At 73.8% G+C, this 56,553-nt stretch carries 56 protein-coding genes and 2 pseudogenes (2 of these 58 only partly in view); 24 read left to right on the top strand and 34 right to left on the bottom strand.

Annotated features, from left to right (window positions below; all coding sequences use genetic code 11):
- Positions 1 to 311, top strand: the 3' portion of a protein-coding gene (locus tag AB1207_RS11465) for a CvpA family protein (RefSeq protein WP_367638411.1). Its footprint begins 259 nt before the window's first position; only the last 311 of its 570 coding nucleotides appear in the window; its start codon lies off the left edge, out of view; the stop codon is at positions 309 to 311.
- Positions 312 to 324: 13 nt separating this feature from the next.
- On the opposite strand, the gene AB1207_RS11460 is transcribed toward AB1207_RS11465, so the two are convergent.
- Positions 325 to 816 (bottom strand): MarR family winged helix-turn-helix transcriptional regulator, encoded by a 492-nt coding sequence (locus AB1207_RS11460; protein ID WP_367638409.1) that lies wholly within the window; start codon positions 814 to 816, stop codon positions 325 to 327.
- An 88-nt stretch (positions 817 to 904) separates the two neighbouring features.
- Here AB1207_RS11460 and AB1207_RS11455 point away from each other — a divergent pair, with 88 nt between their 5' ends.
- Positions 905 to 1,822 carry an NADP-dependent oxidoreductase gene (locus AB1207_RS11455; protein WP_367638408.1) on the top strand — a complete coding sequence of 306 codons (918 nt, stop codon included), beginning with the start codon at positions 905 to 907 and terminating at the stop codon, positions 1,820 to 1,822.
- Between the two features lie 53 nt (positions 1,823 to 1,875).
- Positions 1,876 to 3,045 carry a ribosome small subunit-dependent GTPase A gene (gene rsgA / locus AB1207_RS11450; protein WP_367638407.1) on the top strand — a complete coding sequence of 390 codons (1,170 nt, stop codon included), beginning with the start codon at positions 1,876 to 1,878 and terminating at the stop codon, positions 3,043 to 3,045.
- On the opposite strand, the gene AB1207_RS11445 is transcribed toward rsgA, so the two are convergent.
- On the bottom strand, positions 3,036 to 3,629 hold the full coding sequence (locus AB1207_RS11445; RefSeq protein WP_367638405.1) for a TIGR03086 family metal-binding protein: 594 nt from the start codon (positions 3,627 to 3,629) through the stop codon (positions 3,036 to 3,038). The genes rsgA and AB1207_RS11445 overlap by 10 nt on opposite strands.
- 61 nt (positions 3,630 to 3,690) lie before the next feature.
- Between AB1207_RS11445 and AB1207_RS11440 the strand changes: the two genes are divergently transcribed.
- On the top strand, positions 3,691 to 4,692 hold the full coding sequence (locus tag AB1207_RS11440; RefSeq protein WP_367638404.1) for a helix-turn-helix transcriptional regulator: 1,002 nt from the start codon (positions 3,691 to 3,693) through the stop codon (positions 4,690 to 4,692).
- 4 nt (positions 4,693 to 4,696) lie between these two features.
- Here the strand turns inward: AB1207_RS11440 and AB1207_RS11435 are convergent, their stop codons facing one another.
- A complete protein-coding gene (locus tag AB1207_RS11435; protein WP_367638402.1) occupies positions 4,697 to 5,806 on the bottom strand; it encodes an adenosine deaminase in 1,110 nt (369 codons plus the stop codon).
- A complete protein-coding gene (locus AB1207_RS11430) occupies positions 5,803 to 6,741 on the bottom strand; it encodes a DMT family transporter (protein ID WP_367638400.1) in 939 nt (312 codons plus the stop codon). Before AB1207_RS11430 ends, AB1207_RS11435 begins: the two co-directional genes overlap by 4 nt.
- A gap of 71 nt (positions 6,742 to 6,812) precedes the next feature.
- Here AB1207_RS11430 and AB1207_RS11425 point away from each other — a divergent pair, with 71 nt between their 5' ends.
- From AB1207_RS11425 to AB1207_RS11400, 6 genes are all read left to right on the top strand, one after another.
- Positions 6,813 to 7,727, top strand: a complete 915-nt coding sequence (locus AB1207_RS11425; RefSeq protein ID WP_367638399.1) for a LysR family transcriptional regulator — start codon at positions 6,813 to 6,815, stop codon at positions 7,725 to 7,727.
- A 33-nt stretch (positions 7,728 to 7,760) separates the two neighbouring features.
- Complete coding sequence (locus AB1207_RS11420; RefSeq protein ID WP_367638397.1) at positions 7,761 to 9,194, top strand: MFS transporter; 1,434 nt, start codon at positions 7,761 to 7,763, stop codon at positions 9,192 to 9,194.
- A gap of 43 nt (positions 9,195 to 9,237) precedes the next feature.
- Entirely contained in the window at positions 9,238 to 10,230 is a 993-nt protein-coding gene (locus tag AB1207_RS11415) for an intradiol ring-cleavage dioxygenase (RefSeq protein WP_367638396.1), read from the top strand.
- A gap of 28 nt (positions 10,231 to 10,258) precedes the next feature.
- Positions 10,259 to 10,600 carry a DMT family transporter gene (locus AB1207_RS11410; protein WP_367638395.1) on the top strand — a complete coding sequence of 114 codons (342 nt, stop codon included), beginning with the start codon at positions 10,259 to 10,261 and terminating at the stop codon, positions 10,598 to 10,600.
- Positions 10,597 to 10,917 carry a DMT family transporter gene (locus AB1207_RS11405; protein ID WP_367638394.1) on the top strand — a complete coding sequence of 107 codons (321 nt, stop codon included), beginning with the start codon at positions 10,597 to 10,599 and terminating at the stop codon, positions 10,915 to 10,917. Before AB1207_RS11410 ends, AB1207_RS11405 begins: the two co-directional genes overlap by 4 nt.
- 185 nt (positions 10,918 to 11,102) lie before the next feature.
- Positions 11,103 to 11,666, top strand: a complete 564-nt coding sequence (locus AB1207_RS11400; protein ID WP_367638393.1) for a hypothetical protein — start codon at positions 11,103 to 11,105, stop codon at positions 11,664 to 11,666.
- On the opposite strand, the gene AB1207_RS11395 is transcribed toward AB1207_RS11400, so the two are convergent.
- From AB1207_RS11395 to AB1207_RS11350, 10 genes are all read right to left on the bottom strand, one after another.
- Positions 11,645 to 13,933, bottom strand: a complete 2,289-nt coding sequence (locus AB1207_RS11395; protein WP_367638392.1) for a putative bifunctional diguanylate cyclase/phosphodiesterase — start codon at positions 13,931 to 13,933, stop codon at positions 11,645 to 11,647. The genes AB1207_RS11400 and AB1207_RS11395 overlap by 22 nt on opposite strands.
- A 109-nt stretch (positions 13,934 to 14,042) precedes the next feature.
- Entirely contained in the window at positions 14,043 to 14,549 is a 507-nt protein-coding gene (locus AB1207_RS11390) for a DinB family protein (protein WP_367638391.1), read from the bottom strand.
- 5 nt (positions 14,550 to 14,554) lie between these two features.
- Positions 14,555 to 15,838: a thymidine phosphorylase gene (locus AB1207_RS11385; protein ID WP_367638389.1), complete on the bottom strand. Its 1,284-nt coding sequence runs from the start codon at positions 15,836 to 15,838 to the stop codon at positions 14,555 to 14,557.
- Positions 15,835 to 16,275, bottom strand: a complete 441-nt coding sequence (locus tag AB1207_RS11380) for a cytidine deaminase (RefSeq protein ID WP_367638388.1) — start codon at positions 16,273 to 16,275, stop codon at positions 15,835 to 15,837. The genes AB1207_RS11385 and AB1207_RS11380 overlap by 4 nt, the downstream gene beginning before the upstream one ends.
- Positions 16,272 to 17,576, bottom strand: a complete 1,305-nt coding sequence (locus AB1207_RS11375; RefSeq protein WP_367638387.1) for an ABC transporter permease — start codon at positions 17,574 to 17,576, stop codon at positions 16,272 to 16,274. Before AB1207_RS11375 ends, AB1207_RS11380 begins: the two co-directional genes overlap by 4 nt.
- On the bottom strand, positions 17,573 to 18,787 hold the full coding sequence (locus AB1207_RS11370) for an ABC transporter permease (protein ID WP_367638385.1): 1,215 nt from the start codon (positions 18,785 to 18,787) through the stop codon (positions 17,573 to 17,575). The genes AB1207_RS11375 and AB1207_RS11370 overlap by 4 nt, the downstream gene beginning before the upstream one ends.
- On the bottom strand, positions 18,784 to 20,319 hold the full coding sequence (locus AB1207_RS11365; protein ID WP_367638384.1) for an ABC transporter ATP-binding protein: 1,536 nt from the start codon (positions 20,317 to 20,319) through the stop codon (positions 18,784 to 18,786). The genes AB1207_RS11370 and AB1207_RS11365 overlap by 4 nt, the downstream gene beginning before the upstream one ends.
- Positions 20,320 to 20,386: 67 nt before the next feature.
- Positions 20,387 to 21,487, bottom strand: coding sequence for a BMP family lipoprotein (locus tag AB1207_RS11360; RefSeq protein WP_367638382.1), 1,101 nt, complete (start codon positions 21,485 to 21,487; stop codon positions 20,387 to 20,389).
- Positions 21,488 to 21,695: 208 nt separating this feature from the next.
- Entirely contained in the window at positions 21,696 to 22,952 is a 1,257-nt protein-coding gene (locus tag AB1207_RS11355; RefSeq protein WP_367638380.1) for an amidohydrolase, read from the bottom strand.
- Between the two features lie 162 nt (positions 22,953 to 23,114).
- Positions 23,115 to 24,311, bottom strand: coding sequence for a mannose-1-phosphate guanylyltransferase (locus AB1207_RS11350; RefSeq protein WP_367638378.1), 1,197 nt, complete (start codon positions 24,309 to 24,311; stop codon positions 23,115 to 23,117).
- A 356-nt stretch (positions 24,312 to 24,667) separates the two neighbouring features.
- Here AB1207_RS11350 and sdhC point away from each other — a divergent pair, with 356 nt between their 5' ends.
- The 5 genes and pseudogenes from sdhC (at position 24,668) to AB1207_RS11330 (ending at position 28,259) form a co-directional block, all read left to right on the top strand.
- Positions 24,668 to 25,084, top strand: a complete 417-nt coding sequence (gene sdhC, locus AB1207_RS11345; protein ID WP_367638629.1) for a succinate dehydrogenase, cytochrome b556 subunit — start codon at positions 24,668 to 24,670, stop codon at positions 25,082 to 25,084.
- 13 nt (positions 25,085 to 25,097) lie between these two features.
- On the top strand, positions 25,098 to 25,568 hold the full coding sequence (locus AB1207_RS11340; protein WP_437178916.1) for a succinate dehydrogenase hydrophobic membrane anchor subunit: 471 nt from the start codon (positions 25,098 to 25,100) through the stop codon (positions 25,566 to 25,568).
- 13 nt (positions 25,569 to 25,581) lie between these two features.
- Positions 25,582 to 26,923 (top strand): annotated as a pseudogene (locus AB1207_RS11335) (FAD-binding protein); the annotation flags it as partial.
- 83 nt (positions 26,924 to 27,006) lie between these two features.
- A pseudogene (locus tag AB1207_RS24490) lies at positions 27,007 to 27,414 on the top strand (succinate dehydrogenase/fumarate reductase flavoprotein subunit); the annotation flags it as partial.
- The gene (locus AB1207_RS11330; protein ID WP_367638375.1) at positions 27,414 to 28,259 is read left to right on the top strand and encodes a succinate dehydrogenase iron-sulfur subunit; all 846 of its coding nucleotides are present in this window, start codon (positions 27,414 to 27,416) and stop codon (positions 28,257 to 28,259) included. The pseudogene AB1207_RS24490 and the gene AB1207_RS11330, both read left to right, overlap by 1 nt.
- A 71-nt stretch (positions 28,260 to 28,330) precedes the next feature.
- Here the strand turns inward: AB1207_RS11330 and AB1207_RS11325 are convergent, their stop codons facing one another.
- On the bottom strand, positions 28,331 to 28,897 hold the full coding sequence (locus tag AB1207_RS11325) for a Uma2 family endonuclease (RefSeq protein WP_367638373.1): 567 nt from the start codon (positions 28,895 to 28,897) through the stop codon (positions 28,331 to 28,333).
- 64 nt (positions 28,898 to 28,961) lie between these two features.
- Between AB1207_RS11325 and AB1207_RS11320 the strand changes: the two genes are divergently transcribed.
- Entirely contained in the window at positions 28,962 to 29,573 is a 612-nt protein-coding gene (locus AB1207_RS11320) for a class I SAM-dependent methyltransferase (RefSeq protein ID WP_367638371.1), read from the top strand.
- Between the two features lie 58 nt (positions 29,574 to 29,631).
- A complete protein-coding gene (locus AB1207_RS11315) occupies positions 29,632 to 31,287 on the top strand; it encodes an ABC1 kinase family protein (RefSeq protein ID WP_367638370.1) in 1,656 nt (551 codons plus the stop codon).
- A 101-nt stretch (positions 31,288 to 31,388) separates the two neighbouring features.
- Here the strand turns inward: AB1207_RS11315 and AB1207_RS11310 are convergent, their stop codons facing one another.
- Positions 31,389 to 32,384 carry a TauD/TfdA family dioxygenase gene (locus AB1207_RS11310; RefSeq protein WP_367638369.1) on the bottom strand — a complete coding sequence of 332 codons (996 nt, stop codon included), beginning with the start codon at positions 32,382 to 32,384 and terminating at the stop codon, positions 31,389 to 31,391.
- 96 nt (positions 32,385 to 32,480) lie between these two features.
- Positions 32,481 to 33,716: a formaldehyde dehydrogenase, glutathione-independent gene (fdhA, locus tag AB1207_RS11305; RefSeq protein ID WP_367638368.1), complete on the bottom strand. Its 1,236-nt coding sequence runs from the start codon at positions 33,714 to 33,716 to the stop codon at positions 32,481 to 32,483.
- A 122-nt stretch (positions 33,717 to 33,838) separates the two neighbouring features.
- Between fdhA and AB1207_RS11300 the strand changes: the two genes are divergently transcribed.
- Positions 33,839 to 34,471, top strand: a complete 633-nt coding sequence (locus AB1207_RS11300) for an MBL fold metallo-hydrolase (RefSeq protein ID WP_367638367.1) — start codon at positions 33,839 to 33,841, stop codon at positions 34,469 to 34,471.
- Here AB1207_RS11300 and AB1207_RS11295 read toward each other — a convergent pair.
- The 9 genes from AB1207_RS11295 to trpS all read right to left on the bottom strand — a co-directional run bounded on the left by AB1207_RS11295 (position 34,461) and on the right by trpS (position 43,394).
- On the bottom strand, positions 34,461 to 35,930 hold the full coding sequence (locus AB1207_RS11295) for a GH1 family beta-glucosidase (protein WP_367638366.1): 1,470 nt from the start codon (positions 35,928 to 35,930) through the stop codon (positions 34,461 to 34,463). The two genes, AB1207_RS11300 and AB1207_RS11295, sit on opposite strands and share 11 nt — an antisense overlap.
- A gap of 31 nt (positions 35,931 to 35,961) precedes the next feature.
- Positions 35,962 to 36,855, bottom strand: a complete 894-nt coding sequence (locus AB1207_RS11290) for a carbohydrate ABC transporter permease (RefSeq protein ID WP_367638365.1) — start codon at positions 36,853 to 36,855, stop codon at positions 35,962 to 35,964.
- Positions 36,852 to 37,826 (bottom strand): carbohydrate ABC transporter permease, encoded by a 975-nt coding sequence (locus tag AB1207_RS11285; protein WP_437178915.1) that lies wholly within the window; start codon positions 37,824 to 37,826, stop codon positions 36,852 to 36,854. The genes AB1207_RS11290 and AB1207_RS11285 overlap by 4 nt, the downstream gene beginning before the upstream one ends.
- Positions 37,827 to 37,892: 66 nt before the next feature.
- Positions 37,893 to 39,206, bottom strand: coding sequence for an ABC transporter substrate-binding protein (locus AB1207_RS11280; protein ID WP_367638363.1), 1,314 nt, complete (start codon positions 39,204 to 39,206; stop codon positions 37,893 to 37,895).
- A 170-nt stretch (positions 39,207 to 39,376) separates the two neighbouring features.
- Positions 39,377 to 40,393, bottom strand: coding sequence for a LacI family DNA-binding transcriptional regulator (locus tag AB1207_RS11275; RefSeq protein WP_367638361.1), 1,017 nt, complete (start codon positions 40,391 to 40,393; stop codon positions 39,377 to 39,379).
- A gap of 19 nt (positions 40,394 to 40,412) precedes the next feature.
- Positions 40,413 to 40,646, bottom strand: a complete 234-nt coding sequence (locus tag AB1207_RS11270) for an SCO4848 family membrane protein (RefSeq protein ID WP_367638360.1) — start codon at positions 40,644 to 40,646, stop codon at positions 40,413 to 40,415.
- A gap of 41 nt (positions 40,647 to 40,687) precedes the next feature.
- Positions 40,688 to 41,758 carry a YihY/virulence factor BrkB family protein gene (locus tag AB1207_RS11265; protein ID WP_367638358.1) on the bottom strand — a complete coding sequence of 357 codons (1,071 nt, stop codon included), beginning with the start codon at positions 41,756 to 41,758 and terminating at the stop codon, positions 40,688 to 40,690.
- A gap of 14 nt (positions 41,759 to 41,772) precedes the next feature.
- Positions 41,773 to 42,324: a 2'-5' RNA ligase family protein gene (locus AB1207_RS11260; RefSeq protein WP_367638356.1), complete on the bottom strand. Its 552-nt coding sequence runs from the start codon at positions 42,322 to 42,324 to the stop codon at positions 41,773 to 41,775.
- On the bottom strand, positions 42,321 to 43,394 hold the full coding sequence (gene trpS / locus AB1207_RS11255; RefSeq protein ID WP_367638355.1) for a tryptophan--tRNA ligase: 1,074 nt from the start codon (positions 43,392 to 43,394) through the stop codon (positions 42,321 to 42,323). The genes AB1207_RS11260 and trpS overlap by 4 nt, the downstream gene beginning before the upstream one ends.
- 104 nt (positions 43,395 to 43,498) lie before the next feature.
- Here trpS and AB1207_RS11250 point away from each other — a divergent pair, with 104 nt between their 5' ends.
- From AB1207_RS11250 to galK, 3 genes are read left to right on the top strand one after another with little or no spacing between them, the layout of a single operon-like run.
- On the top strand, positions 43,499 to 44,296 hold the full coding sequence (locus tag AB1207_RS11250) for a DeoR/GlpR family DNA-binding transcription regulator (protein ID WP_367638354.1): 798 nt from the start codon (positions 43,499 to 43,501) through the stop codon (positions 44,294 to 44,296).
- Positions 44,297 to 44,349: 53 nt separating this feature from the next.
- On the top strand, positions 44,350 to 45,450 hold the full coding sequence (gene galT, locus AB1207_RS11245) for a galactose-1-phosphate uridylyltransferase (RefSeq protein ID WP_367638624.1): 1,101 nt from the start codon (positions 44,350 to 44,352) through the stop codon (positions 45,448 to 45,450).
- On the top strand, positions 45,447 to 46,676 hold the full coding sequence (gene galK / locus AB1207_RS11240; protein WP_367638352.1) for a galactokinase: 1,230 nt from the start codon (positions 45,447 to 45,449) through the stop codon (positions 46,674 to 46,676). The genes galT and galK overlap by 4 nt, the downstream gene beginning before the upstream one ends.
- Positions 46,677 to 47,057: 381 nt before the next feature.
- On the opposite strand, the gene AB1207_RS11235 is transcribed toward galK, so the two are convergent.
- Positions 47,058 to 47,711, bottom strand: a complete 654-nt coding sequence (locus tag AB1207_RS11235) for a response regulator (RefSeq protein WP_367638350.1) — start codon at positions 47,709 to 47,711, stop codon at positions 47,058 to 47,060.
- Positions 47,712 to 47,737: 26 nt separating this feature from the next.
- The gene (locus AB1207_RS11230) at positions 47,738 to 48,913 is read right to left on the bottom strand and encodes a sensor histidine kinase (RefSeq protein ID WP_367638348.1); all 1,176 of its coding nucleotides are present in this window, start codon (positions 48,911 to 48,913) and stop codon (positions 47,738 to 47,740) included.
- 146 nt (positions 48,914 to 49,059) lie between these two features.
- Between AB1207_RS11230 and AB1207_RS11225 the strand changes: the two genes are divergently transcribed.
- A complete protein-coding gene (locus AB1207_RS11225; RefSeq protein ID WP_367638347.1) occupies positions 49,060 to 49,518 on the top strand; it encodes a hypothetical protein in 459 nt (152 codons plus the stop codon).
- 15 nt (positions 49,519 to 49,533) lie between these two features.
- Here AB1207_RS11225 and AB1207_RS11220 read toward each other — a convergent pair whose 3' ends face one another.
- The 4 genes from AB1207_RS11220 to AB1207_RS11205 are packed head-to-tail and all read right to left on the bottom strand — an operon-like array spanning position 49,534 to position 53,025.
- Complete coding sequence (locus AB1207_RS11220; protein WP_367638345.1) at positions 49,534 to 50,262, bottom strand: ABC transporter permease subunit; 729 nt, start codon at positions 50,260 to 50,262, stop codon at positions 49,534 to 49,536.
- Positions 50,259 to 51,197, bottom strand: coding sequence for an ABC transporter ATP-binding protein (locus AB1207_RS11215; protein WP_367638343.1), 939 nt, complete (start codon positions 51,195 to 51,197; stop codon positions 50,259 to 50,261). Before AB1207_RS11215 ends, AB1207_RS11220 begins: the two co-directional genes overlap by 4 nt.
- Positions 51,194 to 52,075: a hypothetical protein gene (locus AB1207_RS11210; protein WP_367638342.1), complete on the bottom strand. Its 882-nt coding sequence runs from the start codon at positions 52,073 to 52,075 to the stop codon at positions 51,194 to 51,196. The genes AB1207_RS11215 and AB1207_RS11210 overlap by 4 nt, the downstream gene beginning before the upstream one ends.
- Complete coding sequence (locus AB1207_RS11205; protein ID WP_367638341.1) at positions 52,072 to 53,025, bottom strand: ABC transporter ATP-binding protein; 954 nt, start codon at positions 53,023 to 53,025, stop codon at positions 52,072 to 52,074. Before AB1207_RS11205 ends, AB1207_RS11210 begins: the two co-directional genes overlap by 4 nt.
- Before the next feature lie 82 nt (positions 53,026 to 53,107).
- Between AB1207_RS11205 and AB1207_RS11200 the strand changes: the two genes are divergently transcribed.
- Entirely contained in the window at positions 53,108 to 54,439 is a 1,332-nt protein-coding gene (locus tag AB1207_RS11200; protein ID WP_367638340.1) for an FAD-dependent oxidoreductase, read from the top strand.
- Positions 54,440 to 54,581: 142 nt separating this feature from the next.
- Positions 54,582 to 55,469: a DUF559 domain-containing protein gene (locus AB1207_RS11195; RefSeq protein ID WP_367638339.1), complete on the top strand. Its 888-nt coding sequence runs from the start codon at positions 54,582 to 54,584 to the stop codon at positions 55,467 to 55,469.
- On the opposite strand, the gene AB1207_RS11190 is transcribed toward AB1207_RS11195, so the two are convergent.
- Together AB1207_RS11190 and AB1207_RS11185 are read right to left on the bottom strand one after the other, a co-directional pair.
- On the bottom strand, positions 55,411 to 56,232 hold the full coding sequence (locus tag AB1207_RS11190; protein ID WP_367638338.1) for a hypothetical protein: 822 nt from the start codon (positions 56,230 to 56,232) through the stop codon (positions 55,411 to 55,413). The two genes, AB1207_RS11195 and AB1207_RS11190, sit on opposite strands and share 59 nt — an antisense overlap.
- A protein-coding gene (locus AB1207_RS11185) for a heavy metal-binding domain-containing protein (RefSeq protein ID WP_367638622.1) crosses the window boundary here: on the bottom strand, positions 56,229 to 56,553 show its 3' portion. Its footprint extends 449 nt past the window's final position; 325 of the gene's 774 nt are visible here — the last part of the coding sequence; the start codon falls outside the window, past its right edge; its stop codon occupies positions 56,229 to 56,231. The genes AB1207_RS11190 and AB1207_RS11185 overlap by 4 nt, the downstream gene beginning before the upstream one ends.

Here is a 56,553-nt window from a genome sequence, read left to right as displayed (position 1 = left end):
TCGCCGTGGTCGGCGCCGGCCTCGGTGGCGCGCTCGGCACCGCCCTGTCCCGGGCGTTGAACGCCGTCCACCTGCGGGTCGTGGACCGCGCCGCCGGGGCGGTCCTGCGCGGCGGTCTCGCCGTCCTGGTCCTCGCCCTCGTCCTGCCCCTGCTGCCCGGCAACCCCGTCGGCGGCCTGGGTGGCCCCGGCGGGTTCGGCGGAGCCGGCCTGGACCGCGCCCGCCAGGTCGTGACCAGCGCCTTCGACGGCGCCGCCCCGGCCGCCGGGCACGAGCTCGGGCGACTGGTCGACGCCGCCCCCGGCCGCTGACCCGACCGGGACCTCAGCCCCGCCGGCGCCGCGGACGCGCCGAGCGGGGCGGAGCGTTGCGCAGCCGGTCGCGCACCGGACCGAGGACCGCGCTCAGCGCCCCGACGTCCCCGTCGGGCACCGCTTCGACCAGCAGGCTGCGCACGACCTCGACGTGCCCGGGCATGACGTCGGCGAGCACCGCGCGACCGCTGTCGGTGAGCCGGACGACGGTGCTCCGCTCGTCCTCCGGTGACGGTTCGCGGGCGATGAGGCCCCGCTTCTCCAGCTGCCCCGCCTGGTAGGTGAAGCCGCTGCGGCTGTAGACGATGCGGTCGGCCAGGTCCGTCATGCGGTACTGCGGCGCAGCGGGGGCGGCGAGCAGCGCGAGCACCTGGAACTGCACCGGGCTCAGGTCGCCGTCGGCGCGCAGCTGGTCCGCGACGGCCTGCTGCAGGAGGTTGCCGACCTCGGTGAGGGCGAGGTACGCCGCGAGCTGCTGGTCGCTTAGTCCGTTGCGGTCCACTCCTCCAGACTACTTGCGTCGAATTCGAAGCAGTCGTAGTCTCTCCATGTGCTTCAAATTCGAAGCGCCTGACGAGAGGAAGCCCCCCGTGCGTGCAGTCCAGGTCACCCGCTTCGGAACCCCCGACGTCCTGCAGGTCGCCGAGGTCGACCAGCCCGTCCCCGCCCCCGGCGAGGTGCTCGTCCGGGTCGCCGGCACCACCTTCAACGCCGTCGACGCCGCCATCCGCTCGGGCGTCATGACCGAGCTCATCCCCGTGCAGCTGCCGTACACCCCCGGGCTGGAGGTCTCCGGGACCGTGGTGGCGGACGGCGTCGAGACGGACGAGCACGTCGTGGCCTTCCTCGGCGTGCCCGTCGGTGGCGGGGCGGCGGAGTTCGCCGCCGTCCCTCGCGACCTTCTGGTCCCCGCCCCCCGGTCGGTCCCGCTGGCCGACGCGGCGGTCCTGCCGGTCGCCGGCCTCACCGCGTTCCAGGGCCTGTTCGACCACGGCCGCCTGCAGGCCGGGGAACGCGTCCTGGTCAACGGCGCGGGCGGCGGGGTCGGAGGTTTCGCGGTGCAGCTGGCCAAGCGCGCCGGCGCGCACGTGATCGCCACGGCCGGCCCCCGCAGCCGGGACGCCGTCCTGGCGCGCGGCGCGGACGAGGTCGTCGACTACACCGCCACGTCCCTGGCCGACGCCCTCGACGGACCCGTCGACCTGCTGTTCAACAACGTCTCCGGGGACCCGGCGCAGCTGAGCCGCCTCACCGACCTCGTGCGCCCCGGCGGGCGCGCCGTGAGCGCCCCGCCGCTGCCGCTGACCGACGACGAGGCGCGCGACGTGCACTGGACGGTCCTGTACGTCCGCAACGACACCGCGCAGCTGGCGGACCTGGTCCGCGCGGTCGACGCCGGGGAACTCGTCCTCGACGTCTCGCAGCGCCGCCCCCTGGCCGACCTCGCCGCGGTCCACGCGGACGGGGAGGCCGGCCGGTTCCGCGGCCGTGTCGTCGTGACCCTCTGAGGGCCCCGAAAACCCCTCGCCGGGAGTTCCCGGCCGAACCTAGCCTCGACGACGTGACGATCGAGGCGAACCCCTCCGACCCGCTGACCCGGCTCGGCTGGGACGAGGACTGGGACCGGCGCTGGGCGGTGTTCCACGCGGGGTTCCGCACCGGTTCCACCGCGAGTTCCCGGGTGTTCTCCCCTGCGGGCACCCCGGGGGCGGCGATCCCCGCCAAGAACACCGGCGAGAACACCGAACCCCACCTGCTGCCGGCCCGCGTGGTGCGGGTGCACCGCGGCGCCTGCGACGTGCAGACCCCGCTCGGGCCGCAGCGGGTCGAGGTCCCCGCAGGGACGCTGGTCCCCGAACCCACCACGGGCGACTGGGTCGGCCTGTCGCTCGACGACCCCGACGGGGCCCGGCCCGTCGGCGTCCTGCCCCGCCGCACGGTCCTCGCGCGGGCCTCGGTCACGGGGCGTTCGGCCGAACACGTGCTGGCCGCGAACGTCGACACGGTCGTCGTCGCGATCGGCGCGGAGTCGCGGACGACGAACGGCCGCGTCGAACGGTTCCTGGCGCTGGCCTGGAACTCCGGGGCGCACCCCGTCGTGGCCCTCACCAAGAGCGACCTGGTTCCCGCGCACGACCTCGATCGCATCGCCGACCGGGTGCGGACCGACGCCGTCGGGGTCGAGGTCGTCCCGGTCCGCCAGGACGATCCGGCCACCGTCGCGGAACTGCGGAACCACCTGCGCGGCACCGTGGTCCTGCTCGGGTCCTCGGGTGCGGGGAAGTCCACGCTGGCCAACCTCCTGCTCGGTGAGGACCGTTTCGCGGTCGGTGCCGTCCGGTCCGTGGACGGCAAGGGACGGCACACGACGGTGACGCGGGAACTCCAGCCCGTCCCCGGTGCCGGAGAACCCCTCGTCCTCGTCGACACCCCGGGACTGCGCAGCCTCGGGGTGTCCGACCTCGGGGACGCCCTCGACCGGACGTTCGCCGACGTCGAGGAGATCGCGGTGGACTGCCGGTTCTCCGACTGCTCGCACACCTCCGAACCCGGGTGCGCGGTGCTCGCCGCGATCGACGCCGGCGTGTTCGACCGGCACCGCCTGGAGAACCTCCGCAAGCTCGAACGGGAACAGGCGTGGTTCGCCAGCCGGACCGATGCCCGCCTGGCCGCCGACCGGCGCCGGGAGTGGAAGAAGATCGCCAAGGCCAACCGCGACCGTTACACCTGAGTGGTGCTCACGCCGGGCGCCCGGCCGAGCCACCCGGACAACCGCACGTGCGCGGGCGCGTCGTCCGGGACCGCGACCGGCGGGTCGAAGGGGAACCCGTCCCGCTGCGCGGGCACCACGCGCCGGGCGATCTCCAGGACCCCGGCGAGGAACTCCTCGTCGAGCAGGTCCTGCCGGCCCGTCGCGACGGCGAGGTCCACGGCGTGGGTGGCGAACTCCTGGGCGTAGATCGTGGCGCCGACCGCACCGGGCATGTCGCCGGCCGGGTGGTGCACCGTCGTCGTCAGGACGGCGTCGTCGGCCCACGCCGCGCGCACCTCGGCCAGACCGGCGGCGTAGGCGGCGGTGAAACCCCCGTCGGGCTCCGACGTCAGGAGCGTGGGCAGCTCGAACGGGTGGCCGCCGCGGCCGATGTGGGCGACGCGGTGCGTGACGGCGACGAGGTGGCCGAGCAGGTCGCCGACGGTCCACGCCGTGCACGGGGTCGGTCCGGAGTGCGCGTCGGCGGGGACGGCGTCGAGCACGCGGCCGGCGAGCTCGGCGGCGCGGAGCATGGTCTGGCGGGGGTCCTCAGCACTGGTCATGACGGCAGCCTGGCCCCTGAACAAGACACCTCCTGTCACCTTTCCCTGACATCCTCACCGGGTGCGCGCCGACCGCCTCCTGTCACTGCTCTTCCTGCTCCAGACGCACGGCCGCTGCACGGCACCCGACCTCGCCCGGCGCCTGGAGGTCTCGACCCGGACGGTGCTGCGCGACGTCGAGGCGCTGTCCGCGGCCGGGGTGCCGGTGTGGACCGAACGCGGCCGGGGCGGCGGGATCTCGCTGGTCGAGAACTGGCGGACCGACGTCACGGGGTTCACCACGGCCGAGGCGCGCGCCCTCTTCTCCGGCTCGTCCGGCACCGCCGACCCGCAGCGGCCCGCGTGGGAGTCGGCCGTCCGCAAGCTGCTCGCGGCGACGCCGGCGGCCCAGCGCGCCCCCTTCGCCCGCGCGGCCGAGCGGATCCTCGTCGAACCGGCCGGGTGGCGTTCGCGCGAGGACCGCCCGGAGCACCTGGCGCCGCTGCAGGAGGCGGTCTTCTCGGCCCGTCGCATCCGGCTGCGCTACCGCTCGGCCGGCGCGACCCGCGTCTCGACGCGCACGCTGAACCCGCTCGGCCTCGTCGCCAAGGGCGGCACCTGGTACCTCGTCGCGGCGCCGACGGAGGCGGAGCGGGACTGGGAACGGCTGTTCCGCGTGGACCGCGTCGCGGGGGTCGACGTGCTCGACGACCCCGTCCCGGCCGACCTGCCGGGGCTGCCCGCGGTGTGGGAGCGGCTGCGGGAGCAGGTGGAACGCCCCTCGAGCGGCGGGGTCGAGGTGCGGCTGCGGATCGCCGCCGCCGACGCCGGGATGCTCCTGCGCATCGCCGACGCGCAGCTCGTCGCCGAGCCCGTCGTGCGGGAGCTGCCCCCGGACGGGGACGGCGACGAGCGGACCGTGGAGGTCACCGCCACGTTCCGCGCGCTGCCGGCCGCCCGGGCCGTCCTGCTCGGCCTCGGCCGGCTCGTCGTCGTCCTCGAACCCCCCGAGCTCGTCGCCGACCTCGTGGCGACGGCCCGGGACGTCCTCGCGACCTACGAGCCGGCCTACGACCGCGGGTGAACCCTCAGGCGAAGGCGGGCCGGATGACGTCGCTCGCGAGCGCCACGCGGTCGGGGAAGGGCAGGAAGGACCCGGACAGCGCGGTGATCGTGGCGCGCTCGACGTCCGCGAGGTCCCAGCCGGCCTCGTCCACGAGCAGCGCGAACTCGCGCGAGAGCGACGTGCCGGACATGAGCCGGTTGTCGGTGTTGACGCTGATGGAGAACCCGAGGTCCTTGAGCAGGGTGATGGGGTGCTCGGCCACGCTCGTCGCGGCACCCGTCTGGACGTTGCTCGACGGGCACAGCTCCAGGACGATCCCGCGGTCGCGCACCCAGGTCGCGAGGCGGCCCAGCGTGGCGTTCGGCAGACCGTGTGCGTCGCGGCCTTCACCGACGGTGACGTCCTCGACGATGCGGACGCCGTGCCCGATGCGCTCGGCGCCGCAGGGGTGCAGGGCGTCGGCGATGCTCGGCAGACCGAACGCCTCCCCCGCGTGGATCGTCACGGGGAAGTTCTCGGCGTGCAGGCGGTCGAAGGCCGCGAGGTGGTTCGAGGGCGGGAACCCGATCTCGGCGCCGGCGATGTCGAACCCGACGACCCCGGCGTCGCGGTGGCGCAGCGCGAGCTCGGCGATCTCCAGCCCGCGGTCGGCGTGCCGCATGGCGGTGACGAGCGTGCCCACGCGGATCGGCGTGCCCGCCGCGGCGGCCCGCTGCTCGCCACGGCGCATGCCGACCTCGACGGCCTCGACGACCTGGTCCAGGGTCAGGCCCTGCTGCAGGTGCTGCTCCGGGGCGTACCGCAGCTCGCCGTAGACGACGCCGTCCGCGGCGAGGTCGAGGACGGCCTCCTCGGCCACGCGGGCCAGGGACTCGGCGTCCTGCATGACGGCGATGGTGTGGTCGAACGTCTCGAGGTAGCGCACGAGCGTGCCGGAGTCGGCCGCGTCGCGGAACCACGCGCGCAGCTCCTCGGGGTCCGTCGTGGGCAGCCGGTGCCCGTTGGCCGACGCGATCTCGACGATCGTCGCCGGGCGCAGGCCGCCGTCGAGGTGGTCGTGCAACGACACCTTGGGCAGGGCGCGCACGCGCTCCAGGGTGGTCTGCGGGGTGGTGGAGGTCGTCTCGCTCACGGCTCCGATCCTGCCAGTTGCGCCGTCGGCCGCTCGCGCGCCGCCGGTCCCCGGGCGGCCGAGCGCAGTTCGATGCGCTGACCGGCAGCCGTCGCCCCGAGCAGCAGCACGGCCCCGAGCACGCCGGTCAGGCCGAGCGCGTCGCCGGCGAGGGCCACCCCGAACAGCACCGCCCACAACGGTTCGGTGCCGAGCAGCAGGCTGGCCCGGGCGGCCGAGGTGCGTCGCACCGCCCAGGACTGCGCGAGGAAGGCGAAGACGCTGCAGCCCAGGGCCAGGTAGGCCAGCCCCGCCCACTGCGCGGCGCTCGCGGACGTCGCGAAGCCGGTCGTGGCGCCCGGGGCCAGCACCAGGCCCACGACGGCGCCGACGACGGTCTGGACGAAGGTCAGCCCGCGCAGGTCCAGCGGCACGCGCCGGGTGACCCGGCCGATCGCCGTGACGTGGCAGGCCCGCACGACGGCCGCGGCCAGCACCAGGAGGTCACCGGCCGTGGGGGTGCGCCACCCGCCGCCGCCGACGAGCAGGGCGACGCCCACGACCGCGACGAGGGCCGCGGCGAAGAACGACGGCGGGAGCCACGACCGGGTCCACAGGCCCTCGACGGCCGGGGTGAGGAGGATGGTCGTGGAGATGAGCAGACCCGCGTTGGTCGCCGTGGTGCCCGCGACGCCGTACGTCTCCAGCAGCAGCACGGCCACCTGCGAGGTGCCCAGGACCAGCCCCCAGCGCAGCTCGTGCCGCCCGACCCGCGCCCGCGTGAGGACCACGACGACGGCGAGCGCGAGCGCCGCCCCGACGTAGCGCAGCGTCAGGACCGGCAGGACCGCGCCCGTCCCCGCGCTGCTGTCCAGCAGCACCTTGGCCGCGAGGTAGCTGCTGCCCCACACCACCGCGACGCCCAGCAGCAGGGCGTCCACCCGTCGATCACGCACCCCACCAGCGTCGGCGGCGGCGACAGTTCAGTCCAGCTCGATCTGCTGAACGCAAGGATTAGCATCGCTTCATGGACGAGCGTCAGCTGAGCGTGTTGCGCGAGCTCGCCGAGCGCGGCAGCCTGGCCGCCGCCGCCCGGGCGCTGCACGTCACGCCGTCGGCCGTGTCGCAGCAACTGGCTGCGCTGCAACGCTCCTGTCCCGCCCCGCTGACCGAGCGGCGCGGCCGGACGCTGGTCCTCACACCGGCGGGCGAGGCGCTCGCGAGCGCCGCCGTCGACGTCGCGGCCGCCCTGGACGCCGCCCGCCGCGCGGTGGGCGACCACCTCGACTCCGCGCACACCCCCGTCTCCGTCGCCGCCTTCCACTCCGCCGCGCTGGCCTGGTTCGGGCCCCTGCTGACCGCCCTCGACGGCACCCCGCCGCTGCGCTGCACCGACGAGGACGTCGCCCAGGACGCCTTCCCCGCCCTGGTCGCCGACCACGACGTCGTGGTCGCCCACCGGCCGGAGGCCTCCCCCGCCTGGCCGGCGCGGCGGGTGCGGGTGGTTCCGCTGCTGCTCGAACCCCTGCACGTGGCGCTGGCGGCCGACCACCCGCTGGCCGGGCGCGAGGAGCTGCGGGTCGCCGACGTCGCCGCCGAACGCTGGATCTCCGTGCACGAGGGGTTCCCGCTGGCCGGGGTCCTCGACGTGGTGGCGGTCGCCGCGCGCCGGCCCCTGGACGTGGTGCACCGCATCAACGAGTTCTTCGTCGCGGCGTCCGTCGTCGCCGCCGGTGACGCGATCGCCCTCATGCCGGCCCGCACGAGCCGCCCCGGGCCCGGCGTCGTGCTGCGCCCGCTGGCCGACGTGAGCGTGAACCGCCGGGTCGACGCGCTGCTGCGCCCCGAGGCGCTGTCCCGGCGCGGGGTGCGCACCGTCCTGGACGCCCTGCGCGACGTGGCCGGCTCCCCCGCACCGCCGGACGCGGGAGGAACGGGTTGAGCTGCAGCGCGCTGGAGGTCCTAGCGTGAGGTCGTGACCCAGAGCACCGACCGGGGCAGTGCCGCGCGCCCCACCCCGACCGACGCCGAGCCCCCCGCGGGCGGGATCTTCTCGCGCCGCTACCTCGTGATGACCCTCGGGACGACGGCTCTGGTCTTCCTCTCCGCCTTCGAGAGCCTCGCCGTGACCACGGTGATGCCGCTCGTGGTGGCCGACCTCGGCGGCCGCAGCGCCTACGCGACGGCCTTCGCCGCGACGCTGGCGGCCAGCGTGGTGGGCATGGTCGCCGCGGGCAGCTGGTCGGACCGCCGCGGTCCGGCCCGGCCGCTCCTCGCCGCGGTCGTCGTGTTCTGCGTCGGGCTGCTCGTGGCGGCGCTCGCCCCGTCGATGCCCGTCTTCGTCGCCGGCCGGTTCCTGCAGGGTCTGGGGTCCGGCGGGATCAGCGTGACGCTCTACGTCCTCGTCGCGCTGGCCTTCCCCCCGGCGCTGCGGCCGGCCGTCTTCGGCGCGTTCGCCGCCGCCTGGGTCCTGCCCTCGATCGTCGGGCCCGCCGCCGCCGCGTTCGTCGCCACGACGTGGAGCTGGCACTGGGTGTTCTCCGGGGTCCTCGTGCTCGTCCTCGTCGCGGCGGGCGCGGTGCTGCCCACGCTCCTGCGCGTCCGGGCCCCCGTGACGTCGTCGGACGCGTTCCCGACCGGGCGCTTCCTCGCCGCGGCGGGGACGTCGCTGGCGGTCGTCGCCGTGAGCTCGGCCGGCAGCCTGGGCGGCAGCGCGCTCTGGCGGTGGCTCGCGGCGGCCGTCGCCCTGGCCGTGCTCGTCGTGGCGGTCCGGCCGCTGCTGCCGGCCGGCACGCTGACCGGACGGCCCGGACTGCCCTCGGTCGTCCTGCTGCGCGGCCTGCTCGCCGCCACCTTCTTCAGCACCGAGGTCCACCTGCCGCGCATGCTCTTCGAACGGTTCGACGTCTCGCTGCGCCTGGCCGGGATCGTGCTGACGGCGGCGGCGGTCGCGTGGGCGTCCGCCTCGGCGGTGCAGGGGCGCCTGGGACCGCGCCTGCCGCACGTGCGGGCCGTGCGGATCGGCACGGTCCTGCTGCTCGTCGGCGTGGCCGCGCAGGCCGCCGTCGCGCTGGTGGACCCGGGGTCCGTCGCGGCGGCGGTCGGCTGCGCACTGGGCTGGTTCGCCGCCGGCGCCGGCATGGGGCTGGGGTTCCCCCGCACGACGGTCCTCGTCCTGGAGCAGTCGACGCCGGGTCAGGAGGGTTCGGGGTCCTCCGCGCTCACCATCGCCGACGCGGTCGGCGGCGGGACGGCGATGGCCCTGACCGGGTTGACGTTCACGGCGTTCGCCGCCGTCTCGGGCTGGGCCTCCTTCGCGGGCACCCTCCCGCTGTGCACGGCGCTCGCCGTCCTGGCGCTCGTCGCGGCCCGTCGCGTCGGGCAGCCCGTCTCACAGCCGGCGCACTGACGTCCCACCGCTCGTCCTGGGGTGGGGCACCGACGGTGTACCCATGACGAGCTACGAGGGCCGCCCGCTCCCCCGCCCCCACGAGGACGTCGACGACCAGGGGCTGGCGTTCGACATCGCGACGATGACGACGCGGATGACCTCCCGCGGGATCGGACGCCGCCGCGCCCTGGGCCTGCTCGGCCTCGGCGCCACCGGGCTGACGCTCGCGGCGTGCGGCGCCGACGACACGACCACCGGGTCGGCCGGCACGAGTTCCACCAGCGCCACCACGGCGAGCACGGCCTCGCTCACCGAGATCCCCGACGAGACCGCAGGCCCCTACCCCGGCGACGGTTCGAACGGCCCGGACGTCCTGGAGCAGAGCGGGGTCGTCCGCAGCGACATCCGCTCCAGCTTCGGATCGAGCACGACCACGGCGGAGGGCGTTCCCATGACCCTCACGCTGGACGTCGTCGACCTCGCGGGCGGGAACGTCCCGTTCGAGGGGGTCGCCGTCTACGTCTGGCACTGCAACCGGGACGGTGAGTACTCCCTCTACTCCAGCGACATCGCGGACGAGAACTACCTGCGCGGGGTCCAGGTGGCCGACGCCGACGGGAAGGTGACCTTCACGAGCATCTACCCGGCCTGCTACGACGGCCGCTGGCCGCACGTCCACTTCGAGGTCTACCCGTCGGTCGACGAGATCAGCGACGTCGCGAACTGCATCGCCACGTCGCAGGTGGCGCTGCCCGCGGACGCCTGCACCGCCGTCTACGCCACCTCGGGGTACGAGGCGTCGGTGACGAACTTCGCCAAGGTCGGCCTCGACACCGACAACGTGTTCGGCGACGACGGCGGCGCCTCGCAGACACCCGTGTACGAGGGCGATCCGACCACCGGCTACACCCTGACGCTGACCGTCGGGGTGGACACCACGACCGAACCCACCGCGGGCACGATGGCCGGCATGGGGTCGGACAGTTCCGGCCACCCCGCTCCCGGCGCAGGGGGAACCCCGCCGTCGGGCACCCCGGGTTCCGCCGCCGCCTGAGGGGTTCCCCGGCCGGTAGCGTGCCCGGGTGCGCACGAGAACCTGGGGCCTGCTGGCCGGGGCGGTCCTGTCGGAGGTCAGCGCGACGCTGGCCCTGAGGGCCGCGAACGACGACCCGACGTGGTTCGTCCTCGTCGTGGCCGGGTACCTCGCCGCCTTCGTGCTCCTGGCCGCGGTGCTGCGCGCCGGGATGTCGATCGGTGTCGCGTACGGGTTGTGGGCAGCGACCGGGGTCGTCCTCACCGCGGTCGCGGGGGCGTTCCTGTTCGCCGAACCCCTCACCCCCGTGATGGGCGCGGGCATCGCCCTCATCGTCGCCGGCGTCCTGCTGGTGGAACTCGGCGCGCGCCACCCCGAGGAGGACGCGTGAGCTGGGTGTTCCTCGCCGGCGCGGTGCTGTTCGAGGTCGCCGCGACCGCCGTGCTGCGGATGTCCGACGGCGGCCGGCGGCGCCGGTGGTTGCCCGTCACGGCCGCCGGGTACCTCGTCTCGTTCGGCCTGCTGTCCCTGGCGCTGCGGGCCGGGATGCCGGTCGGCGTCGCGTACGGGGTGTGGTCCGCGGTCGGCATCGCCCTCACCGCGCTGCTGGCGCGGGCGGTGTTCGGGGACCCGTTGACCCGCACGACGGCCCTGGGACTGGCCCTCATCGCCGCCGGGGTGCTGCTCGTCGAACTCGGCGCCCACTGAACTCCCAGGGGTTTCCCCAGGAACTCACCCGTCCGGCTTCCGCTGACCGGAACGCACGGTGTCCGAGGCGTCCGTCCGGGGGAAACCCGGTGCGCCGGAAGGGTGGCCAAGATCACCGGACGTCACGTACGGTGCACGCGTCCTGGCAGGATCCGGTCATCCCACCCGCACCTGGAGGAGACGACATGCCGCGCGCGACGACCGTTCTCGACACGACGACCACGCTCACCGGCGACGACCTGGAACAGGCGTGGAAGGTCTACGAACTCGCCTTCGCGGGCCTGGCCACCCGCGCCGTGCAGCAGCACCTCATGACCCGCGAGGAGTTCGAGGAGGTCTGCGCGGACGAACGGGTGTTCAAGTACGTCGTGCGCGACGTCGACCTCGACGTCCTCTGCGGTTTCGCGACGTTCTCCAACGACCTGTCCACCGTGTACCAGTTGTCCGAGGCGTACTACGAGCAGCGTTGGCCGCGGCAGTTCGCCGAGCGCAGCATCTGGTACATCGGCTGCGTGGGTGTGCACCCCGCCTACCGCAGCAGCGGTGTGTTCGTCACCCTCGTCGAGGCGATGTGCCGCGTCGTCCACGACAACCGGGGCATCGCGAGCCTGGACATCTGCCGGTACAACGACGAACGGCTGGCGCTTCCCCGCCTCATCGGCCGGATCGTGAACTCCTTCGGCCACGAGACCACGGGAGAACGCCTCGACGAGCAGACCTACTGGGCCTACGACTTCGCGTCGGCCTGAACCGGTCGCCGGTGGTGCAACGCCCCGGCGTCGTGCAGGTACTCGGCCACGTCCCGCGCGGACTGGGCACGGTGCCACAACCAGCCCTGTCCGTGCCCGACCCCGAGGCCGGCCAGGACGGCCCGCTGCTCCTCGGTCTCCACGCGCTCGGCGGTGACGGCGAGCCCGAGGGCCTCGCTGACCGCCACGACCGCGCGCACGACCGCGGCGTCGGCGTCGGCGCCGCCGAGACCGGAGACGAAGCTGCGGTCCACCTTCACGCGGGTCACGGGGAAGCTGCGCAGGTAGCTCAGCGCGGAGTACCCCGTCCCGAAGTCGTCGACGGCCAGGCCGACCCCGAGCCCCCGCAACCGGTCCAGCAGGTCCAGGGTGCGGTCGTCCTTCTCCAGCATCGAGGACTCGGTGATCTCGAGCAGGAGCGCGTCGCCCGCGATCCCGCGGGTGGCGAGCAGACCGTGCACGGAGTCGGCGAAGTCCTCGTCGAGCAGCTGCCGCGGTGAGACGTTGACGGACACCAGGAAGTCCTCGCCGACGACGCCGGCGTCCCGCCAGGCCGCGAGGTCGGCGAGCGCCGTGTCGAGGACCCAGCGGCCGACCTCGAGCACGAGACCGGTCTCCTCCAGCACGGGCACGAACACGGCCGGGGAGATCGGTCCGTGCAGCGGGTGGTTCCAGCGCAGCAGCGCCTCGACCCCGCGCGGGACGCCCGTCGCCAGGGAGACGATCGCCTGGTAGTGGACCTCGAGGGTCTGCTCCGCCACGGCGCAGCGCAGGTCGAGCTCGAACTCGACCTCGTCGCCGATGGCGCGGCGCAGGGCGTCGTCCCACAGGACGTGCCGGTTGCGGCCCTGCGACTTCGCCCGGTACATCGCCAGGTCGGCCTCGCGCAGGGCCACCGACAGGGTGGAGCGCACGGGCGCGAGCCCGATCGAGGCGGACACGACGACGTCACCGACGGGGAGCCGCACGGGCCGGCGCAGGGCGTCGAGCAGGTCGGTGGCGCACCGCACCGCGGCGGCGTCGGGTCCGGCGACGGCGAGGACGAACTCGTCCCCGGCCAGGCGCGCCGGCACCGCGTCCGGCGGGGCCACCGCCCGCATCCGGGCGGCCACCTCGCACAGCAGCATGTCGCCCACGACGTGCCCGTGGGTGTCGTTGACGCGCTTGAACCCGTCGAGGTCGACGAAGAGCACGTACCGCTCGGGGTCGTCGTCGGTGTCGGTCGCCAGGAGGGCGTCGACGCGGCGCTCGAACTCGTCGCGGCCGGGCAGGTCCGTCAGCGCGTCGTGGGTCGCGCGGTGCTCCAGGACGGCCTTGGCGGCCGCCTGCCCGTTGACGGCCGAGACCGCCCGGACGACGACGAGGCCGATCATCACGCACAGGAGGGTGAACGAGGCGCCCTGCCCGACGGGTCCCTGGTCGGTGCGGACGCTCGCGAGGTAGGCGGCGCCGAGCAGCGACAGGCACAGGACCACGAGCCGCGGCGCGGACCAGGCGTCGAACGTCGACGCGGGCTGCACCGGCTCCTCCCCCGCGCGGGGCAGGTGCAGGACGGCGACCGCGATGAGGAAGTAGGCGAGGAGGAAGGGCGCGTCGAACGCCGTCGGGGCGACGAAGTGCCCCTGCCGGCCCAGCACCGCGTACCCCAGGTCCCCCACGAGCAGGCAGGCCACCGCACCGGTCAGCCAGCGGTGCGCCGCGACGCCCGGGGCACTCATGATGACGTCGAGGACGAGGAGCACGAGGACGACGTCGAAGAGCGGGTAGACGCCGGCGAGGACCGACCCGAGGACGGTGCGCCCCGGCAGTTCCAGCACGGGCAGCACGAGGAACTGCACGGCCGCGGCCGCCGCGGCCAGGCTCGCGACGAGGACGTCGAACACGACCTCCCGGCGCAGTCCGCCGACCCCCCGCGCCATGCGCGTCAGGACCACGACGAGGAGGACGTACCCGGCCAGGGAGAACGGGTCGGGCGCGAAGGCGGCCAGGCCGGTCCACCCCTGCGCCAGCGGCCGCAGCGCCGAGCCGAGGAGGAAGAGGCCGGCGCACACCGGCACGAGCGACCAGGTCCAGGCCGGACCCGGGCGACGGCGGCGGACGACGACGGCGGAGACGACGAGGGCGCTGATGCCGAAGAGGCTGACACCGGCCGACCGCACGGCGTCGGGCAGCGGCAGCAGGTACGCGGCGACGAGCCCCGCGGCGAGGAGGAGGTACGCGAACGCCCCGCGCGGACGGCGCGGTGCTCGCGCCCCTGGCTGGAACACGTGGACTCCTCTCATCCCCCCGGTCCATCGGTGCGCTGCGCCCGCTCCTTGATCGCGCACTGGGCCGTTCGGGTGGCACCCTCGCACGTCCGAGCCGGCGGCGGACCCCCTAGTCCCGAGCGAGCACCTGTTCCCGCAGGATCTGGGCGTGCCCGCAGTGCTGCGCCAGCTCCCGCAGCACGTGCAGCAGGACCCACCGCAGCGGCAGCGGCCCCCGCCGGTTCCCCGAGACGACGTCGTCGAGACCGAGGTCCGCCACGGCCCGGCGGGAGGCGTCGCACGCGGCCGCGTGGGCGGCGCGCACCGACGCGACGGTGTCGTCGGCGCTCAGCACGAAGGACTCCGCCGGCCCGGCCTCGAGCCCGAGCTCGGCCCGGCTGCGCCCCGTCACCGCCTCCTCGAACCACACCCGCTCGACGAACGTGGCGTGCTTGACGAGTCCGAGCAGCGTCGTCGCCGACGGCACGAGCCGCCGCCGCGCCTGCTCCTCGGTCAGCCCGTCCAGGCACGCCGCCAGCGCCGCGCGGTGCTCCTCGACGAAGGCGTCCAGCTGCTCCCGCAGCCCCGCGTGCAGCACGTCCTCGGCGCTCGGGGGTCCGGCTCGGCGGGGGGCCACGCGCCTCAGGCGGTGACGCGCTGGTGCACGAGCGGCCGCGCCGCGGGCGCCTTCGCGGTGACGGGGAACCCGCCCTCCAGCGCCTGCAGCGCCCACTCGAAGCGCTCGGGGGTGTCGGTGTGCAACGTCATGACCGGCTGACCCGCGCGCACGGCGTCCCCACGGACGGCGTGCAGCTCGACGCCCGCGCCGGCCTGGACGGCCTCCTCGCGCCGGGACCGGCCCGCGCCGAGCCGCCACGCGGCGACCCCGACGGCCATCGCGTCGACGTCGAGGAACCCGTCGGCGGGAGCCAGCACCTCGTGGGTGTGCCGGGCCACCGGCAGCGGCGCGTCCGGGTCGCCGCCCTGCGCGGCGATCATCCGGCGCCAGGCGTCCATCGCACGGCCGTCGGCGAGGGCGTCGGCCGGGTCGACGGCGTCGAGGCCGACGGCGGCGAGCATCTCGCGCGCCAGCACGAGCGTGATCTCGACGAGGTCGGCGGGGCCGCCGCCGGCGAGCACCTCGACGGACTCGCGGACCTCGAGGGCGTTGCCCGCGGTGCGGCCCAGCGGGGTCGACATGTCGGTGACCACGGCGACCGTCTTCACACCGGCGTCCGTGCCCAGGTCGACCATGGTCCGGGCGAGCTCGACGGACTGCGCGAGCTCCTTCATGAACGCGCCGGAGCCGGTCTTCACGTCGAGGACGAGCGCGCTGGTGCCCTCGGCGATCTTCTTGCTCATGATGGAGCTGGCGATGAGCGGGATGGCCTCGACGGTGCCGGTGACGTCTCGCAGGGCGTAGAGCTTCTTGTCGGCCGGGGCGAGGTCGCCGGTGGCCGCGCAGATGACGGCGCCGAGGTCGGTGAGCTGCGCGCGGATCTCCGGCAGCGTCAGCGAGGCGCGCCAGCCGGGGACCGCCTCGAGCTTGTCGAGCGTCCCGCCGGTGTGGCCGAGCCCGCGACCGGACAGTTGCGGCACGGCGGCACCGCACGCGGCGACGAGCGGGGCGAGCGGCAGTGTCACCTTGTCCCCCACCCCACCGGTGGAGTGCTTGTCGACGCTGGGCCGCGGCAGGTCGGTGAAGTCCAGCCGCGCACCCGAGGCGATCATGGCCGTCGTCCACCGCGAGACCTCGCGCCGCGTCATCCCGTTGAGCAGGACCGCCATCGCCAGGGAGGACATCTGCTCCTCGGCGACGTCGCCGCGGGTGTAGGCGTCGATCACCCAGTCGATCTGCGCGTCCGACAGCTCCCCCCGGTCGCGCTTGGTGCGGATGACGTCGACGGCGGCGAACTGCTGGCTCACTGGGGTGCCTCTCCGGGCTTCTCGGGAGTGCGGGCGGGATCGGTGAGGTCGTGCGGGCCGAACGCGTCGGGCAGCACCTCGGTCATGGGGACGGTCCCGCGCGGGGAGTCCACGAGCAGGGTCGGCCCGCCGAACTCGAACAGCAGCTGGCGGCAGCGCCCGCACGGCATGAGCAGGTTCCCCGCGCCGTCGACGCAGGCGAACGCGACGAGGCGCCCGCCGCCCGTCATCTGCAGCTGCCCGACGAGCGTGCACTCGGCGCAGAGCGTGACGCCGTAGGAGGCGTTCTCGACGTTCGCCCCCGACACCACCCGGCCGTCGTCGACGAGCGCGGCCGCCCCGACGGGGAACTTCGAGTACGGGGCGTACGAGTGCTCCAGCGCCGCACGCGCGGCGGCGCGCAGGGCGTCCCAGTCGACGACGGGTGCGTCGGTCACGGGTACGCCTCCCCGCTCGCGGCCGGCGGCCGGACGCGGCCGACGAACCCGGCGACGGCGAGGATCGTCGCGAGGTACGGCAGCATCGCGAGGAAGCTCGACGGCACCGCGGCCGGTCCCTGCAGGATGCCGACGAGGGTCTGCAGGGCGGCGAAGAACCCGAACAGCAGCGCCGCTCCGACGGCGCCGCGCGGCGTCCAGCGACCGAAGATCACGGCGGCCAGGGCGATGAACCCCTTGCCGGCCGACATGTTCTCGGTGAACGGGCCGATCGTCCCGATCGACAGGTACGCCCCCGCCAACCCGGCGATCCCCCCGGCCACGACGACGTTGACGTAGCGGACCCGCAGCACGTCGATGCCCACGGTCGCGGCGGCCTTGGGGTGCTCCCCCACGGCCCGCGTGCGCAGGCCCCACTTCGTCCGGAACAGGACCACCTGCAGGGCGATGATCACCACGTACATGACGTAGACGAGGACGTTGGCCTGGAACAGCAGCGGGCCGAGGACCGGGATCTGCGACAGCCCCGGGACCGGCAGGGGCCCCAGCACGCCCGGGGAGTTGTACCGCTGGGTGTCGGTCTGCATGAGCGCCTTGTAGGCCCAGCCCGTGAACCCGAGGGCGGCCGCGTTGAGGACGACGCCGAGGATGACCTGGTTCACCCGGTAGCGGATCGCGAAGACGGCCAGCAACCACCCGACGACGGCCCCCGCCAGGACGGCGCCGACCACTCCGGCGCCGAGGTTCCCGGCCATCGACCCCACGAGCGCACCGGCGAACGCTCCCGTGAGCAACTGGCCCTCGATGGCGACGTTGACGACGCCGCTGCGCTCGCCCAGGACGCCGGCGAGGGCGCCCAGGATCAGCGGGGTGGCGAGGAACACCGTCTGCTGCAGCAGCCGCACGACGTCCATCGACTGCGCGTCGGCACCGCTCATGACCCAGCACAGGAACGCCACGACGAAGCAGACGAGGGTGACCGCGACGACCAGCGGACCGCGCCGGGCCCGGAAGCCCCGCGCGAGCTGGAACACCCCGAGGAGGACCACGACGACGCCGAGCACGACCGGCGTGACCGTCCCGGGGACCCGCAGGTCCGGCAGCGTCACCGACGACCCGCCACCGAAGCGGAACGTCGCGTCGGCCCCGCCCGACCCCAGGCCCCAGCCGAGGACGGTGACGAGGCCGACCACGACGAGCAGGGCGCCGGTCAGCACCCGCTTGCGCAGGCTGACGGGCGGCTCCACGTGGGGGAGCTCGACGACGGCCGCGGGGGCCTGGACGTTGGCCGAACCGCTCACCGGGTCCACCCTCCGGACAACTCCGCGCCCACGGCGGGACCGCCGGCGCGCAAGCGGAACACGGCGCGCACGAGGGCGGGCGCCGCGATGAACAGGACGACGAGGGCCTGGAGCACCCCGACGAGGTCGACGGGCACACCCGTCACGGACTGCATCTGCACGGCCCCGGCCCGCAGGCCGCCGAAGAGCAGCCCGGCCGCGATGACGCCGTAGGGGTTGTTGCGCCCGAGCAGCGCCACGGTGATGGCGTCGAACCCGATGTTCCCGGCCACGCTGCCGGTGACGCTGCCGGTGACCCCGAGGACCTGGGTCGCGCCGGCGAGACCGGCCAGGCCCCCGGCCAGCGCCATGGACACGACCTGCAGGCGCCCCACGGCCATCCCGGCCGTCCGCGCCGCGTTCGGGTTGGCCCCGACCGCCCGCAGCCGGAACCCCAGGCGCGACCGCTCGAACAGCCACCACACGGCGACGGCCGCGAGCACCGCCAGGACCAGGCCGAGGTTCACGCGCAGCGACGAACCGAGGAGCTTCGGCAGGACGGCGGTCTCGGCCACCTGCTCGGAGATGGCCTGGTTGTACGGCGGGCGCTGGAACCCGTTGACGCCGAGCAGGAAGGTCAGCAGGTTGACGGCGACGTAGTTCAGCATGATCGTCGTGATGACCTCGTGCGCGCCGGTGCGCGCCTTGAGGAGGCCGACCAGACCGCCCCACAGCACGCCGCCGAGGACCCCGGCGACGAGGGCGGCCAGCAGGTGGACGACGACCGGCAGGTCGAGGGTGAAGCCGACCCAGGCGGCCGCGACCGCCCCCACGATGATCTGGCCTTGGGCGCCGATGTTGAACAACCCGACGCGGAAGGCCAGGGCGACCGCCAGCCCGGCCAGGACGAGCGGCGTCGCGTTGACGAGGGTCTCCGAGATCGGCCGCAGCGCAGCCGTCCCGGACAGGTTCGGGTTGTAGACGGCCCCCTGCAGCAGCGCCAGGTACGCGTCGCGCACCGAGTACACGACGTTGAGCAGGAAGTCCTGCGGGTAGGAGAAGAAGTACCCCGCGCTCTGCCGGGACGGCTTGTCGCCGATGACGATGAGCACCGCCCCGACGAGCAGCGCGCCCACGACGGCGAAGACCGTCACGAGCCAGCTGCCGCCCCAGTGCGACCGGCGGCGTGGGGGCGCCTGCGCGGCGTCCTTCTCCAGCGAGGGCGAACTCACGCGTGGTCCTTCCCGGAGGCGGTGGCCCCTGTGGTCGCGGTGGCGCCCGCCATCAGCAGGCCCAGTTCTTCCTGCGTCGCGTCCGGGCCGACCTCGCCGGCGATGCGGCCGCGGAACATGACGACGATGCGGTCGGCCAGCGCCCGCACCTCGTCCAGCTCGGTGGAGACCAGCAGCACGGCCGCTCCGCGGTCCCGTTCGGCGACGATCCGCTGGTGCACGAACTCCTGGCTGCCGACGTCGACGCCGCGGGTGGGCTGGGCGACGACGAGGAGCTGCAGCGGACGCGACATCTCCCGGGCCAGCACGACCTTCTGCTGGTTGCCGCCCGAGAGCGTGGTGGCGGCGGCCTGCGCGGAAGGGGTGCGGATGTCGAACTCGTGGATGCGTTCCTCGGCGTTGCGCCGCACCGCCTCGCGGTTCACCGACGGGCCGGCGGCGAAGGCCGGGGAGTCGACGAGGTCGAGGACGAGGTTCTCGGCGATGCTGAAGGACCCCACGAGCCCGTCGTGCAGCCGGTCCTCCGGCACGTACCCGACGCCGAGCGAGAGCACGTCGGCGATGGGGCGCCCGGCGACGTCCGTGCCGGCGACGGTCACGGCGCCGGAGTCGACGGGTTGGAGGCCGACGACGGCACGGGTCAGCTCGGTCTGGCCGTTGCCGTCGACGCCGGCGACGGCCAGCACCTCCCCGGCCCGCACCTGCAGGTCGACGTCGTCCAGGAGCACGGCCCCCGCGGGGTCCACGACGCGGACCCCGGCCATCTGCAGGACGACCGCGCCGGGTTCGGCGGGCTCCTTCTCCACCCGCAGCCGCACGTCGCGACCGACCATGAGCGCGGCCAGTTCCTCGGGGGACGCCTGCGGGGACGCCTCCCCCACGACCTTGCCGCGGCGGATGACGGTGATGCGGTCGGCGACGGCCTTGACCTCGCGCAGCTTGTGGGTGATGAAGACGATGGACGTCCCCGCGTCGGCGAGCTCGCGCATGACGCGCATGAGGTCGTCGGTCTCGGCGGGGGTGAGCACCGCCGTGGGTTCGTCGAGGACGAGCACCTTGGCGTCGCGCAGCAGCGCCTTGACGATCTCGACGCGCTGCTGGACGCCGACGGCCAGGTCGGCGACGAGGGTGTCGGCCGGGATCGCGAGGCCGAAGCGCTGCGAGGTCTCCTCGACGCGCTGGCGGGCCCGGCGGCGGTCGAGGAACCCGCCCCCGGAGGTGAGTTCCGCCCCCAGGACGATGTTCTCCGTCGCGGTGAACGTCGGGACGAGCATGAAGTGCTGGTGCACCATGCCGATCCCGGCGGCCATCGCGTCGCCCGGGGAGGAGAACTCCACGGGCTCACCGTCGACGAGGATCTGCCCCTCGTCGGGGGTGTACAGGCCGTAGAGCACGTTCATCAACGTGCTCTTGCCGGCGCCGTTCTCGCCCAGGAGGGCGTGGATCTCGCCCTCCCGGACGACGAGGTCGATGGAGTCGTTGGCGACGAGGGGGCCGAACCGCTTCGTGATGCCCTTGAGTTCCAGTTGCACCTTCGGGTCGTTCCCCTCGTCGCCGTCGTCCGTCGGTCCTGCGGTGGTGCTGCGGTGGTCTGGCGGGTCAGCTCGCCTTGATGGCGCTCGGCGAGGTGATCTCGATCTTGCCGTCGATGATGTCCTGCTTCACCGCGTCGAGCTCGGTCTTCAGCTCGGCCGGGACCTGCGCGTCGAACTGGTTGAAGGGCGCCAGCCCGGTGCCGTCGTTCTCCAGGGTGCCGACGTAGCCGCCCGTGGGGACGTCACCCGCGGCGGACTTGACGACGTAGTCCTTCACGGCGTCGGTGAGGTTCTTGGTCACCGAGGAGATGAAGTACTTGCAGTACTGCTCGGCGCTGACGCAGCCGTCGGTGTCGACCCAGATGAGGTTCAGGCTGCCGCCGGCGGCCTCGGCCGCCGCGCCCGCGCCCAGACCGGACTGACCGGCGACGGGCATGATGATGTCGGCGCCCTGCGAGGCCAGCGTCTCGGTGATGGACCGACCCGCGGCCTGGTCGGTGAAGGAGTTCGAGAAGGTGCCGCCGCTGGGGTTCTTCTCGTCCCAGCCGATGACCTTGACGCTCTTGCCCTTCTGCTGGTTGTAGTACTGGACGCCTTCCCAGAAGCCGTCCATGTAGATCGTCACCGGCGGGATGTTCAGCCCGCCCCAGGTGCCGACCGTCCCGGTCTTGGTCATCCCGGCGGCCAGGTAGCCGCCGAGGAACCCGCCCTCGACGGTGTTGTACTGGAAGCCGTAGACGTTGTCGGCGCCGGAGGCCGAGTCGATCTCGGCGAACTTCTGGTCGGGGTTCTGCTCCGCGACCTCCTTCACCGCGTCCGCCATCAGGCCGCCGACGGCGACGATGGTGTCGCAGCCCTTGCCCACCTCGGCCGTGAGGTTGGGGACGTAGTCGGCGTCGCTGTTGGAGGCGATGTAGGTGGGGGTGATGTTCGCGTTCTCCTTCTGCGCCTCCGTGAAGCCGGCGTAGGAGCTCTGGTTGAAGGAGCGGTCGTCGACGCCGCCGGTGTCCAGGACCATGCAGGCCGCGAACTTCTCGCCGCTCCCGCTCGCGGAGCCGCCCGAGGAGGACCCCTGCGTGTCGGTCGGCCGGTCGCCGCAGGAGGCGAGCAGCAGGGCGGCGACGCCGACAGCTGCCACCGGGGCGAGGCGGTGGAACGAAGTCATGGTGAGGTCCTCCAGGTCGGGGTGGATCGCATCGTGGCGTCGGCCCGGCGCGAGCAGGTGCGAACGCGCGGTCATCGTAGTGTGCGAAAACCCGCGGTCAGCGCCGTCGAGCAGTCAGGTTGTCCAGATCGAGACCTTCCGGCCGGTCACCTCACCCGGGTGCCGCGGCCGGGTGACGACGAGGTCACGGAACTGCACGGGGACGACCTCAGCCCCCCGGCAGCGCCCGCGGGGACAGCGCGGTGAGGGCGAGCACCCCCATCCCGACGGCGAGCGCCCCCTCGTCGGGGGCGAAGTCGCCGCGGTGCAGGTCGTACGTGGGGCCGCCGGGGGTGCGCGTCCCGAGCCGCACCATGGCCCCGGGCACGTGGTGCAGGTACCAGGCGAAGTCCTCCCCGCCCAGGGACTGCCGGGTCGGCAGCACGCCGTCGTCGCCGAGGAGCGCGCGGGCGGCGGCGTCGAGCGCGGCCGTGGCGTGGATGTCGTTGTCGACGGGCGGCACCCCGCGGACCAGGTCCACCTCGGCGCGCACGGCGTACGGGCGGACGAGGTCGGCCACGACGCCCTCGACGAGCTCGCCCGCGTGGTGCCAGGCCTCGGTCTCCATGCAGCGCAGGGTGCCCGCGGCGAAGCCCTCGGCGGGGACGGCGTTGGCGGCGTCGCCGGCGTGGACGGCGCCCCAGGTGAGGTTGACGCCCGCGCGCGGGTCGACGCGGCGGGCCAGGACCGCGGGCAGCTGGGTGATGACCTGACCGAGCGCGAAGACGAGGTCGCCGGCCAGGTGCGGGCGGGAGGTGTGGCCCCCGGTCCCCCGCAGCCGGACGGTGACGTGGTCGGACGCCGACGTGATCGGCCCGGCCTTCAGACCGACCGTGCCGACGTCCAGGCTGGGGTCGCAGTGCAGGCCGTAGATCGCGGCGACGTCGTCGACGGCCCCGGCGCCCACGACGTCCAGCGCGCCGCCGGGCATGACCTCCTCGGCGGGCTGGAACAGCAGCCGGACGCGGTGCGGCAGGTCGCCCGTCCGGGCCAGGTCGGCCAGGACGAGCCCGGCGCCCAGGACGGAGGCGGTGTGCACGTCGTGCCCGCAGGCGTGCGCCACACCGGGGACGGTCGAGGCGTACGGCAGGCCCGTCGACTCCGGCGTGCGCAGGGCGTCGAGGGCGGCGCGGACGGCGATCGTCCGTTCCCGCGGGGCGTCGGGTCCCAGGTCGGCGATGAGCCCGGTGCCCGGCAGCAGCTTCACCTCGGCCCCGGCGGCGGTCAGCAGCTCGGCGATCCTCGCCGTGGCGTGGTGCTCGGCACGGGCCAGCTCGGGGTGGGCGTGCAGGTCCCGGCGCAGGGCGCGGGCGGTGGGTTCGTGAGCGACGACCAGGTCCGGGACACGGTCGGCGACGCGCGCGCCGAGCTCCGACGAACCCCCGAGACCGGTCTCGGTCCGCGGGCTGCTCGTGTCGCTCGTCACGGCACCCGACGCTACCCGCGCCGCCGCCCGCCCGCCGACCTCCCCCCACCCCGCGGGTGGCCCCGGGGGTGGTATGGTCGACGCCGCCGGTTCAGCAATGGCGCGGGGTGCGTCGACGAGCCACCCAGGGGCGCGTCGACGAGCCGCCTCGCGAGCGGCCCCTCAGACGACGTCGAGCCCCGCCTCGAGCGCCCGCTCGACGAGCTTCTTGACCTCCTGCGCCCGCGCCCGCGTCGTCACCATGAGCGCGTCGGGGGTGTCGACGACGACGAGGTCGTCCACCCCGAGCAGCGCGACGACCCGGCCGTTGCCGGGCACGACGAGCCCCCCGGCCACGCCCTCGGTGATGACGAGGTCGGCGTCGCCGAGCACCTTGGGCTGGTCGACGTCGGCGGGCAGCAGCTCGGCCAGGGAGGAGAAGTCGCCGACGTCGTCCCACCCGAAGGTCGCGGGCACGACGGCGACGCGGCCCTCCTCGGCGGCGGGTTCGGCGACGGCGTGGTCGATCGCGATGGCGGGCAGCGCGCTCCACTGCTCCTCGAGCACGGCCTCGCGCTGCGGGGTCTCCCACGCGTCGGCGATGCGCTGCAGGCCGGTGTGCAGGGCGGGGGCGTGGGTGGCGAGCAGTTCGAGCAGGACGTCGGCGCGCGTGACGAACATGCCGCCGTTCCAGCGGTAGTCCCCCGTCGACAGGTACGCCGAGGCGGTGCGGGCGTCCGGCTTCTCCTTGAACTGCACGACGCGGCGCGCGTTCGGGGCGCCCTGCAGACGCAGCCGCTTGCCGAGGCGGATGTACCCGAAGCCGGTCGCGGGGTGCGAGGGCGCGATGCCGATGGTCACGACGAACCCGCGGCGGGCGGTGACGACGGCCTCCTCCACGGAGCTCTCGAAGTCGTCGCGACCGGAGATGTTGTGGTCGGCCGCGAAGGAGCCGAGGACGGCGTCGGGGTTGCGGCGCACCAGCACCGCGGCGGCGAGGCCGATGGCGGCGGCGGAGTCGCGGCGCGCGGGCTCGCGCAGGATGTTGGCCTGGGGCAGGTCCGGGAGCTGCGCGGCGACGGCGTCGGCGTGGGAGCGGCCGGTGACCACGAGCAGCCGGTCGGCGTCGGCCAGCGGCAGCAGGCGGTCCCACGTCTGCTGCAGCAGCGTGCGGCCGCGGCCGGTGAGGTCGAGGAGGAACTTGGGACGGTCGCTGCGCGAGAGCGGCCACAGGCGGGTGCCGGCGCCGCCCGCGGGCACGACGGCGTGGAAGTCGGACAGGTCGATCTGCGCGTCCTCCAGGTCGTCCGCCGACCACGACGACCACGACCCCGGTCCGGCCGGTGTCGTGCCCCCGCTGAGCTGTCCCCCGTCAGTCATGACCCGGAACCTACCGGTGCGCACACGCTGTGACGGCGGCTCCTCCGGTGCGGTCCCCCGGACGGCGCAGGACTCCTGGTCCCGTACGTCCGACCCGTACGTCCGACAGGGTGTAGGAGGTTGCGCGGGCCCGCCCACCTGGTCCAAGGTAGGTGAGGCTGGCCTGCGTGACGTGCACGACAGCCCTGTTCACAGTGCTGTGAGTCCTTCATCACAAAAGCCACACGGCGACGGCCGTGGGGCGGCTCCCGCACGCCTGCGCGCCTACAGTGGTCACGACGCCGCCGCCTGAGCGCCGGAGCCCGGGTGGACCCGGCGTCGAGGAGCACTCGAGGAGGACGTCGGTGGCCACGAGCCTGACCCCACCCGGACAGGGCGCGCCCGTCGGGAAGTCGAAGACCGGACGACCAGCAGGCACGCTGTACCGCGGCCGCGAGGGCATGTGGTCGTGGGTCATGCACCGCATCTCCGGGGTGCTGATCTTCTTCTTCCTCTTCGTGCACGTCCTGGACACCGCCACGGTGCGCGTGTCGCCCGAGGTCTACAACGGCGTCATCGGGCAGTACAAGAACCCCGTCATGGGCCTGGGCGAGGCCGGTCTCGTCGGGGCCGTGGTGTTCCACGCGCTCAACGGGGTCCGCATCATCCTCGTCGACTTCTGGTCGGGCGGGACCAAGCACCAGCGCAAGCTGTTCTGGGGCGTCGTCGGCCTGTGGGTCGTCCTCATGGTGCCCTTCCTCGTCCGTCACCTGACCAACGTCTTCACGCACTGAGGGGCGGCGCGTCGTGAGCACCGATCAGACCCCCGGCGGCAGCTACGCCCCGGCCCTGGAAACCCCGCGCTCGCCGTACAAGCGGAACAAGCCGACCCGGACGAACTGGGAGCTCTACGGCTGGCTGTTCATGCGCATGTCCGGCCTGGTCCTCATCGTCCTGGTCTTCGGGCACCTGTTCGTGAACCTCATGATGGGCGAGGGGATCCACCAGATCGACTGGGGTTTCGTCGCCGGCAAGTGGGCCAGCCCCTTCTGGCAGACGTGGGACCTGCTGATGCTGTGGCTCGCGCAGCTGCACGGCACCAACGGCGTCCGCACCGTCATCAACGACTACGCCGAACGGGACGCCACCCGGTTCTGGCTCAAGATGGCGCTCTACGTCGCGACGGTCATCGTCATCGTCGTCGGCACCCTCGTCATCTTCACGTTCGACCCGTGCGCCGACCCCTCGCAGACGTTCTCGTTCTGCACGGCCCGCTGACCTGGAGGAACTCATGCAGACCCACCAGTTCGACGTCGTCATCGTCGGGGCCGGCGGCGCCGGGATGCGCGCGGCCCTCGAGTCCGGGCAGCGCGCCCGCACCGCGGTGCTCACCAAGCTCTACCCGACGCGGTCGCACACCGGTGCGGCCCAGGGCGGCATGTGCGCCGCGCTGGCGAACGTCGAGGAGGACAACTGGGAGTGGCACACCTTCGACACCGTCAAGGGCGGTGACTACCTCGTCGACCAGGACGCCGCCGAGGTGATGTGCAAGGAGGCCATCGACGCGGTCCTGGACCTCGAGAAGATGGGGCTGCCGTTCAACCGCACCCCCGAGGGCAAGATCGACCAGCGCCGGTTCGGCGGGCACACCCGCGACCACGGCAAGTCCCCGGTGCGCCGCAGCTGCTTCGCCGCGGACCGCACGGGCCACATGATCCTGCAGACGCTCTACCAGCAGTGCGTCAAGCACGAGGTCGAGTTCTTCAACGAGTTCTACGTCCTCGACCTGCTGCTCGTCCCCACCTCCGAGGCCAAGACCGGCTCGGAGATCGAGGGCGCGGCGGACCAGCCCGGCCTGGCGACCCCGCCGACCATCGGGACCCCCGGTGACAAGCGCATCGCGGGCGTCGTGGCCTACGAGCTGGCCACGGGCGAGATCCACATCTTCCAGGCCAAGTCGGTCGTCCTGGCCACCGGCGGCGCCGGCAAGGTGTACAAGACGACGTCGAACGCCCACACCCTCACCGGGGACGGCATGGCCCTCGCCTACCGGCGCGGTCTGCCCCTGGAGGACATGGAGTTCTACCAGTTCCACCCGACGGGTCTGGCGGGCCTGGGGATCCTGCTCTCCGAGGCAGCCCGCGGCGAGGGCGGGATCCTGCGCAACGCCGACGGCGAGCGGTTCATGGAGCGCTACGCGCCCACCATCAAGGACCTCGCGCCGCGCGACATCGTCGCCCGCTCGATGGCCAACGAGGTGCGCGAAGGCCGCGGGGCCGGGCCGAACAAGGACTACGTCCTGCTGGACCTGACCCACCTCGAACCCGCGCACATCGACGCCAAGCTGCCCGACATCACCGAGTTCGCCCGCACCTACCTCGGTGTCGAGCCGTACACCGAGCCCGTCCCGGTGTACCCGACCGCGCACTACGCGATGGGCGGCGTGCCGACGAACATCGACACGGAGGTCCTGCAGGACAACACCCGTGTCGTCCCGGGCCTGTACGCGGCCGGCGAGGTCGCCTGCGTCTCGGTCCACGGCTCCAACCGCCTCGGCACGAACTCGCTGCTCGACATCAACGTGTTCGGCCGCCGCGCCGGCATCGCCGCCGCGGAGTACGCGACGAAGGCCGAGTGGATCGCCGTCCCCGACGGTTCCGAACTGCCCGTCGTGAACTGGATGGCCGACCTGCGCGACCGCCCCCAGGGCGAGCGCATCTCGGACATCCGCCGCGAGCTGCAGGACACGATGGACGCCAACGCCCAGGTGTTCCGCACCGAGGCGACGCTCAAGCAGGCGCTCACGGACATCGACCGGCTCAAGGAGCGCTACGCCCGCGCCTCGGTCCAGGACAAGGGCAAGCGGTTCAACCTCGACCTGCTCGAGGGCCTCGAGCTCGGGTTCCTCCTCGACCTCGCCGAGTCCATGTGCCTCGGTGCGCTGGAGCGCAAGGAGTCCCGCGGCGGGCACTTCCGCGAGGACTACCCCAACCGCGACGACGTGAACTACATGCGGCACACGATGGTCTACCGCGAGCACGCCGCCGACGGGTCGTACACGACGCGCCTGGACTTCAAGCCCGTCGTCCAGACCCGCTACCAGCCGATGGAGCGCAAGTACTGATGTCCACGTCCGAGACCAGCCCGGCCGAGACCAACGGCGAAGCGGGCCCGGCGAAGTCGGCCGACCGCGCCCGCGAGGGTTCCGGCGGTGCTGCCCCGCGCGAGGGCGACGCCGTGTCGCCCACGGGCGAGATCCCCTCGTTCACCATCACGCTCAAGGTGCGCCGGTACGACCCGGAGCAGGACTCCGAACCGCACTGGGAGTCCTACGAGCTGACGATGCACGGCACCGACCGCGTCCTCGACGCGCTGCACAAGGTGAAGTGGGAGCAGGACGGCCGGCTGTCGTTCCGCCGTTCCTGCGCCCACGGCGTCTGCGGGTCCGACGCCATGCGCATCAACGGCCGCAACCGCCTGGCGTGCAAGACGCTGCTGAAGGACCTCGACATCAAGAAGCCGATCGTCGTGGAGCCCATCAAGGGCCTCCCCGTCGAGAAGGACCTGATCGTCGACATGGAGCCGTTCTTCGCGGCCTACCGCGAGGTCATGCCGTTCCTCATCACCAAGGGCTCCGAGCCGACCCGCGAGCGCATCCAGTCCCAGGCCGACCGCGAGCGGTTCGACGACACCACCAAGTGCATCCTGTGCGCCGCGTGCACGTCGAGCTGCCCCGTGTTCTGGAACGACGGCCAGTACTTCGGACCGGCCGCCATCGTCAACGCGCACCGGTTCATCTTCGACAGCCGCGACGTCGGCTCGGACCTGCGCCTGGAGATCCTCAACGACAAGGAGGGCGTGTGGCGCTGCCGCACGACCTTCAACTGCTCCGAGGCCTGCCCCCGCGGCATCCAGGTCACGAAGGCCATCGCCGAGGTCAAGCAGGCGCTCATCTCGCGCAAGCTCTGACCCGCAGCTGACGGAGGGCCCGACCGGAACGTCCGGTCGGGCCCTTCGTCGTTCCCCCGGAGCCGCAGGGGTCAGTGGGGTTCGGCGGTCAGCTCCCCGAGCCGCACTCCGGCCAGCAGGTCCCGGCCGGGGACGTCGTCGGTCATCTGCCACGCCGTCCGGTACGCGCCCCCGTCCAGCTCCCACGCGGTGAGGGTCCTCGCCGCCGGATCGACGAGCAGGTAGGTCGGGATGCCGTGCGCCTCGTACAGCGCCTTCTTCGAGCCCGCGTCCCGCAGCTCCGTCGACGCCGACGCCACCTCGACGACGAGGCGGACGGCCTCCGGCTCGTAGTACCGCTCCGGTCGCGGCCCGGCCGTAGCCAGCAGGTCCGGGATGACGTAGCGCTCCGGCCCCAGTCGGGGCATCCGCACTCCGACGCCCGTCTTGAGCCGCCACCCCTCCGGTACCCGTCCGAGGAGCACGGTGCGCAGGTTGTCGATGACGTCCTGGTGCAGGACCGAGGGCGGCGGGGTCACGATGAGCTGTCCGTCCAGGATCTCGTAGCGGTACCCGTCGTCGGGCAGGGCGAGCAGGTCCTCGAACACCCACTCGCGGTGCAGCAGGCTCACTGCAGCGCCACTCAACTCCGCAGCCACGGCCACCTCCTCGGTCGAGACCAGTATCGCCGACCGGTGTCCGGCTGGTCGGTACGATCCACAGGTGCTGGACCTCGTCGACCGCGACGTGCAGGCGGCGGGCCGCCACCTCTCGCTCAAGATGCCGCGCGACCTCGAGGCGCTCTTCACCGAGGAGGCGTTCGCCCACGACGAGTTCGTCCCCTACTGGGCCGAGCTGTGGCCGAGCGCCCTCGTCCTGGCCGACGTGCTGCCGACGGAGCTGACCGGGCGGCTGCGCGTGCTGGAGATCGGGGCGGGCCTCGGCGTGCCGTCGCTGTGCGCGGCCCTCGCCGGGCACGACGTGACGGCGGCCGACTGGGCCCCGGACTCCGTCGACCTGCTGCGGGACAACGCCGTGCGCAACGGCGCGACGCTGCGGGCGGAGCGCTGGAGCTGGACGGACGACCCCGCGCCCCTGGCCCCGCCGTTCGACGTCGTGCTCGCGGCCGACGTCCTGTACGAACGGCGCAACGTCGCTCCCCTGCTCGCCGTGCTGCCGGCGCTCACGGCCCCCGGCGGCCGCGCGCTCGTCGCCGATCCCGGTCGGCTGCCGGCACCGGAGTTCCTCGAGGGCGCGGCCCGCACGTGGACGGTGGACGCCGTCCCCCACGCCGGGCCGGCCGCCGTGGGCGTCCACCGCCTCACCCGCCCCTGAGGGCGGTCCGGACGGCGCTGCGTAGAGTGCCCGGCAGGGCAACCCGCGGGGAGACAGCGTGCGCCACCAGGACCGTTACCTGCAGATCAGCCGGATCCTGTCCCGGCACGGTCTGGGGTACTTCATCGACGCCCTCGGGCTCGAGCGGTGGGTGCGCACCGACTGGGACCTGTTCGGCCGGCCCCGCGAACGCGAACGCCACACGCGCGCCGAGCACGTGCGCCTCGTCATGGAGGAGCTCGGCCCGACGGCCGTGAAGATCGGCCAGATCCTCTCCACCCGCCCCGACCTGCTGTCCCCCGCCTTCCAGCGCGAGCTGGAGAAGCTGCAGGACAGCGCGAGCGCGGTCCCGTGGGAGGTCGTGCGCCACGCTGTGGAGGAGGAGCTCGGGGACGACCCCGAGGAGCTGTTCGTCCACTTCAGCCGCGAACCGCTGGCCAGCGCCTCCATCGGCCAGGCCCACACCGCGGTGCGCGAGGACGGCACGCAGGTCGTCGTGAAGGTCCGCCGCCCGGGCGTCGTGGAGGAGGTCGAGGGCGACCTGGAGATCCTGCGGACCCTCGCCGTCCAGGCCTCGCGCCGCTGGTCCGTGGCGGCGGACTACGACGTCGTGGGCCTCGCGACGGACTTCGCGGACACGCTGCGCGCCGAGCTCGACTACCTGTCCGAGGGCCACAACGCCGAGCGGTTCGCGCGCAACTTCCACGGCGACCCCGACATCCGGATCCCCGAGGTGTTCTGGGACACCACGACGTCGCGCGTCATCACCCTGGAACGCCTGCACGGGGTCAAGATCAGCGACGAGGAGGCCCTCGCCGAGCACGACATCGACCGCTCCGCCCTGGCGGCCCGCGCGACGCGGCTGCTGGCGGACATGGTGTTCGAGCACGGGTTCTTCCACGCCGACCCGCACCCGGGGAACTTCCTCATCGAACCGTCGGGGCGCATCGGCCTGCTCGACTACGGGATGGTCGGGGAGGTGGACGAGCGCTCCCGCGAGCAGCTGGCGATGCTGCTCGCGGCCTTCGACCGCCGCGACCCCGCGCGCATCGCCGCGGCGTTCGCGACGATCGGCGTCACCGAGCACCGTGTCGACCGGGTCCGCCTGACCACCGACTGCGCGCACCTGCTGCGCACGTACGAGGGGTTGCCGCTGGGCCGGATCAAGGTCGGCGACATCGTCCGCGACGTCCTGGAGATCCTGCGCCGGCACCACCTGGCGCTGCCCCGCAACCTCGCGCTCGTCGTCAAGATGGTCGTCATGACGGAGGGGCTCGGCACGAGCCTGGACCCCGACTTCCAGCTGGGCCGGATCCTCGGCCCCTACGCCCGGCGCCTGGTCGTGCGCCACTTCGACCCGCTCGTGCTGGCCAAGCGGGTCCGGCAGGCGGGCGTGGACTTCGCCCAGCTCGGTGTCGAACTGCCCGGTCAGCTCGGCCGGCTCCTCGACGTCCTCGACCGCGACGGCGTCTCGGTCTCGCTGCGGACCGACGAGCTGGACCCGCTCGTGGCCCGGCTGGAGCGCATCGGCAACCGTCTGGTCGTCGGCCTCGTCGTCTCCGCCGGCATCGAGGCGCTGGCCACCCTCGGCTCGACCGACCCCGAACGGCTCAAACCGCACGAGACGAAGGTCGTGGCCGTCGGGGGGGCCGCGCTGGCCGCCCTCACCGGTTACCTCGGCTGGACCGCCCGCGGCCACCGCCGCCGCCGCTGACCCCTCCCCTCGGGAACGCCTCGTTGCCTCCCCGGGGTCGATCATCGACCGCGGGGAGGCAACGAGGACCACTCGCGGCGGGGGCCGGGCGGGGACGGACGTCAGGAGAAGCTGGCCTGCACGACGCGACCGCCGCCGGGGCGGGCGAAGCGCGAGCGGCGCAGGTCGCGGGTGACGAAGCCGCGGCTGATGAACCGGTCGGTCCCGTCGAAGCGGGGGGTGAACGGCGAGCGGCCGTGCATGGCGCGCAGGTTGTCGAGCATGAGCACGTCGCCGGGCTCGAGGGTCACGGCGTGGCGGTGCGCGACGTAGATCTCCAGCACGCGCTCGAGCAGCGCCTGGGCGCGCTTGGTGATGCCGTGCATGAGGTCCTGGTCGACGAGCATCGTCGGGTCGTCGACGTCGCCGGACAGGATCGAGAACGGGCCGCGGACCTCGCGGGTGTCGAGGAAGTCGGCGAAGGACTCGTCGACGAGCGTCGTCCACAGCGGGCGGAAGAGCTCCATGACGTCGCTCTGGTGGACGTGCTGGAGCAGGTCGAGGGCACGGAAGGCGTAGGTGGCGGCGTCGGCGTCGCCGCGCAGGCAGCCGAGGACGACGTAGTCGGGGCGCAGGGCGGAGAAGCACTGCTCGGTGTGGGCCTCCAGCTCGACGCGCGAGCCCTGCGACTGCTGCGTCGCGGCGAGCTTGGCGTTCGGGACCATGTCCTGCAGGAGGTGCCCGTGGCCCTCGGCGGCGTAGCCGACCATGTGGCCCAGCGCGTGGCTGACGATGGCCTGCTGGCGGGCGAGCAGGGTGCGGCCGCCGACGCCGCCGGGGTTGTCCGGCGGCGGGGCGGGCAGTTCGCCGACCTCGAGCCCGCGCAGGACGAGCACGCCGGAGTCGGAGCCGCGCTCCTCGAAGGCCCACAGCGACTCGGCCACCTCGGCGGGCAGCTCGCGCGCCAGCAGCCGGGCCTGGCGCCCGAAGGCGTCGGGCTCCGTCACGGGGTCGGCCGTGAGCCGGGCACCCAGCGCGGCCAGCGCGGCGCGCTCGGGCGCGGCCAGCTCGCGGAAGGTCGGCACGGCGGCCGAGGAGTCGAGGAACACCGAGGTCACGAGCAGCTCCCATCGTCGACGCACTGCGGAGTCACACCGTAGCGCGTCGACGATGGGCAATGTGCCTAGTTCAGGACACAGGATCTGGACAGATTGTCAGCGCTTGATCATCCCGTGCGGGTCGATGACGAACTTCTGCGGGGCGCCGGCGTCGAACTTGGCGTACGCGTCGGGCGCCTCGTCCAGCGAGATGGCCGTCGCCCCGACGGCCTTCGCGATCTGCACGCGGTCGTGCAGGATCGCCATCATCAGACCACGGTGGTACTTCATCACCGGGCACTGGCCCGTGGTGAAGGACAGCGACTTGGCCCAGCCGGTGCCGAGGTCGAGGGACAGCGAGCCCTTCTTCGCCGCCTCGTCGACGCCGCCCGGGTCGCCCGTCACGTACAGGCCCGGGATGCCCAGGGCCCCACCGGCCGTCGTCAGCTCCATGAGCGAGTTGAGGACCGTCGCCGGCGCCTCCGTCGCCGAGCCCGACCCGTGGCCGCGCGCCTCGAAGCCGACCGCGTCGATGCCGCAGTCCACCTCGGGCACGCCGAGGATCTGCTCGACCTGGTCGCGCGGGTCGCCCTTCGACACGTCGACGGTCTCGCAGCCGAAGCTGCGGGCGCGTTCGAGCCGCTCGGCGTTGAGGTCGCCGACGATGACCACGGCCGCCCCCAGCAACTGGGCGCCGGCCGCGGCGGCGAGGCCGACCGGCCCGGCCCCGGCCACGTAGACCGTCGACCCGACGCCCACGCCGGCGGTCACCGCGCCGTGGAAACCCGTCGGGAAGATGTCCGAGAGCATCGTCAGGTCGAGGATCTTCTCCATCGCCTGGTCCTTGTCGGGGAACTTCAGGCAGTTGAAGTCCGCGTACGGCACCAGCACGTACTCCGCCTGGCCGCCCACCCAGCCGCCCATGTCCACGTACCCGTAGGCCGAACCCGGCCGGTCGGGGTTGACGTTGAGGCAGATGCCCGTCTTGCGCTCCTTGCAGTTGCGGCAGCGGCCGCAGGCGATGTTGAACGGCACCGACACGAGGTCCCCGACCGCGAGGAACTCGACGTCGCGGCCGACCTCGACGACCTCACCGGTGATCTCGTGGCCCAGCACCAGGTTCGGCGGGGCGGTGGTGCGGCCGCGGACCATGTGCTGGTCCGACCCGCAGATGTTCGTGGCGACGAGCTTGAGGATGACGCCGTGGTCGACCTTCCGGCCGACGTTGGCCGGGTTGACGCCGGGGCCGTCCTTGAGCTCGAACGTGGGGTAGTCGATGGTCTGCACCTCGACCCGGCCGGGGCCGAGGTAGGCGACGGCGCGGTTGCCGTGGGACGTGTCGGTCGTGGTCACGAACGCATCTCCCTTCGCGGCGCCGGCGTCGGTGCCGGCGCAGTGATCCCCACCCAACCGCCGGTCGGCCGAGGACGCAAGGGCGGCTCCGTCCACCGGGAGGCCGGGGGGATGATCGGGCCATGGAGCTCACGAAGCACACGCACGCGACGGTCGTCCTGACCCAGGACGGCTCGTCCCTGCTCGTCGACCCCGGCGCCTACACGCCGAACACGCCCGAACTGCTCGCGGCCGCCGACGCCGTCCTGTTCACCCACGACCACCCCGACCACGTCGAGCCGGACGCGCTGCGCGCGGAACTGGCGCGCCGCCCGGACCTGCCCGTCGTCGGGCCGGCGAGCGTCGCGGACGTCGTCGACGGGGTGCGGGCCGTCTCCCCCGGCGACGGGTTCGAGCTGGCCGGGGTCCGCGTGCGCGTCGTGGGCGGGCAGCACGCCGTCATCCACGCCGACCTGCCCCCGATGCAGAACGTGGCCTACGTGATCGGCGAGGGCGAGGACGCCGTCTACCACCCGGGCGACTCCTACGACGTCCCCGGCACGGCCGTGGGCACGGTGCTGCTGCCGACGAGCGGGCCCTGGACGAAGCTCGGCGAGGGCGTCGACTTCGTCCGCGCCGTGGGGGCCAGGCGCGTCGTCGCCATCCACGACCTCATGCTGTCCGACGCCGGCCGGGAGGGGTCCGCGCGGTTCACCGAGCAGTTGACCGGACTGCCCGTCGAACTCCTCCCGGTCGGCACGACCGTCACGCTCTGAGCGAGGCGACCTCCTGGGGCACCGCGTTCTGCGCGATGACGCCGGCGTACCAGAGCGCGCTGTCCTTGAGGGTCCGCCGCTGCGTCAGGTAGTCCACGTGGACGATGCCGAAGCGCTTGGAGAACCCGTACCCCCACTCGAAGTTGTCGAGGAAGGACCACAGGAAGTACCCGCGGACCGGTGCGCCGGCGTCGAGGGCGTCGAGGACCGCGTGCAGGTGCGCGTGCAGGTACTCGGTGCGCTCGACGTCGTGCACCTGACCGGCGACCACGACGTCGTCGTAGGCCGCGCCGTTCTCGGTGACGAGCAGTTCGAGACCGGGGTGCTCGCGGTGCATCCGCACGAGGAGTTCCGTCAGCCCGCGGGCGTCGACGCTCCACCCCATGGCGGTCGTGTGCCCGGGCAGCTCCGGGAACTCGACGTCGGTGCTGGCGACCCACGGGCTGTGGGCGCTGTTCCCGTGCCCGTCGTTCTCGGCCCGCGGGGCGCTGCCGTCCCACGCGCGGACGACCGTGGGGCTGTAGTAGTTCACGCCGAGGACGTCGACGCCCTGGTGGACGAGGTCGAGGTCGCCCGGCAGCACGAAGGACCAGTCGGTGACCGACGCCGTGTCCACGAGCACGTCGGCCGGGTACTCACCGCGCAGCACCGGGTCGAGGAACACCCGGTTCTGCAGGCCGTCGACGCGGCGGACGGCGTCGTGGTCGGCCGGGCTCGTGCCCTCGGTGCGCACCCACGCGAGGTTCAGCGTGAGCGAGACCCGGGCCGACGGGGCGGCCCGGCGGACGGCCAGCGCCCCCAGGCCGTGGGCCAGGTTCAGGTGGTGGACCGCCGCGAGGGCGGCCGCGGGTTCGGTCCGGCCCGGGGCGTGCACGCCGGAGGCGTACCCGAGGTAGGCCGAGCACCAGGGTTCGTTCAGGGTCGTGAACGTGCGGACCCGGTCCCCCAGCGCCGCCGCGACGACCTCGGCGTACTCGCCGAACCGCTCGGCCGTCCGGCGCGAGGTCCAGCCACCGGCGTCCTCCAGGGCCTGCGGCAGGTCCCAGTGGTACAGCGTCACGACGGGTTCGATCCCGGCGGCCAGCAGTTCGTCGACGAGGGTGGAGTAGAACTGCAGGCCCGCGGGGTTCACCGGGCCGAGCGCGTCCGCGCTCACCTGCGGGGTGATGCGCGGCCAGGCGACGGAGAACCGGTAGGTCGTGGTCCCCAGCCGCCGCATGAGCGCGACGTCCTCCCGGAAGCGGTGGTAGTGGTCGTCTGCCACGTCACCCGTGTCGCCGTCCACGACGCGGCCGGGGGTGTGGCTGAAGGTGTCCCAGATGGACGGCGTGCGGCCGTCCTCGGCCACGGCCCCCTCGACCTGGTAGGCGGCCGTGGCCGTGCCCCAGGCGAAACCGGCGGGGAACCTGCGCAGCTCCGTGGTGGTGGTGGTGGTGGGCTGGTCCTCGGTGGTGGTCATGCTGTCCTCTCGGGAATCCGGGTGGTGCGGGTCAGCCCTTGACGGCGCCGGCGATGATGCCGCTGACGATCTGGCGGCCCAGCAGCAGGAACACGACGATGACGGGCAGGGTGCCGACGAGGGTGCCGGCCATGATGACGGCGGTGTCCGGGACGTACCCCGACCCCAGGTTGTTGAGCGCGACCTGGACGGTCGGCATCGTGGAGTTCAGCGTGATGACGGGCCAGAAGAAGTCGTTCCAGCTCGTCATGAACGTCAGCATCCCCAGCACGGCCATCCCCGGCCGCGCGATGGGCAGGACGATGCTGACGACGGTGCGGATCTGGGACGCCCCGTCGACCTTCGCCGCCTCGAGCAGTTCGTCGGGCAACGTCTGCACGAGGTACTGCCGCATGAAGAACACGCCGAACGCGCCGACGAGCGAGGGCAGGATGACCGACTCCAGCCGCCCCGCCAGGCCCCAGTCCGACATGAGCTTGTAGAGCGGCACGACGCCCAGCGACGGTGGGATCATCAGCGTGCCGATGGTGATGGCGAACAGCGGCTTCTCGCCCCGGAACCGGAGCTTGGCGAAGGCGTAGCCGGCGAGGGTGCAGAACGCCAGCGTCCCGACGGTCGTCACGCCCGAGACGATGAGCGAGTTCACGATGGACAGGCCGATGGCCTGCTGCTGCACGGCGGTCGTGATGTTCTGCCACAGGTCCGGGCCGGGCAGGAACGGCGGCGGCGAGGTGTTCATCTCCGCCATCGGCCGGCTCGCCGCGACGACCATGTAGTAGAAGGGCACGACGAACAGCAGCGCCGTCACGACGAGCAGGACGTAGGTGAGCGGACCGGCCGCGTCGGGGGCGCGGTAGCGGCGCCGGCGCACCGGGACGGGGGTGGGGGCGGCGAGGGCGGCCTCGCGCACACCGGTCGCGCTCATCGGCGGGCTCCCTCGGGGTCGCGGTCGCGCCAGCGGGCCAGCGCGGTGTTGATCAGGACGAGGACGACGATGAGCAGGAACGTCACCCACGCGACGGTGGCGGCCCGGCCGAGCGAACCGAAGCCCCACCCCTGCTGGTACATGAACAGGCCGAGCGTCTGGTACTGGTTCAGGGCACCGCCGTCGACACCGCCGAACAGCAGCGGTTCGCCGAACAGCTGGGTGGCGCCGATGGTCGAGACGACGACGGTGAACAGGATGGTGGGCCGCAACCCCGGCAGCGTCACGTGCAGGAACTGCTGCCACCGGTTCGCGCCGTCGAGGGCGGTGGCCTCGTAGAGGTCGGTCGAGATCGACTGCATCCCGGCCAGGTAGATGAGGGCGTTGTACCCGGTCCAGCGCCACGTGACGATGACGGCGATGGCGATCTGGGCGCTGAGGTCACCGTTGCGCCAGTCCAGGCCGTCGAGGCCCACGAGGGACAGCAGCCAGTTCGCCAGCCCGCCGTCGCGGCCGAAGATCTGGGCGAAGACGAGCGTCGAGGCCGCCACCGACGTCGCGTAGGGCATGATCATCGAGACGCGGAACGCCGTCCGGGCCCGCATCCGGTAGTTCAGCAGGTGCGCCAGGCCGAGGGCCAGCAGCAGCTGCGGCACCGTCGACAGGACGCCGATGGTGACGGTCTTGAGCAGGGCGTTGTAGAACTTCGGGTTGCTGAACAGCCAGACGTAGTTGTCCAGGCCGGTCCACTCCGGGTCCGAACCCAGCTCGAACCGGTGGAAGCTGATCCACATGGTGTAGACGAGCGGGAACAACCCGAACGCGAGGAACAGCAGGAAGAACGGGGCGACGTAGGCGTACGGGGCCAACCGGCCCTCGGCGCGGAACAGCTTCTGCCGCAGGGTCGGCGACGGCTCGGGCACCGGCTGCCGGTGCCGGCCGAGTGTCGGTGACGCGGTCGGGGTGCTCACGGGTCCTCCAGGCGGGTGGGTCGGGCAGACCGGAGGGGGACGGCCGGTGGGCCGTCCCCCGGTCGGTCAGCCGATCTGGTTGTCCAGGTCCTTCGTGGCGGCCTGCCACGCGTCGGCCGGGCTCACGCCGTTGGTCTCCACGGACAGCAGCGCCTGCACGAGCGAGGACTTCACGACGGCGTCCTCCGGCCCGAGGGTCTGGGTGGGGGCGGCCTGCGCCGCGTCGGAGAACAGCTTCCCGATCGGCGCGTCCTGGAAGTAGGCGTCCTTCGTCCCGGCGACGAGGTCGAAGGCCCCGGTGTTGGACGGGAAGTTCCCGCCCACCTCGAACACCTTGGCCTGCTGCTCGGGGTCGGTGAGCCACTTCACGAGCTCGGCCGCGGCCTCGGTGTTCTTGCTGGCCTTGGGGATGCCGAGGTAGGCGCCGCCCCAGTTCCCGCCGGCGCCGCCGGGCAGGGAGGTGATGCCCCACTTCCCGGAGCCCGCCTCCCCCGCCTTGCCCTTGATGTACCCGACCATCCACGCCGGGCAGGCGATGGTGGCGAACGCTCCCCCACCGAACCCCTTGTCCCAGGCCGGGTCCTCGAACTGCTCGAGCTTGGCGGTGAGGTCCTCGTCGGCGGCCGCGGCGGCGGTGTCGAACGCCTTCTGCACAGCCGGGTTGGAGTTCCAGACGAGCTTGCCGTCGGCGTCGTAGTAGATCGTCGACTCGGTCGAGATGATCGCGTTGTAGAACCCGCCGGCGGAGTCCATCCACGCCGACCCGGCCGGGGCCTTCGCCTTGTACTCGCGGCCGAGGGCGACGTAGTCGTCCCACGACCCCATCCGGGCGGCGAGCTGCGCCGGGTCGGTGGGCAGCCCGGCCTGGCCGAGGAGGTCGGTGCGGTAGCACAGCGCCATGGGTCCGATGTCGGTCCCGAGTCCGAGGACCTTCCCGTCCTTCGTCGTGGCGGCGGCCGACTTCCAGTCCGGGTAGTTCGCGACCTGGGAACCGGCCGGCGTCTCCTTCAGGTCGGTCCACTTGGCGGCCTGGCCCGCCACGACGTCGGCGATGCGGCCGACCTCGATGCCCTGCACGTCCGCGGTGCCGTTGCCGGAGGCGAGCTTGGTCTGCAGCGCCGGCCAGTAGGTGTTCTCCCCCTGGGTCGACTCGTACTGGATGGTCACGTCGGGGTGGAGCTGCTCGTACTCGTCGAACAGCCCGGCCTCCTCGTAGCCGAAGGTGCCGAAGAGGCTGACGGTGAGGTTCGTCTTCCCGTCGGCCGCGCTGGCCTGTCCGCCCCCGGAGGACGCGGTGCTGCACGAGGTGACGAGCAGGGCGCCGGCGAGCGTGGTGGCGAGCGCGACGATGGTGGTGCGGGAGGGGCGAGCACTGGGCATGGGGAACTCCTCGGGCCCCGCCGGAGCGGCGGATCGTCGGTGATCGAAGGGTCCGTGAGAGCGCTCTCAAGCTGACTTCTCCTCGGTGAGAGCGCTCTCAAGGGATGCCCACAGCCTGGACCCAGGAGGCCCCGGGTGTCAACGCCCGGGGAAGCTGCAGGTCGGGCGGATCAGGTCGTGGCCCGCTGGACCAGTTCCGTGGGTGCCACGACGTCGGGGACGGACTCCTGTCCGTCGACGAGCGCGAGCACCATCCGCGCGAGTTCCCGGCCCATCGCGATCACCGGCTGCCGGACGGTGGTGAGCGGCGGGGTCGCCGCGGCGGCGAGCGGAGCGTCGTCGAACCCGACGACGCGCACGTCCCCCGGGACGGACCGCCCGGCCGCGGCCAGCGCCTGCAGGGCCCCGGCGGCCATGAGGTCGTTCGCGGCGAACACGCCGTCGAGGTCGGGCCACCGCTCCAGCAGCGCCTCGGTGGCCGCCCGGCCGCCGTCGACGCTGAAGTCACCGGGTGCGGCGAGCGCGGCGTTCCAGCGCTGCCGGTGGGCGCGCAGCTCGGCGCGGAACCCCTCGAGGCGTTCCTGGCCCACGCGCATGTCCATCGGCCCGGTGACGGTGACGACGCGTCGGCACCCCCGCTCGAGCAGGTGCGCGGCCGCCGTCCGCGCTCCTGCGACGTTGTCGGCCGAGACGAACGGGACGGAGCTGCCCTCGTCGTAGGGACGGCCGGAGAGGACGACCGGGAGCCCGGCCTCGCGCAGGTGCTGCGGCAGCGGGTCCGCGCCGTGGACCGAGACGAAGATCGCCCCGTCCACGTGCCCGCCGCGGGCGTAGCGCTCGAAGCGCTCCCGCTCGCGTTGCGTCGAGAGCACGACGAGGACCAGCTGCACCTCCCGCTCGGCGAGCTGGGCCTGGGCGCCGCTCAGCACGAGCGGGAAGTAGGAGTCGGCGAAGAACCGCTCGACGGGCTCCACCACGACGAGGGCCACGGAGCCGCTGCGCCGCGTGACGAGCGAGCGCGCCGCCTGGTTCGGCACGTAGGACAGCTCCGCGGCCGCCTTGAGCACCGCCTCCCGCGCGTTCTCGCTGACCCGCGCGTAGCCCGACAGGACGCGCCCGGCCGTCGCCCGCGAGACCCCGGCGCGCGCGGCGACGGAGTCGAGGGTCGGCGCGCTCTGGCTCGGCACGGTCGCTCCAGCGGGTCGGTCAGCGGGTTCGGCGGCCCGATCCTCGCAGACCCCGGATGCCGATGACGGCGATGGCCGTGCCGAAGGCGAGGCTCACCACGACGAGGACGAGGTGGACGAGGAAGAACGGCTGCGGCCCACCGTCGAACGAGCGCGGGTCCGACCAGATGTTGCGCAGGAAGTTGGGCCAGATGAACCAGCTCCACACGCCGAACAGGACGAGGAACCAGCTGACCGGCTTCGACATCACCACGTGATCACCACGGGCACGATCATCCCACCCGCGCCTGTGCGTCAGCGCCGGCGGACCCGCCCCAGGGCCAGCGCCGACACCGCGCCCAGCACGAGCCCGGACACGAACGGAAGCCGCCGCTCGTGCGTCTCGGGTTCCTCCGGCCCGAGCGGGACCGCCAGCCGCGCCTGCGCCATGAGGTCGGGACGCAGGGACCCGGCGTCCTCGGCCCGTTGCGCCGCCCAGGACGCCGCGAGCAGGACGAGGCGCCCGATGAGGTTCATGAGGACGAGCAGGACCACGAGCGTCACCGCGGACCCGACGAAGGCCCCGCCGCCGTCGGCGCTGCGGCCCGCGATGGTCGCGCCGAACTGCTTGAGGATCCCGATGCCGATCCCGCCGAAGGCCGCGCCCTGCAGCAGGTCCCGGAGCGGGACGTCCGCCCCCGGCAGCACGCGGAACACGACGAGGAACGTCAGGGTGTCGATGACGAAGGAGACGGCGAAGCCCAGGACGGCCAGCAGCACCTTCGACCACGTCGACGGGTCGAAGCCCAGCAGGTCCAGCAGGAACCCGCCCGCGGCGTTGGTGGCGACGACGGAGACGACCGAGAGCAGGACGCCGAAGCCGATGACGGCCATGCCCCCGAGGTCGCGCAGCTTGACGACCGCGAAGTTCCCGCCGCCGGCGTCCTCGCCGAAGACGGCGCGCACCCCCTGGCGCATGCCGTCGATCCAGCCGAGCCCGGTGAACAGGCCCGTCACGACGGAGACGACGAGGGCCCAGGTCAGCGTGGAGCCGGTGAGGTAGTCGTCGATGTAGATGCCGTTGGCCCGGTCCTGCGGCCCGAACGGCCTCTGCCCCGCGTGCAGCAGGTCCGGGACGTAGGCGTTGACGCCCGAGACGAGGTTGCGGACGACCCAGTCCCGCACCTCGGGAACGCCCTGCATGAGGAAGCCGACGATCGTCAACGCGGCGATGAGGGCCGGGAAGATCGAGAAGAAGGCGAAGTAGGCGATGCCACCGGCCAGCACGTTGCCCCGGGCGTTGCCGTAGCGCTGGTACGTCCGGTACGGGAAGGACCGCTGGACTCTGCTCACGGCGTCCTTGGCCTGGTCCACGGCGCCGCTCACGGCCGGGGCTCCCCTCACTGCTGGAAGGTGAAGTCCTCCCGTGGCCGCCAGACGCCGTCGGCGCCGTGCTCGTAGAGGCTGAACCCCTTCACGGTGAAGGTCGCCTCCCAGTCGCGCAACACGAGCTCGGCGCGGTCGAGCGCGGCCTCGTCGACGTCGTGGGCCACCGTGACGTGCGGGTGGAACGGGAAGTTGATCTCGGCGGCCAGCGGACCGGTCCGGATGGCGGCCTGGAGCAGCTCGCACTCGGAGATGCCGCGGGCCAGCTGGACGAAGACGACGGGCGAGACGGGGCGGAAGGTCGCGGTGCCCCGCAGGTGCACGTCGAAGGGCGTGCCGGCCGCCGCGGTCGCCTCGAGGTGGTCCCGGGCCGCGTCCAGGGTGCCCGGGACGAGCGGGAACGGCGGCAGCAGCGTGATGTGCGGCGGGATGGACCGCGCCAGCGGGTCGCCGAAGTCCTCCCGCCAGGCGGTCAGCTCGGCCGCGTGCGGGGCGGGCACGGGGATGGAGACCCCGATGACCTGCGGCTGACCGTCCGGGTCGGCCGTCGCTCGTGGTGAGCTCACCGGCGTCCGCCCGCCGGCCGCGCCACCAGACCCACGCGCTCGTGGACGGTGGCCAGCGTCTGCTCGGCGACCTCGTTGGCGCGGTCGGCCCCGCGCGCGATGAGCTCGTCGAGGGCGCCCGGGTCGGCCATGAGCTCCAGGGTGCGGGTCCGGACCGGCGCGAGCGCGTCGGTGACGACCTCGGCGAGCTCCTTCTTGAGGTCCCCGTAGCCGCGGCCGGCGAAGTCGGCCTCGAGCTGCGCGATCGAGCGGCCCGACAGCGCCGAGTGGATGGACAGCAGGTTGGAGACGCCGGCCTTCTCGACGGGGTCGAAGAGGACCTCGCGGCCGGTGTCGGTGACGGCCGACCGGATCTTCTTGGCCGTCACCTTCGGGTCGTCGAGGACGTCGACGAGGCCGTTCGGCGAGGACGAGGACTTGCTCATCTTGGCCGTCGGGTCCTGCAGGTCGTAGATCTTCGCCGTCTCCTCCGGGATGAAGGGCTCGGGCACGGCGAACGTCTCGCCGAAGCGGGAGTTGAAGCGCTGCGCGAGGTTGCGCGTCAGCTCCAGGTGCTGGCGCTGGTCCTCACCGACCGGGACCTCGGCGGCCTGGTAGAGCAGGATGTCCGCCGCCATGAGGACGGGGTAGGTGAAGAGCCCGACCGTCGTGGAGTCCGAGCCCTGCTTGGCGGACTTGTCCTTGAACTGCGTCATGCGGCCGGCCTCGCCGAAGCCCGTGAGGCACGACAGGACCCAGGCGAGCTGGGCGTGGGCGGGCACGTGGCTCTGCACGAAGAGGGTCGAGCGCTCGGGGTCGACGCCCGCGGCGATGTACTGCGCGGCGGTCCAGCGGGTGCGCTCGCGCAGCTCGGCCGGGTCCGGGGAGACCGTGAGGGCGTGCAGGTCGACGACGCAGTAGAAGGCGTCGTGCGTCTCCTGCAGGGCGACCCACTGCGTCAGCGCGCCGAGGTAGTTGCCGAGGTGGAGGGAGCCGGACGTGGGCTGCATCCCGGACAGCAGCCGCGGGCGCGTCCCCGCACCCGTCCCCTGCGTCCCCACCGTCGTCGTCCCGGTCGTCCCGTCCGCCATGGCTCCATCCTGCCAGCCGTCCGGCGTGCTCCGTCCCGCCGCCTCCTGTGCGGTTCTGTTCGGTTCTGGTTGACTCTGCGCCGGGGCGCGGTCATGCTCGACGGGTGCTGGCCCACCAGCGGCAGGAGGTGATCCTCGACGCCGTCCGCGCGCACGGAGGCGTGCGCATCGCCGACCTCGTCGACCGCCTCGGCGTGTCCGAGATGACGCTGCGCCGCGACATCGGCGAGCTCTCCCGCCAGGGCCTCGTGGCCCGCGTCCACGGCGGCGCCGCCGCGGTCGGCCGCACCAGCGAGGAGCCCGGCTTCGCCGCCAAGTCGACGCTGCGCACCGCGGCCAAGGAGGCCGTGGCCCGCGCGGCCGTCCGCCTCGCCGACGCGGGCGCGTCCGTGGCCCTGTCGGCCGGCACGACGACCGTCGCGGTCGCCGGGCAGCTGCGGGCGGTGCCGGACCTCACGGTCGTGACGAACTCCCCGCGCGTGGCAGACGTCCTGCACGAGCCGGGGTCGGGCCGCACGGTCGTCCTCACCGGCGGTGTCCGGACCCCCTCGGACGCGCTCGTCGGGCCCGTCGCGCACGCGGGCCTGGCCGGCCTGCACGTCGACGTGCTGTTCCTCGGCGTGCACGGCCTGGACCTGCGCGCCGGCCTGACGACGCCGAACCTCCTGGAGGCCGACACCAACCGCGCGCTCATGGCGTGCGCGAGCCGCGTCGTCGTCGTGGCCGACGCCTCCAAGCTCGGCGTCGTCGGCCTCGCCTCGTTCGCCCCCTTGGACGACGTCGACGTGCTCGTCACCGACGACAGCCTCTCCCCCGACGACCGCACCGCCCTCGCCGAGCACGTCGGCGAGCTCGTCGTCGCCCCCACCAGCCCACCGCAGGACCCGGAGGACCACCCGTGACCGAACCCGCCACAGAACCCGCGCGCCACCCGTTCCGCAAGACGTCGACCCGGATGGCCGACGGCCGCGAACTGATCCACTACGACGACACCGAACCCTGGCTGTCCGGTGAGCGCGTCCGCGACGCGGTCGACCACCGGCCGCTGCCGCCGGCCGAGGAGACCGTGCGCGGCGGGTCGCAGGTGCGGTTCGACCCGCTGACGGGCGACTGGATCGCGATGGCCTCCCACCGCAACGACCGCACCCTCATGCCCCCGCCGGACCAGGACCCGCTGGCCCCCACCGTGCCCGGGGGGTTCCCCACCGAGATCGCCGACTCCAGCTACGACGTCGTCGCGTTCGAGAACCGGTTCCCGTCGTTCTCGAACCGCATCGGCGGCGAGGCGGGGTTCCTCGACGGCGAGGAGCTGTGGCCGACGATGCCCGCGGCCGGGCGTTGCGAGGTCGTCTGCTTCACCTCCGACACCCACGGGTCGTTCGCGACCCTGTCCCCCACCCGCGCCCGCACGGTGCTCGAGGCGTGGATCGACCGCACCGAGGAGATCGGCGCGACCGAGGGCGTCGAGCAGGTGTTCGTGTTCGAGAACCGCGGCGCCGAGATCGGCGTGACCCTGCCGCACCCGCACGGGCAGGTCTACGGCTACCCGTACGTGACGCCGAAGACGCAGACGATGCTGCGCCGGGCCCGCGAGCACCGGGAGGCCACGGGCCGCAACCTGTTCCGCGACGTGCTGGACGCCGAACGCCGCGCCGGGGACCGCGTCGTGTTCGAGACCGAGCACTTCACCGCCTACGTCCCGGCCGCCGCGCGCTGGCCCGTCGAGGTCCACCTGGCCCCGCACCGGGACGTCCCGGACCTGCCCGCCCTCACCGACGCCGAGCGCGCCGACCTCGTGGGCGCCTACCTCGACCTGCTGGGCCGGCTCGACCGCTACTACCCCGACGAGCACCCGCTGCCCTACATCGCGGGCTGGTTCCAGGCCCCCGTCCGCGAGGGCCGCGACGAGTTCCGCCTGCACCTGCAGGTGTTCTCCGTCCTGCGGGGCCCGGGGAAGGTGAAGTTCCTCGCCGGCTCGGAGTCAGCGATGGCGGCATGGATCAACGACACGACACCTGAGAAGGTGGCGGCCCGACTGCGCGAGGTTTCCCGATGAGCACCCCTGGCACCGAGTTCTTCCACGCGACCGACCGCGCGCAGACCGCGCGGACCCTGGCGCAGGAGTTCCGCACCGCGTACGGCACCGACCCCGAGGGCGTGTGGTCCGCGCCGGGCCGCGTGAACCTCATCGGGGAGCACGTCGACTACACCGGTGGGCTCTGCCTGCCGCTGGCCCTGCCGCACCGCACGTTCGTCGCGCTGCGTCCGCGCACCGACGGCGTCGTCCGCGTCCGCTCGCTGCAGGAACCCTCCGGCGTCGTCGAGGTCCCGCTGGCCGAGGTCGGCGCCGGCTCCCCGCAGGGCTGGGCCGCCTACGTGGCCGGTGTGCCGTGGGCGCTGCAGCAGAACGGGTTCGAGGGTCTCGCCCTCACCGGTGGTTTCGACGCCCTCGTCGACGGCCACGTCCCGTACGGGTCCGGCCTGTCCTCGTCGGCCGCGCTGGAGTGCGCCGTCGCCGTGGCCCTGGGCGAGCTCGTCGAACTCCCCCTCGACGACACCGGCCGCGCCGGGCTCGCGAGCGCCTGCCAGCTCGCCGAGAACGTCGTCGCGGGCGCCAACACGGGTGGCATGGACCAGGCGGCGTCGCTGCGCTGCCACGAGGGCGGCGCGATCCTGCTCGACACCGACGACGACTCGGTGACGCAGGTCGCGCTGGACCTCGCCGGCGCGGGGCTCGCGCTGCTCGTCGTCGACACCCGCGCCGAGCACTCGCACGCCGGCGGGGAGTACGGCAAGCGCCGCGCCGACGTCGAGCGGGCCGCGGAACTCCTCGGGGTGGCGAACCTGCGCGCCGTCGACCCGGCCGGTCTCGACGCCGCGCTCGAGCGCCTGGGCACCGAGGCCGACGGGGAGGTGCTGGTCCGCCGCGTCCGGCACGCCGTCACCGAGATCGAGCGGGTCCGCCGCACCGCCGAACTGCTCCAGGCCGGTCGCGCGGGCGAGGTCGGGCCGCTGCTCGACGCCTCGCACGACTCCCTGCGCGACGACTACGAGGTCTCCTGCCGCGAGCTGGACCTGACGGTCGAGGTGGCCCGCGCCCGCGGGGCGCTCGGCGCCCGCATGACGGGCGGCGGGTTCGGTGGGTCGGCCATCGCGCTCCTCGCCGCCGAGCGCGTCGAGGAGGTCGCGGCCGCCGTCGCCACCGCCTTCGCCGAGCAGGGCCTGCGCGCCCCCCGCTTCCTCACCGCCCTGCCCTCCGAGGGCGCCGCCCGCGACCTCTGACCCCCTCGCAGGGCCCCCTTCCCGCGTGGAAAACACACTTTCCGCCCTCAGAAAACGTGTTCCGAGGGCGGAGGGAGTGTTTTCCACGCGGACGACGGGGCCGTTCAGCGGGCGTTCACCGGGTGGCGGGCGGGGCGGGGCAGCCTGCGCGGGTGCTCGGGTGGGTGGTGCTGGGGGTCCTCGCGTCGGCGGGGGTCGTCGTCGTGTCGTGGCGGCGGCACCGGGCGCTGTGGCGCGCGGAGCAGGCGCGGTCGCGGCGCTGGCTGCTGGCGCACGCCGTCGACCCCGGCCCCCCGGCGCGCGACCCGGCGGCCTGGCGGCTCGTCCTGACGCCGGACCTCTCCCCCGTGGGGACGTTCGCGGGCGCCGTCGGGCCGGACGTCAGACCAGACCGCGGGTGTGCGCGTAGGCCACGGCCTGGGCGCGGTCGCGTGAACCGGTCTTGGCGAACAGGTGGTTGACGTGCGTCTTGACCGTCGCGACGGAGACGAACAGTTCCCGCGCGACGTCCTGGTTCGACAGCCCGCGGGCGATGAGGCGCAGCACCTCGGCCTCCCGCTCGGTGAGGCCGTCGGGCAGTTCGGTCGTGGGCGGGGGCGCGGGGGTTCCGGCCGCCTGCAGCAGCCGCGCCTGCACGTCGGCGTCGAGCACGACCTGGCGTGAGGCCGCCGCCTGCAACGCGCGGGCGATGTCGGCGCGGCCGGCGCTCTTCGTCAGGTAGCCGCGCGCACCCGCCTGCAGCGCACCGAGGATCGAGGCGTCGTCGGCGTAGGTCGTCAGGACGACGACCGCGGTGCCCGGGTGCTCGGCGGTCAGCCGCCGGGTGGCCTCGACGCCGTCGACGCCCGGCATCCCGAGGTCCATGAGGACGACGTCGGGGGCGAGTTCGGCGACGCGCGCCACGGCCTGCGCGCCGTCCCCCGCCGTGCCGACGACCTCGAACTCCGGCAGCAGGTCGAGCAGGGCGACGAGGCCGTCGCGGACGATCGTCTGGTCGTCGGCGACCACCACGCGCAGGACGTCCGGGGCGTTCACGGGGGGATCCTCCCCCACGGGCCCGTTCACGCCGGCACCCGGGCGGTGACGCGCCAGCCCGTCCCGTGCGGGCCCGCCGCGAGCGACCCCCCGGCCAGTTCGAGCCGTTCGCGCAGACCGGCCAGGCCGTACCCCCCGTCGACCGTCCGCAGCGACCCGGCCGCGGCCGCGTGCCGGGCCCCGCCGTCGGTGACGACGAGCTCGGTGTCGCCCTCCCGGTAGGTCAGCTCGACGGCGACGGGGGACCCCGGCGCGTGCTTGCCCGCGTTGACGACGGCCTCCTGCGCGGTCCGCAGCAACGCCACCTCCCCCGCGCCCAGCGGCCGGGGACGCCCCGCGACGCGCAGGCTCACCTCGGTCCCGTTCTCCCCCGCCCCCGCGGCCAGCGCCGCGAGGGAGTCCGGCAGCGGCGGGGCGTCGACGCGCAGCGCGTGCACCGCGCGGCGGGTGTCCTCCAGGCCGGCCGTCGCGAGGTCGTGGGCCGTCCGCACGCGCTGCAGGACGGCCGCGCGGCCGCGCTCGTCGAGGTCCCCGTCCCCCGACAGCAGCGCGTCGGCGACCTCGAGCTGGATCGCGAGCCCACCCAGGGAGTGGGCCAGGACGTCGTGGACCTCCCGCGCGATGCGCGTCCGCTCGGCCAGCGCCGCTCCGCGCGCCTGCTCGGTGAGCAACCGGCGGGACTGCTCCTCGCGGTCGCGGCGCATGGCGCGCAGCACCCCGCCGAAGGCGGCGGACAGCAGTCCCGCCGGGTACCCCAGGACGGCCGACCAGGAGGTCCCGCCGGCGGCCAGGAGACCGAGCTGCACCCCGGTCGTCCCGGCGAGGAAGACCGTCAGGCCACCGACGATGCCGGCGTCCCGCCCGCCCGCGACGGCCGCGATGACCGCGAGCGCGAAGACCCAGCCGACCTCGGTGCGCGCCGCGACGAACGAGGCGCCGCACGCGACGACCGCCAGGAGCGCGACCACCGCGATCCGTCGTCGCCCGAGGAGGGCGTCGGGCCGGCGCATCGAGAGCGGGTCGAGGACCGTCCACGCCACCCAGGCTGCCGCGACGAGCAGGAGCACCGGCCACCACGGCAAGACGGCTCGCCCCCAGGGGAGCGGCAGCAGCACCATCGCGACGAGCAGCTCGACGACACGCAGCGGCACCGTCGTGCGTCGCCACTCCTGGCGCAGGCGTTCCAGTCCTCGCTCCGGCACGTCCGGAACCCTAGGCCGCAGCCCGCGACCCCGTCCTCGTCCCCTGGGTCGAGGGCCACCTCCACCCGCGGCTCCACCCGCTCTCCACCCGGGACGGACCCGCGGGCCGATCCGGCCGGGGGTGTCCACGGCGGAGGGTCGTCCCCATGACCACTCTCGTCTCCGTCCTCGCCGCCCTCGTCGTCGTCGCGCTCCTCGTGGTCCGCCGGGCCCGGCCCCGCCCCGTGGCCGAGGAGTCGTTCCGGACGCCGCTGGTCCTCACCGTCGTGGGGGTGTTCCTGCTGCACGACGTCGTGCTCGACGCGCCGGCGGCGGCGTTCCTCGTCCTCACGGGCTGCCTCGCCCTCGGACTGGGCGCGGCCCGCGGGGCCCTGGTCCGGGTGGGCCGGGCCGGCGGGCAGCTCGTGACGAGCTGGGGCCCGGCCTGCTTCGGGCTCATGGCGCTGCTCGTCGTGCTGCGCCTCGGCCTGGACGCCGGCGCCGTGTCCCTCGGCGTGGCCTCGCACACGGTCGGGCAGTCGGTGCTCTTCGTCCTGGGCCTGAGCCTGCTGGCCGAGTCCGCGGTCGTCGCGGCCCGGACCGGCCGGCCCCTCACCGTCCGCTGACCGGGACCCAGGGGGTCAGACGTCCATGCGCTGCAGGCGGACCGCCGACAGGGCCACCGCGACGACGGTGATCCCGGCCAGGACCGTGGCCGCCCCGGGCACCCCGAGGGAGGACACCGTGCCGAGCGGGACGTCTCCCGGGATCGCGAGCGAGGCGACCCGACGGCCGTACGACCCGATCGACAACCCGCGCAGCGCCGGGGCCAGCCCGGCCAGGAACGTCTCCCACAGCACGACGTACGCGAGCCCGGCCAGCAGCCCGCGACGGGTCAGCAGCGACAGCAGCACGAACACCGAGCAGTACGCCCCGGCCGTGAGGACCGTCGCGAGGGCGACGCCCCCGACGACCCGGCCCGCGGGCTGGTTGACCGACAGGCCCAGCACCGCGCACGCCACCGCGGCGGGCAGCACCACGACGACCGTCGCCGTCCACGCCGCCGCGAAGCGCGCGAGGACGGTGTGCCAGCGGGGCCGGGCCACGGCGCGCAGCAGGGGCAGCGTGCGGGCGTCGCGCTCGTCGCCGAAGGCCCCGATGGCCAGGACGAGGGCGACGATGGGGATCACCAGGCCCGTGAGCAGGTTCCCCGTGAAGGTGTTCTGCACGCCGTACCGGTTGGGCACGCTCGTGATGGCGATGACGACGCCGACGACGACCGCCACGGCCAGCGGCAGCGCCGCGAAACCGGCCGTCCGGCCGCGGAACAGGATGCCCCGCAACGAGAACCCGTACAGCGTGGTGCTCATCGTCCCGCTCCTCTCGCCGCCCGCACCAGGTGGGCGAACACGCTCTCCAGGTCCTCCCCCACACCCTCGACGCGCCGCAACGTCGTGGAGCACTCGCGCGCCAGCCGCGGCACGGCCTCGGCCAGCGCGACGGCGCGGGGGGCCTCGACGAGCACCCCGGGACGTCCGCCGCCCTCGCGCCGCACCGACCCCACGAGCCCCTCGGCGAGCAGCGTCCCCGCCAGTTCCAGGACGCGGTCGCCCTCCAGCCGTACGGTGCGCGGGCGGTCGACGAGCAGTTCGCGGATGCCGCCCGGTTCCCCCTCGGCGACGAGCCGGCCGTTGACGACGACGAGCACCCGGGCCGCCATGCGCTCGACCTCGGACAGGACGTGCGAACTGACGAGGACCGTCCGGCCCTCCTGACCCAGGGCGGCGAGCAGGTCGACGTCGGCGCGCCGCTGCGCCGGGTCCAGCCCGTTGAGCGGTTCGTCGAGGAGCAGCACCTGCGGGTCGTGCACGAGGGCCTGGGCGAGCTTGACCCGCTGCCGCATGCCCTTGGAGAACCCGCCCACGCGGCGGTCGGCGGCGTGGGTGAGCCCGACCCTCTCGAGGACCGCCGCCGTGGCGGCCCGGTGGTCGGCGACGCCGCGTTGGCGGGCCAGGAACTCGACCTGCGTGCGGGCGGTGGCGTGGGCCCAGGTGGCCTCGCCGTCGGCGACGATCCCGAGACCCCGGTGCACGGCGGGGTCGGCGTGCGGGTCGAGGCCGAGCACCCGCACGGTCCCCTGGCTGGGCCGGGTGGCGCCGGCGAGCAGTTGCAGCGCCGTCGACTTCCCGGCCCCGTTGTGCCCCAGCAGACCCGTCACCCCGGCGCCGAGCGCGAAGCTGACGTCCGACAGCGCGACGGTGTCGGCGAACCACTTGCTGACCCCGGTCAGCTCGACGGCGCTCACGCGTCGCCCCCCTTCGCGTAGCGGCCGGCCAGGACGCCGAAACCTCCGAGGACGACCACCGCCCACACGACCCAGGCCAGGACGCCCGGGTCCCCGAGCCCGCCGCCGATGAACGTCGTCGCGAGCCGGATGGGCCCGCTGGAGGGGTCCAGCGACAGCGGCCAGTCGTCGCCCGTGACGGCCGCGACGACCCCGGTGAGGGCCGGGCCGACGAGGACCACCGCCAGGTAGCCGCCGACGGCGAACACCCGCTTGGCCGTGAGCGACCCGATGGCCAGCGCCAGGGCCGTGTGGAACAGGACGACGAGCGCGGCGGCCGCGACGATGCGCGGCAGGTCCCCGACGTTGTCGGCGAACCACGTCCCCGGGGCCTCGGCCGTGGCGATGGAGCCGACGAAGAGCACGAGCATCGGCCCGAGCACGATGATCGCGAGCAGCGCGACGGCGGCCAGCACGACGCCCACCACGTACTCGACCCACGACAACGCCGTCGCGAAGTACAGCGACAGGACGCGGTCGCGGCGGTCGCGCGTGAGCATCGAGGGGATCGACGTCGCCACGAAGGCGAGGAGCACGACCGAGTTCGTCGTCAGCAGTTGCGGGTAGTCGATGAGGTCGGTCGGCTGCACGCGCACGGCCGGCACCAGCAGGGGGACGGCGACGACGGCGAGCGAGGGCAGGTAGGCCGCCGCCAGCAGCAGGAACGGCCAGATCTTCGCGCTCGCGCTGCGGCGCAGCCCGAGCGGCCGGCGGATGCCGCTGGCGACGAAGGAGCCGACGGCCGAGCGGCGGGGGCGCAGCTTCCCGGCGAACCGGGAGTAGCGGATGTCGTGCAGGACGGCCCGCGGGGCGTCCTGCGGGGAGGTCTGAGCGGTCACCGGGTTCCTCCTGCCATCGCGTCGACGACCACGTCCTCCAGACCGCGGGCGGCCGGGGCGAGGCGTTCCACCCCGACCCCCAGTTCCGCCGCGAGGTCCCGCACGGCGTCCAGGGCCGCGTCCGGGCTGGAACTCAGCCCGATGTCCCCCGTGGGCGTGGGCGCCAGCGACACCCCGAACGCCGCGACGCGGGGTTCCAGGGCCGCGGCGAACGCCCCGACGTCACCGGAGACGCGCAGTTCGGCCGGTCCGGACGGGTCGTGGCCCACGACGACGGGACGTTGTGCGGCGAGGGTTCCCGAGCGCAGGACGACGACCTCGTCGCAGGTGCGCTCGATGTCGTCGAGGACGTGGGAACTCGCGACGACACGGATGCCGAGTTCGGTCGACAACCGGCGGACGATCGCCAGCATCTCCTCGCGGCCCGCCGGGTCCAGCCCCGACGTGGGTTCGTCGAGCAGGACGACGTCGGGGCCGTGGACGAGGGCCTGGGCGAGTTTCGTCCGCTGCTGCATGCCGAGGGAGTAGCTGCCGACGGGGCGGCGGCGTTCCTCCTCCAGGCCCACCGCGAACAGCACCTCGCTGGTGCGGCGCACCGCGTCCCGGCGGCCCAGCCCCCGCATCCGGGCCAGGGCGACGCAGACGTCCTGCGCCGACATGTCGTTCGGCAGGCACGGGTGCTCGGGCATGAAACCCACCCGGCGCCGGACCTCGGAGCGTTCGCGCACGGTGTCGAGGCCGAGGATCCGCACGCTGCCGCGGTCGGGGCGCGTCAGGCCCAGCGCGGTGCGCAGCAGCGTCGACTTGCCGGCGCCGTTGGCGCCGAGCAGACCCGTCGCCCCCGCACCCAGCGACATCGTGAGGCCGTCGAGGGCCTGCACCGCGCCGAAGCGCTTGCCGACGTCGACGCATTCGAGGACCGGGTGTCTCAACCCCGCAGGACCATCCACCCGACCATCAGAGCACTCCCAGGTGCCGGGAGCGTCCCCCCTTCGACGCGCGGCGCGTCAATCCTTCGGGAACCATCACGGTGTGACCACACCTCCCGGAGCAGCGGTCGACGTCGTGGTCGTGGGGTCCGGGTCCGGCGGGAAGATGGTCGCCCAGCAACTGGCGCAGGCCGGCCGCAGCGTCGTCCTCGTCGAACGCGGGTACGTCGGCGGGTTCTGCCCGTTCCTCGCCTGCGTCCCCGCCAAGTCCCTCCTGCTCTCGGCCCGGTCCGGGTTGTCCTGGGTCGCCGCCCGCGCCGTGCGCGACGAGGCCGCCTCCCACCGCGACGACGCGGCCGCCGCGGCCCAGCTCGTCGACGACGGCGTCGAGGTCGTGCGCGGCAGCGCGACCCGCATCGCCCCCGGCTCCCCGGTCGGCACGGTCGACGTCGACCTCCACGACGGGGGTCGCCGCACCGTGGAGGCCGCGCACGTCGTCGTCGGCACCGGTAGCGCGTCGGTCCGTCCCCCGCTGCCCGGCCTCGACGACGCCGCGACCTGGACGTCGGAGGAGGCGCTCTCGGCCGAGGACCTGCCGCACCGCCTCGTCGTCCTCGGGGGCGGGCCCGTCGCCGTCGAGCTGGCCCAGGCCTACCGCGGTCTCGGCAGCGAGGTCGCGCTCGTCCAGCGCGGTCCGCACCTGCTCTCGCGCGAACCGTCCTGGGCCGGTGACGTGCTCGCCGCCGCCCTGGCCGCCGACGGCGTCGACGTGCGGACGGGCGACCCGGCCGCCGCGGTCGAGGGCGGCCGGCTCCGGCTGGAGTCGGGCGCCTCGCTGGAGTTCGACCGGCTGCTGCTGGCCACCGGGCGCAAGCCCGTCACCGAGGGGTTCGGCTTCGCCGACGACTGGCTGACCGGCGCCGGCGCGCTGCGCACCGACGCGCGCTGCCGCGTCGTCGGCGACGACGGCCCGGTCGAGGGGCTGTTCGCCGTCGGCGACGTCACCGGCATCTCCGACTACACCCACACCGCCAACCACCAGGCCCGCACCGTCGTCGGCGAGGTCCTCGGCCACGGCCGGGACGCCGACTACTCCGCGATCCCCCGCGCCGTCTACACCGACCCGACCGTGTTCTGCGTCGGCGCCACCTCCGGCGCGCGCTCGGCGCGGTTCGAGGTGGGCGAGGTCGAGCGCGCGACCCTCGTCGAACTCTCCCGCCGCCGCGAGGTCACCGGCGCCGTCGAACTGTTCGTCGACGAGGCGGGCGTGCTCGTCGGCGCGGCCTGCGTCGGCCCCGACGCCGACTCCTGGGGCGCCGAGCTCGCCCTCGCCGTCCGCGCCCGCCTCGACGTCGACCTGCTCTGGCACCACGTGCGCGCGTTCCCGACGTGGTCGGAGGCGACCTTCCCCGCGCTGGAGGAGCTGCGCGGCTGAGGTGTACGGGATGTCTGCATCCTGAGCGTCAATCAGCCGGAAAACGGTGATCGCGGGGTCGGCGTGCAGACATCCCGTACACGACCCCCGTTGTCCACAGGGCAGAACACGTCGTCGGTCGGTTCCCGGCAGAGTGCGCGCCGTGGATCCCGTGGACGCCGTCAGCCGCTGCGGCGGAGCGGCGCGCTTCGCTCACCTCGAAGCGCTCGTGACCCGGCGGTCGCTGCAGGCGGCGGTCACCGCGGGCGATCTCCTGCGACCGGCACCGGGTCTCCACCACCTGCCGGGGTGCCCAGCCGACGTGCTCGCCGCGGCTGCCGTCAGCGGGGTCCGCTCCTGCCACAGCGCGGCTTCCGCGTGGGGCCTCGACCTCGTCGACCCCCCGCTGACGCCACACGTCACCGCCCGCCGGGGATCCCGCGCCACCTTCAGGCGGACGGTCGTCCACCGCCGGGACGTCGCCGAGCTCGACGGCTGCACCGACCTGGCGACGACGCTCCTGGACTGCCTGCGCTGCCTGCCCCGCAGGTTCGCCCTCGTCCCCGTCGACCACGTGCTGCGCCAGGGCCTCGTGTCCCCTGCGGAGCTCGACGAGCTGCGGTGGTCGTTGCCGCGCAGCGACTCCCGTCGCGCACTCCTGGCGATGGCCGATCCCCGGTGCGGGTCCGCCCTGGAGACGGTCGGACGGGTGGACCTCCTCGACGAGGGGTTCCGGGTGCAGACGCAGCAGGTGCTCGCGCCAGCGGGTCGGGTGGACTTCCTCATCGACGGCTGGCTGGTCGTCGAACTCGACGGCTACGAGACGCACGGACGCATCGGGCAGTTCGCGGAGGACCGGCGTCGGGACGCGGAACTGGCGGGTCAGGGCCTGGTCTGCCTGAGGTTCACGTTCGACCAGGTCGTGCGGAACCGGTCCTGGTTCGTGCAGACCGTCCGGGCGACGTGGGCCCGGGGCCGCCCCGGTACCCGCGTCAGTCCCCCAGGTCGAGGCTCGAGACGGCGAACCGGTCCCGCAGGAACATCCCGTTGACGACGAGGGCGGACGCGTCCTGGCGGACCGCGGCGTCGTGCATGGCGGTGACCGCGTCGAGGAGCACGGCGAGCTGCTCGGTGAGGAGCTGCTCCGCCGTCCCCCGACCGTCGTCGTGGGTCGCGGCCCAGTCCCGCGGGAGGACGGCGAAGGCGCGCAGGGTGTCCGGCAGGTAGTGCACGGCGGTGCGTTCGACGGCGAGGCGGGCGTCGGACCCCTGCGCGATGCGGGAGAGGGTGTCGGCCAGGAGTTCGGCGAGCCGGGCCACGACGGCGACGGCGGCGGCGGGGAGCAGGTCCGCGGCTCGGGCCGCCAACGACCGCAGGCTCGCGACGGGATCGGCCTCGTCGACGCGCAGGACGTCGGCGGGTGGCGACACCCCGAGCGCCACGAGGGCCCGGGCCACCGCGGCCGCGTCCCCGGCCGCCGCGGCGGTGACGTCGGCGACGCCCACCGTGAGGAGTTCCAGGAACTCCCCCACCGCCACGTCGCGGCGGGCGATGGTGACGCCCCGGACGACGCGTTCGACGGACGCGGACAGACCGGACCCGTTCGCGCGCAGCGTGAGCGTGGCGGCGGGCAGCTCGACGCGCAGGCTGCGCGCCTGGCCGGGGCGGCCGGCCAGACGGTCCCCGACCGACCGGTGCCGCTCGACGGCCAGTGCGTCCGGGACGGGCAGGGCGCGGCCCAGCGCCGCGGCGAGGCGGTGGAGGAACTCCGCGGGGTCCTCCCCCGGAGTGGGCAGCGCGGTGGCCTGGGTCACCACCGACCGTCCGTCAGCGGCAGCACGAGGGAGGGTTTGGCGATGGTGTGGTCGGCGCGCAACGGGCGGACCGCGGTGCCGATCGCGAAGAACTCGGTCGTGTGCCCGCCCCACCGGTGCGGCAGTGACAGCAGTTGCACCCCGACGATCCCCTCGGCCCGCACCTGCTCGGCCTCGGCCTGCATCCGGCTCATCGCGAGTTCCCGCGCGTCGTAGAGCGCCTCGGTGAACTGCTCGATCTCGACGTTGGCCCCGACCGTGCTCATCGAGGCCAGCACCCCGCGGTGGGCGATGTGGTAGACGCAGGTCCCCATGACGAGC

This window comes from Kineococcus endophyticus, from assembly GCF_040796495.1.
GTDB lineage: Bacteria > Actinomycetota > Actinomycetes > Actinomycetales > Kineococcaceae > Kineococcus > Kineococcus endophyticus.
The sequence above is the reverse complement of the archived record's forward strand: the minus strand, read 5'-3'. Positions and strand labels throughout refer to the sequence as shown.

Excerpts from the sequence above, each read along its gene's own strand:
- AB1207_RS11445 (WP_367638405.1), bottom strand. The coding sequence starts at position 3,629 with ATGACCAGTGCTGAGGACCCCCGCCAGACCATGCTCCGCGCCGCCGAG.
- AB1207_RS11425 (WP_367638399.1), top strand. The coding sequence starts at position 6,813 with ATGGACGAGCGTCAGCTGAGCGTGTTGCGCGAGCTCGCCGAGCGCGGC.
- AB1207_RS11415 (WP_367638396.1), top strand. The coding sequence starts at position 9,238 with ATGACGAGCTACGAGGGCCGCCCGCTCCCCCGCCCCCACGAGGACGTC.
- AB1207_RS11400 (WP_367638393.1), top strand. The coding sequence starts at position 11,103 with ATGCCGCGCGCGACGACCGTTCTCGACACGACGACCACGCTCACCGGC.
- AB1207_RS11360 (WP_367638382.1), bottom strand. The coding sequence starts at position 21,487 with ATGACTTCGTTCCACCGCCTCGCCCCGGTGGCAGCTGTCGGCGTCGCC.
- AB1207_RS11350 (WP_367638378.1), bottom strand. The coding sequence starts at position 24,311 with ATGACTGACGGGGGACAGCTCAGCGGGGGCACGACACCGGCCGGACCG.
- AB1207_RS11330 (WP_367638375.1), top strand. The coding sequence starts at position 27,414 with ATGTCCACGTCCGAGACCAGCCCGGCCGAGACCAACGGCGAAGCGGGC.
- AB1207_RS11300 (WP_367638367.1), top strand. The coding sequence starts at position 33,839 with ATGGAGCTCACGAAGCACACGCACGCGACGGTCGTCCTGACCCAGGAC.
- AB1207_RS11295 (WP_367638366.1), bottom strand. The coding sequence starts at position 35,930 with ATGACCACCACCGAGGACCAGCCCACCACCACCACCACCACGGAGCTG.
- AB1207_RS11290 (WP_367638365.1), bottom strand. The coding sequence starts at position 36,855 with ATGAGCGCGACCGGTGTGCGCGAGGCCGCCCTCGCCGCCCCCACCCCC.
- AB1207_RS11280 (WP_367638363.1), bottom strand. The coding sequence starts at position 39,206 with ATGCCCAGTGCTCGCCCCTCCCGCACCACCATCGTCGCGCTCGCCACC.
- trpS (WP_367638355.1), bottom strand. The coding sequence starts at position 43,394 with ATGGCGGACGGGACGACCGGGACGACGACGGTGGGGACGCAGGGGACG.
- galT (WP_367638624.1), top strand. The coding sequence starts at position 44,350 with ATGGCCGACGGCCGCGAACTGATCCACTACGACGACACCGAACCCTGG.
- galK (WP_367638352.1), top strand. The coding sequence starts at position 45,447 with ATGAGCACCCCTGGCACCGAGTTCTTCCACGCGACCGACCGCGCGCAG.
- AB1207_RS11225 (WP_367638347.1), top strand. The coding sequence starts at position 49,060 with ATGACCACTCTCGTCTCCGTCCTCGCCGCCCTCGTCGTCGTCGCGCTC.
- AB1207_RS11220 (WP_367638345.1), bottom strand. The coding sequence starts at position 50,262 with ATGAGCACCACGCTGTACGGGTTCTCGTTGCGGGGCATCCTGTTCCGC.